This is a genomic window from Deltaproteobacteria bacterium (assembly GCA_029860075.1).
Lineage (GTDB): Bacteria > Desulfobacterota > JADFVX01 > JADFVX01 > JADFVX01 > JAOUBX01.
In genome coordinates this window covers 1-43320 of record JAOUBX010000034.1, presented here as the reverse complement: position 1 = coordinate 43320, position 43320 = coordinate 1, and the positions used below count along the sequence as shown (strand labels likewise).

Sequence of the window (43320 nt, the reverse complement as noted above, 5' to 3'; positions counted from 1 at the left end):
AGAGCCACCTTGTAATTACCCGTATCATACTGGCGTATCGATGCCGGAGTTGAACCATTTATTGTGATGGTATCTGACCAAACAAGCTTCTGCCCTACCCAGAACTGGGCCCCTGAATGGCCACCCTGCCCGATTTCTTCACCTGTCGCAACATCAACGAAGGTAACATTGATGTTGGCATGATAACTGAGGGCCGTCTGATTAACAAAGGGAATCTCCTCAAGCAGTACGGGTAGGGTCAGTGAGGTGCCATATGTCGGCTTGTCCCTGTCCCATGTGGCAAACTTATGCGTCCAGGTGCATGGACCGCCACCGCAATATTGCTCACCAACGCTAAGGTGATAAGCGATCTTAACACCTTCGGGAAGGGTCACATTGGCAGGCGGCGCCCATGTGATTGTCGGTTTGCCATAGTCAGCAGCACCGATGGTGGTTGTCGCTGCAAAAGTCGTCTGGGTAAAGGTAATCAACTCTGCATCATAGGCAACACAGGCCGCCACTTCATCTCTCCGCGGAGTCGTACCACCATGAAGTCCCTGACATTCTTTAGGCTCTTCAGGCCAGGAAGCCGGTGTCAGCAGTTTAGCTTTTGCGTCCTGCATACCGGTAAGGACTTTCCTTGTAAATACCTTGTTCGCTACGGGTGAGCCGGCGCTATTTTTAACAACAACTTCGTAAGTGCCCGTCTTAAAGTCACTGATGATAGGCATACCGGCATAGACTTGGATTGCTCCCAAAATGGGATCAGAATCGTTATCAATAGTAAATCCACCCGTCACCTCGGAAACGGAGAATTCATCACAACCAACATTCTGCTCACACTTGGCTGCCCAGGGGCTTACAGTGAAGCAGATTGAATCGGGACGAGCACCACCACCCCATTGCGGGAAGCTGGTAACATTAACCATAACGGCCGTTTTGTTTGCCGGAGATCCCGATGCAGTAGGATAGGTAAGATCCACTGTAGTACTCATGGGAGTGAAAGTGGTCGGCATTATCGTTGATGCAGCAACAAAGTTTGCCGCATAGACAGGATCGGCAAAACAGGTCGTTGCATCAAGAATATCATACTCCTGGCCCGAGTAATCCGAAGTGTGACCCGGTATGGTTCGTGCGTAAACATTACCGGGCCGTGTCTGGAATTCAAATATCTCGACGCCCGCGATCTTCGCCAGTTCCGTATCTGTAAAGAAACCGAAAAACTGCATAAGTCCCGGATCAACTCCAGTCGGATCATAAGTAAGAGGATCAAATTCCGTCGGTTCAAACCATCCTGTTTCTCCCGTGGAACCCTTTACTCGACCAGTATCTGCGGCCCTATCCACAGCATAAACATCAACCGTAAAAATGGTATATGCAATCGCCTGCGGGACATTCAGAGGGTACGAAGGCGTAAGGGTTGTCCCCTTCTGGAAGAGTGCCGGCAAAACGGGGGGAGTATCCGCCAATATCAACTTGGCCGCTTCAACGTTGGCAGGAACTAATGATGTCATATTGTCAAGTGCCGTATGGATATCATTTAAGCCGGAGTTGAGTGTTGTCATTACACTGTAAGCTGCCATACCCGGCGGAGGACTAATAGGATTACCGGTCAGGTTATAAAAGGTAATTCCCGGTGCAAGTGTACTGTATAACTCGAAAGGATTAGTGGTTATTCCGGCAATGTACTGGTTTGAGAAGAAATCAATATAAAAACGTGGAATATTACCATCATCGATAAGTTCCAAAAATACCTTTTCTACCAGGGCTTTCTTTCCGGCATCTGTCGTAACATCAATACCTGCAATACTGTTTAACTGTGTTGTCGTTGAAGCTGCATCGAGATCACGGGATACGGTTTCATCGGAAAGCAGTGTCCCTGAAGCGCTGTCGACACTTGAATTATCACCATATCTCGTCCCGCCATTTAGCTGGTTTATATCAGTAATGGGATCGCCATTGGCATCTGTCGGAGCCTCTACAATAACCGAGGGAATCACAATTGCCCCTGAAGCAACAAGGCTTTCTATGGCTGCTTTAATAGCGCTTATAATGTCGCTGACGACTGTCTGGTCTATATCCTTTCCTTCCGTAGCTTCGAGAACGGCATTAACTATGGTCTGAACGATAACCGTTGTCTGTGGAGAAAGGTCTCCACCCGTAACTGCGGCAGAGCCTGACGGCACGGTAATATTGGTCATCATATCGAGCGCCTGTCCATCAAGCAACTTAATGAACCTCACAATATAATCAATGCCATCCCGAAGATTTAAACATTCATAAGTTGGATTACCTGTTGCACTATCATAACCGGTAAAACTGCACGTCTTTCCCGTATCTTCAAGCTCACCATCAGCGCCGATAACGTAGACTTTGATAATGGCATTGAGGAGAGCCGATGAATAACCATCAAAGGAAGGTGACATCAATTTGGACATGCCCGGTTTATAACCCATAGCTTTGGAAACAGCATCCTGGTCTGAACCAACCAAAGATGACAGAGAGACTTTCCCTGAAACGGTTGAATCACCATCATAGGAGGTTCCACCGCCACCACCACCACCACCGCCGCCGCCTCCACCGCCGCCGCCTCCACAAGCGCCAAGGAAAAGCGTCAGTGACAACGCAAGTAACAGGGTAATAAATAAATCAACGCCCTTTTTAGTCTTCCCTTTCATAACCGTCCCTCCTGCAATACTTAATGGTTTGACATGAAAATCCCAAAACCCTGCCATATGACGTAAAAAATCCAGCAAACCAGCCATATGGCGAAACAAAAATTTAAAAGCAGCCACCTCTATTTTTAAAACAATGGTTTTAAAATGGAGGAAGTTAGCTTGTTTTTATTAATGATATCATGTGAAATATAAAGGTCAAGAAATCATGAAATTTATTTTAAAGCAAAAAGCAAGCCGGATGATAATATTGTTTAGTTCTCAACCTCTATTTAGCCAAACAATTTAAATATCAATAAAAACGATGGCTTCTCTTGCTTAGTATCAAAAAAATGCCGGAAAGCCGATTATTATAATCAGCCCTCCGGCACCTGATAATTACATATTTACTCTCAGACTATTTATAATGATTCACCCAGATGTCATAGTAACCGGTCGATGCATCATACTGCCGCCAGATAACGAGTCCATTATCAAAAGGATCCCTGGCAACTTGCGGCTCATAGGCATCGCCGCTTCTCCTTTCCAGCAGGGCAGTGCCGGTACAGCATTTCTGACCATAGATACTGTTATACTTACCATCATGCTGATACCATACAGTCATTGCGTTGCCGGAATTTGCAATTTGCGGGCTGGATGCGCTGCCTGAACCGGAATCAAGTTTCGAAGCGGTGCCATAAGATCCAGAACTCAAATAATAGTTGGTCCAGATATCATAAACTTTATAGGTAGTATCATATTGATGCCAGACAATCCTGGCAGCATCATAATTGTAGAAATCAACCTTGGGCGCATATGCAGAACCTGCATTGTTCTCCAGCAGTTTCACTGCTCCCCAGCCGCCATCTTTACTATAGTAACGGGCATAGATATCATAGAAGAGGGTCTTCGTATTATAGTGTTGCCAAACAACCATGGCGTTTCCATTGCTATCGAAGGCAACATCGGGATTATAGGCATTTCCAGGCATGTCTTCAATAAGTATTGGTTTATCGAAGGAGCTGCCGTTATAATAACTGGCCCAGATATCATAGTATCCGGTTGATACATTTTGTTGACGCCAAGCAACCATTCCATTTTTACTGCCATCCTTTGCTACGACAGGTTCACTTACACTTCCCTTGTTGCTCTCAATAACACTTTTCTGACTGCAGCAAGCGCCACCATAGAGACTGTCGTAGGAACCGTCATGCTGATACCAAACGATAAGAGAACTGGAATCATTGGCAATAGCAGGTGAGTAAGCATGCCCCCCCAGCGTATCATACGTTTCTGCCGTCGACCACGAACCGGAAGGCGTACAAAAGTTAGTCCAGATGTCATAGGTTTTATTCTCAGGATCATACTGATGCCAGACAACCCTCGCATAGCCATTGCTGTAAAAGGAAACTTTTGGCGAATAAGCATTGCCTGCATTAGTTTCAATAAGCATTGCCGTTCCCCACCCGGACCCTTTAGTGTAATAGCTGGCATAAACGTCGTAGTAGGCAGTCTTCGCATCATACTGTCGCCATACAGCTATGGCATTACCATTTGGACCAAAGGCAATATGAGGGTTATAAGCCGATCCGGGATTCGATTCAAGCCTTATGGCTGTCCCCCAGGTTGGACCTCTTGTTGTAAAGCTCCAGACAACAGGGGAAACCATGACGTTGTCCGCAAGGTCCGCTACGCCTGCACGAATTGTCGCAGAATAGGTAGTTGAAGCATCCAGTTCAAGAGCAGGCAAGAATGTAGCGGTATTGGTGCTTGTATCGTAACCTAGACCACCGGAGACATTACCGAATGTACTGCTTAGGTTGAAGAATAGGGTCGCATCATTAATTGCCTCTGAAAAATGGATGACTACATTCGTGTTGGTGGCAACATTTATTTCACCCTTTTTCGGTGTCATCGAGGAAACAGTGGGAGGCGTCAAGTCAACCGGTGCAGCTGTTTCAAAGCTCCAGATGAAATCACCGGCCATAGAGATCCCATAATTATCTGCAACAGATGAACTGATTGTCGCTGTATAAACGGTGGAATCATTCAGAAATGCAGAGGGTGTAAATGTTGCCGTTTTACCGGGCCCGTCATAAGTAACAGTACCGGAAACACCGGCAATGGTAAATGTAGAGTCATTGACACCGGTCACAGCTTCAGAGAAGACCGCCTTAATCGCCGCGCCAGTATCGACATTGGTAGCATCCCTGGCGGGAGATACTTTCACTACGTATGGACGGGCATCTGTCTTAAACCGCCATGCATGTCCGGCCGACATTTGATTGCCTGCCAGATCCTTCACATGGGAAGCAAGAACTGCATCGTAGATGGTGCCATAAGAAAGTGACGACGCCGGGGTAAAGGTAGCAATATAGTTTACTGCATCATAGATCGCATCGCCTGATACACTCCCATTCACACTGCTTAAGCTCATAAAAACAGTACTTTCGTCTATATCTTCAGAGAAGGTAATGGAAAGATCAGTATTTACGGGTACATCTACCGTTTTATCGGCCGGACTTTCAGATACAACCATGGGGGCCGTCAGATCAGGTTCTGCCATTGTTGTAAAAGCCCAGGCATAATCCGCTCCCAGCGTGTTTCCTGTGAGGTCTTCAATCTTTCCGGAAATGACAGCCTTATAGTCAGCGTTGTAGCTGAGTTTTTTTGAAGGAATAAAGGTTGCGCGCTTAGTTACATAATCATATTCCACAACACCTGACACCGGAAGACGTCCACCATAGAGGAAGAACAAAGAAGAATCGACCCCCTTAAGCGGCTCCGAGAATTCGACGGTAACGACAGAGTCGATAGCAACTCCTGTGGCGCCTGCCGCAGGGCTTGTTAAAGATATGGCAGGTGGACCTGAATCAGGAGGCGGAGCAGTTGTAAAAGACCATGAGTAGTTTTTCTCCATGAGGTTTCCGGCATCATCTGCAATTGAGGCACCGTCGATTGCAGCCGTATAGACCACTCCGGCAGAAAGTGGAGTGGAAGGAGTCAGTATAGCCGTATTGGTGAGTGGGACATAGCTCACTCCGGCAAGCACAGTCTCTCCCTTGGCTGTTGTTAAAGTAAAGGAGAGATCACTTACACCAGTGATATTTTCAGTAAAAACAGCCGTAACGCTTGTGCTTGTTGAAATTTTCAGTGCAGCGCTGACAGGCGTAGTAAACTTCACTGATGGCGGAGTTACATCCGTAGCCTGTGTTGAAAAGGACCATGAGTAATCAAGGCCCATCAGGGTCTGGTCTGTTCCCTGTCCAAAATCTCCCACTACTGCTTTGACGGTAGCCGTATATGTCTTAAAAACAGCCAGGTTGGCAGTCGGTTTAAAGACGGCCGTCCTTGTAATATAGTTGTAGTAAACACTTCCGCCCACATTAGAGGCGCCATTTTTTAAGGTAAAGGTCAACGAATTGATCGTTTCAGGGTCCATGATGCTGTCAAACCTGGCTTTGATAACGGTCCCCTCACTTACATCGACAGCGCCATCGACAGGCCATGTTTTTTCCACTGTCGGCGCTGAAGCAGTCGCCTCTGTCGTAATATCAATGGTAACATCAGTAAGAACATTACCTGCCATATCACGCGCACCACCCAGGGTAATTTTATAGCCCTGTGAAAGCAGCAATTTAGCGCTCGGCAGTATCTCATAAACAAACCCTTTGTTAGTTAATTCATGGCGACTCTGATCAAAACCTATAAATCGAATGGTAGGTTTGTCTCCAATACCGGGAACAGAAGAAACAGTCATCGTCTTGAAATCAACGAGTTCATCAACTTCTATCATGAGAGGTTTGCTTACAGGCGTATCAGTCGTAGGCCCGAAATAATTAGCATTAGGAGATTTCTCATCAAGCAGGTCTGCCGTAAATGATCCCGTCACTACAGCAGCCAGATGCTTTCCAAATACATCCTGCACCCCGGTACCAACGGTAACAATATAGAGCGTCCCCGGAGAAAAATCGCTTTCAGGCTTAAAAACAGCAGAAACAAGGTTGGGAGAAAGAGTCCATTTACCGGCCATAACATTTCCGGAGCCGTCAGCAACGGTTATATAACCATTGACTGTCTTTCTGGCTATTGCATTATTAAATGTAATCCCCAGATTACGATTCACCTGAATGGCAAGGTCAGCGCCTCCAAAAGTGCCATCACCATTCGGATTCTGCCCGAACATTGTATCTACTTCAGGATCAACATCACCATCATAAGCAGTCAGGTTATTGTCATTTACAACGCCGGAAAACTTTCTGACAAAAGCCTGTATGGCCACATACTGCTTTCCACCTGTAATGGAGATATCATTTTTTGCAATTACCGTGTAAAGACCCGCAGGAATAGGGTCTCCATCATTGTAAGGGAGGCTTCCGTCAGGATTTATATTCAAAGCGGCATTCGTCAAAACACTAAAAGAGTAGCTGCAATCCAGGCCACTCATAACTTTGGCAACAGGAAAATACCATTCCGGATGGCTTGCATTGTAAAGACTAATGTCTGCTCCCTGCAATTCCGAAGGGCACACACCAAGCGCCTTAACTGACTTAAAGGCCCGTTTTTCGGACACAGTTTCTGAAAGCGTTACCTTACCAGAGACGGTCGTTGAAGAATCACCACCGCCACCACCGCCTCCCCCTCCTCCTCCACCGCCGCTACAAGCGCTGACGGAAAGAATAAGGAGCAAAGTGCAGAGACTTTTCCAAGATCTTGCCAGAACACCATCCTTAAAAATCTTCATCTAAATCCCCCTCAATCAAAATTCAATTATTCTAAAATAAAAAAAACCGGGCCCAGTAATATCACTATAAATACTGGCAACCCGGCTATCTTACGGACAAAGCAGAAATATCGGAGAAAAGACCCGTGGCTTTCCGTCCCGCCTTCACAGGCAGTTTGGCACCTTACAAGTATAAACGACAAATGCGTGTTGAGTTTAGCATCAGGACATCTCAATTGTCAAGAACAATAGAAATCAAACCCCCGTATGACCAAATCCACCGCCCCCTCTTTCAGTCTCATCATGAATATCAACTTCAATCCAGCTAACCCGGGAGACTTCATGAACAACCATCTGGGCGATCCGCTCTCCTCTTCTGACAACGAAGGGAGCTTCTCCAAGATTTATCATAATGACCTTTACTTCACCACGATAGTCCGCATCTATCGTTCCCGGGGAGTTGACAAGAGCAATGCCATGCTTTACTGCCAGTCCGCTTCTCGGCCTGATCTGGGCTTCGAAACCGTCGGGAAGGGCAATGGAAATACCGGTCGGGACAAGCGCTCTTTTCATGGGCTCAATGACGATTTCACCTTCAATATCGGCATAAAGATCCATACCGGCAGAATGAGGCGTCATATAAGCAGGCAGGGGATTATCGTTTTCCGGCCTGATCCTTTTTATTTTTGCTTTGATCTTCTGCATAAGTGAGGGAAAGGGGAAAGCATTTAGATTATGACTTCACTTTGAGGGCTTCCGCCTGGAAGTGCGCCGTCAGGGCATCCAGTATTTCATCGAAATCCCCCTCCATAACCTGGTCGAGCTTATGAAGGGTAAGACCGATGCGGTGATCGGTCACCCTCGACTGGGGGAAGTTATAGGTCCTTATCTTTTCACTTCTGTCACCACTTCCTACCTGACTTTTCCTGTCCTTCGATATCTCGGCTTCATGTTCTTCCACCTTCAGGGCAAGAAGGCGTGACATTAAAACCTTCAGGGCCTTGGCCTTGTTTTTATGCTGAGATTTTTCATCCTGGCAACTGACAACAATTCCTGTAGGAATATGCGTAATCCTGATCGCCGAATCCGTCGTATTAACGCTCTGCCACCGGGGCCGGATGACCTGAAGACATCAATTTTCAGTTCACCGGGGTTAATGTCAACATCGACTTCATCAGCCTCAGGCAGTATTGCCACAGTAACGGCTGAAGTATGAATCCTGCCCTGGGCTTCCGTCTTGGGCACCCTTTGAACCCGATGGACCCCACTTTCATATTTCATGCGGCTATACACCTTGCTTCCTGAAATAGACACAATGACTTCCTTGAAACCACCGGCGTCGGCAAGGCTCTCGTCAATAAGCTCGATCTTCCACCTCTTGCTCTCGGCGTAGCGGGAATAGGCCCTGAAAAGATCTGCCGCAAAAAGAGCCGCTTCTTCCCCACCGGTGCCGGCCCTTACTTCCATAATAACGTTTTTTTCATCTCTCGGATCTTTCGGCACGAGGAGGAGTTGCAATTCCTTTTCGAGCCGCTCTTTTTCCAGAGTGAGTCTTTTTATCTCATCCTTTGCCAGCTCTCTCATTTCAGGGTCCGGATCGGACAGGAGCTCCCTGTTGTCTTCCAGTTCACCGTCAACATCCTTGTATTTCCTGTATGTATCGACAACAGAAGCTATCTCCGAATGCTCCCTTGCATACTTTTGAAAAACCTGCTGGTCGGAAATTATTTCAGGATCGCCAAGAAGCTGAGAAAGTTCTTCATAACGATTTTCAACTTCATTGAGCTTCTTAAACATCGGGACTTCTCTTAGCGTATTATTTAATTTGAGGTGAGGATTTTGATTTTTTCTGATTTTGCCGGTCAAAGGTGACAGACAATCTGCCTGTTATCCACTGAATCCGGCGCCGCATAGAGCAGACGGTTCAGGGGACTTTAGTGAAGCAAGGGGCCTAATAGAGAAATTCTCCGCAAAAAAACAATGGACCCGGAGAGGCATAAAAGCTCACCGGGTCCATAAATGCTGCAACTATTTTTGTGCTGTTTTACCGTATTTACGGTTAAATCTTTCGACACGGCCTTCCGTATCAACTATCTTCTGCTGTCCCGTATAAAAGGGATGACAGGCAGAACAGATCTCTACAGACATTTCCGGCCGACTTGCACGTGTTTCTATGACATTACCACAGGCACACTTGATCTTGGCATCATAATATTCGGGATGTATCTCTTTCTTCACTGCTTAACTCCTAAATTAATTTGAATTGGTCATAATAACAAGTAAAACTTATTTTTTCAACACTATTATGGATAAGACTAGAGCCAGTCGATAAAACCTTTCAGTCGCCTGCTCCTGCTGGGATGCCTTAGTTTTCTAAGCGCTTTTGCCTCAATCTGCCTGATCCTTTCTCTTGTAACATGGAAATGCTGCCCCACCTCTTCAAGGGTATGATCTGTTCTTTTCTGAATTCCAAACCTCATCTTAAGCACTTCCTCTTCCCTTGGAGTGAGCGATGCCAGCACATTTCTCGTCTGGTTCTGAAGATCATATTTAATGGTCGCCTCTACGGGAGAAACAACATTCTTGTCTTCAATAAAGTCACCTAAATGGCTATCCTCTTCCTCTCCAATAGGTGTTTCAAGAGAAATAGGCTCCTTGGCAATCTTGAGCACCTTTCTTACCTTATCGACGGGAAGCTCCATCTTTTCAGCAATCTCTTCAGGTGAAGGCTCTCTCCCCTTTTCCTGGACAAGATAGCGGGAAGTTCTAATCAGTTTATTGATCGTCTCAATCATATGGACAGGGATCCTGATCGTTCTGGCCTGATCAGCAATGGCCCTTGTGATGGCCTGCCTGATCCACCAGGTTGCATAGGTGCTGAATTTATAGCCTCTCTGATACTCAAACTTGTCAACAGCCTTCATAAGGCCGATATTTCCCTCCTGAATAAGATCAAGAAACTGCAAACCCCTGTTGGTATATTTCTTGGCAATACTGACGACAAGCCTCAAGTTTGCTTCTACAAGCTCCCTTTTTGCCCTTTTTGCAACCACCTCACCCCTGACAAGCGTTTTTTGAGTCTTTTCGAGTTCCTCAAGAGCAGCCCCGTTTTCAAGCTCAATCCGGTCAAGACCGCCTTTTACGCCCTTGACCTTTTCTTCAATGCCGGCCTTCTCTTCTGCCGATATTTTTTTATCGGAAAGCCTCGCTTCGCACTCTTTCAGCTGGCTTCTCAAGCCCTTACCGCTCCTTACAAGCTTTTTAAGGCCTGACACAAGATCTTCATAAACCTTGTCCTGCAGATTTAAACTCAGCAATGTCTTGGCAACAGCCTTCCTCTTCGTCTCAAGCTTATTTTCAGCCTTCTTGCTCTCTTCACCCTTCTTTGATTCAACTTCCCCGCGCAGCTTGAGGCACTCATTAAACAACTTTTCCAGCTTTTCAAGGGTTTCAAGGGTCTTGATCATAAGCGGGGATTCTTCCACAATTTCAGCCTCAACATCCGCCTCTTCCTCTTCTTCAATGCCCTTGGCAATATCCTTGACCTTCAACATCCCCTCTTTCAAAGCATGCGAAAAGCCGAGTATCTCCTTAATGGCATAGTCGGTTTTACAGATGGTATTGATAATCTCATTCTGGCCTTTTTCGATTCTTTTGGCGATTTCAATTTCACCCTCCCTGGTAAGCAGCGAGACAGACCCCATCTCTCTCAGGTAGAGCCTGACCGGGTCATTCGCCTTTCCTATGGTCCCCGGTTCATACTCCTGCTCTTCCTCTTCTTCTGAGCCGCTATCCCCTTCTTTGCGGGTCGGCGCCTTCTGCTCATCATCGACGACTTCGATATCCATCTCTCCAAACATGGTCATAACATCGTCGATCTGATTTTCATCGACCACATCGGGAGGAAGAAGATCATTAACCTGATCATAGGTAAGAAATCCTTTTTGCTTACCCATGCTAATTAAAGTTTCAACCTCTTTAGATTTTTGTTCTCTATTCATCCAATCTCTCCTTTAAGCCAGATCATTTTTCCGAGCCTGAATAATCCTTTGCTTCTCTTCCAGAAGGGAAGCCACTTCTTTTTCATCTCCCCGGTTTAAGGCGTCATTTAATCTATTAGTGATACTCAGTTCAGATTCCAACAGGGAATTTTGCTTTAATATCCTTTCACAATCCCTGAAGACATCTACCGGGGAGCATCCTTTAAGAACATCCCCCTTGATCAATATGGCCGACAACCTTTCCCGCTGACCATCATTCACCAGAAGATCCATCAGGGCAGAGGGTGTAATATCCTTACCCTTTTCCGACAAAAACTCTATCTTTTGACCAATAAGACCGAGATCGGGATCATTTAAATTTTTGAAAACACCCGATTTCAAAGCCTCTTCAAGAACATCACTGTGCCATAAGGTAAGGGCAAATATTGTTTCCAGGGCCACCTGGGCCTTTGACTTCTTTTTTGCAGAACCTTTTTCAGCTTCGCCTTTTACCTTTTGAGCCTTATAACCTCTCTTTGGAGCGCCGCCTCCCCCCATTGCCTCATCAAGAAGCGCTTCATCAACGGAAAGCCTTTCAGCCACCCTTTTCAAGGTAAGCTTTCTCTCAAGCGAGTCCTCGATAAGACGCACAAAAGGCATTATCTCGCGAATGAGAAAGGCCTTGTCCGAAGGCGACGCGGCCGGCTTCTCTTTCAGCTTCTCAGCTAAAACAAAATCAATGGCAGGTATCGGGCTTCCTATTTTCTCCCTTAGCGCCGCTTCCCCCTTTTCATTAACAAAGCTATCAGGGTCTTCACCGGCGGGAAGGGTAACGACGGAAGGACTCAAGCCGCAGCCGAGAAGAACCTCAACAGCCCTTAAAGCAGCCTTAATACCTGCACTGTCAGAATCAAAGAGCAAAACAACCTTACTGCAAAATCTCTTTAAAAGCAGGGCCTGAGCCCTGGTAAGCGCCGTCCCTAAAGAGGCAACGACGTTCTTTATTCCATAACGGTAAAGGGCCAGCAAATCCATATAGCCCTCGACAAGCACTGCCTCACCTCCGGATCGAATGTCATTTCTAGCAATATTCAGGCCATAAAGAACATCCCCCTTCGTATAAACAGGGGATTCCGGAGAATTTACATATTTAGGGCCATCCCCTTCGACAATCCTCCCGCCAAAGGCAACCACCTTCCCCCTCATATCACAAATAGGAAAGATGAGCCGTTCCCTGAACCTGTCGTAATAACTGCCTTTTTTACTTTTAATAACGAGACCCGCCTCGCGGGCCTCTTCTCTCACCTTTTCAGAAGTCAAAGTCCCGGAAAAAGCGGACCATCCTTTACCGCCATAACCAAGCAGCCACTTTTTCGCGATATCACTACCTATTCCCCGTGATTTGAAATAGTTCCTGGCCTGCGCGCCCTCAGGCGACTTCATAAGCAGCCGGGAATAAAGCGAAGATGCATTGTCATACAAGTTATAAAGCGCATCCTTGCGCTCATCCCGAGGATCTCCCCCCCTGCCCATCATTCCTGAAGACTTGCCATCAGGAAGTTCAACACCCTCTTTCTCTGCAAGGTCCCTTACAATTTCCGGAAAGGAGCGACCTTCTATTTTCATTAAAAAGGAGAAAACATTACCACCGGCTCCACAGCCGAAACAATGAAAAATCTCTTTCTCTTCACTGACGGTAAAAGAGGGTGTCTTCTCCGAATGAAAGGGGCAAAGACCTACAAAGTTTTTGCCCGTTTTTTTTAAAGTTACATATTGAGAAACAACATCTACAATGCTGCTTCGTTCCCTAAGCTCTTCAATCTTGTCATCTGGAATATTATATGACAATTTACGGGGCCATCCGGCCTATCATAAGTTATAAACACTAAAAAACCGCATATATAATATGCAGTTATTTAGACAGCAGAGTGTCTAAATGGTTTCAGAATGCCCATACTTCAGGCAAGGTTCTTTTTTACAATGGCGCTAACAAGGCTCCCATCAGCCTTACCTGCCACCCTGGCCATAACTCCTTTCATCACCTTACCCATATCAGCCATGGACGAGGCCCCCGTTTCACCAATAACGGCCTCCACCACCTTGCCAAGCGCTTCCTCGCTCATTTGCTCAGGAAGGTAAACTTTTAGTATATCAATTTCCTGCTCCTCTTTCCCGGCAAGATCATCACGCCCCCCCTGCCTGTATAACTGGGCGGCCTCCTTCCTCTGCTTGACAAGGGTCCCGATAAGAGTGGTTATCACGTCATCAGGCAATTCACCCTTCTTTTCAATCTCTTTATTTTTTACGGCAGAGATAACCATCCTCAGGGTATCGAGCTTAAACTGATCCCTGCCTTTAAGAGCCGCCTTCATATCTTCCGTCAACTGCGCTTTTAATGCCATTCAAACAACCCTTCCACAAAAAAAGGTGAACTTCTTAATGTATATCAGATATTTAAAAGATGTCAACCTTTTTTCACCAGTCCCTTATTTATTCATCACAGGAAGTTTTCCTCATGACTACCTGGTCCCGGGCGCCTCTTTTTTTTTGCCCATTTTCAATCCACTTCCTGAAACAGTCGATCTTTCCTATCATTCCCCTGAGAATCTTCACATCTCTCGAATCAAGGTGGGCCCGGGCAAATATATTACGGATAGACATCATGATATGACCGGGGTTCTTCTTATCAATATAACCGATTCTGCCGAAGACATCCTCCATGTGCTCATACATCTGCTCCAGTTCGGAAGAAGTTGCCAAAACCGCTTTCTCGGGAAGCACCGCCTGACCCGCTTCCGTGGAAACCTTGAATATATCGTAACAAACGAGAAGAACGGCCTGGGCAAGGTTAAGAGAAACGTTGAGTGTCGACGAAGGAATAGTAACAAGAAGATCACAGAGGGCAATTTCTTCATTGGTAAGACCTGTTCTCTCCGTGCCGAAAAGGAGAGCGACCCTGTTGTTACGGGAAATGGGCGCAAGCCGGCCGGCCATCTCTTCCGAGGTAACAACATTTTGCCTGTACTTACCCTTTCTGCAAGTCATCCCTACCACAAAACCGGCTTCGGAAACAGCCTCCTTCGTTGTTTTATACACTCCGGCGCCAAGCAGCGTATCGTTACAACCGGAAGCCATTTTTCTTGCTTCATTTGAAGTATATTCGCAGGGGTTAACAAGAGCAAGGTCTCTTAATCCCATATTATTCATTGCCCTGGCCACAGAGCCCACATTCATGGGACCTTTGGTTTCCGACAAAACAACATAAATATTATTGAGATTAATCGCTTCCGACATTAGAGGCCCAAAGACTCAAAAAAAGAAAAAATACACACAATGACAGACAGCCGCCCCCTTAAAAAAAGAGGCGGCTGCAAAAAACAGGCAAACCGGACAGGGCGATCCCGCAAAAAAGGATATCCCGTCAACCCGCCGGCCCGCAGGGGCTGACGAGTAAAATAATGACTATTCCTTAACTACCTTGAGAGTAACGTTAATCGTTACATCCCTGTGAAGCTTTACAGGAACAATAAAATCACCTAATTGCTTAAGGGGCTTTTCAAGGTGGATCTTCTTTCGATCAACGTCAAAACCTTCCGCCTTGAGAGCGTGTTCTACATCCATTGAGGTTACCGATCCAAAAAGCTTATCATCTTCCCCGGCCTTCTGAACGACAGTGAGGACCGTCTGCTTCAGCCTTTCACCCAGATCCTCTGCTGATTTTTTCATCTTTTCCAGGGCATGCTCTGCAAGCAGCTTTGCATGCTCAACAGCCTTGATATTCCTTGAATCGGCAAGCAATGCCTTCTTTTGAGGAATAAGATAATTCCTTGCGTATCCTCCTTTTACCTTAACAACATCTCCCGTGGAACCGAGATTTGGAACATCTTCCTTTAATATAACATTCATACTGCTCATAAGTTCCTCCTTACTGAAACTTCTTTTGATTATCCCGCACTATAGCGTTTTATTAAAAAATTCCCGGTAATCAGGGCTTATGCCTCTTCGGGACGATTGAGCTTTCTAAAATCAAACCAGAGATCAAAAAGGCCGAGAGCAACGACAAGAGCGCCCAGGTACCACATTAAAAAGATAAAGATATAAGCAAGTCCCTTAAGCCCTCCCGGCAAGTGCCTCTTATTAAAAAAATAGGAAACAATGGCCATGCCCTGAAAAAAATAAACAACGAGCAGGACCAGCAGCAAATTCACCGCCGAAAGCACTAACAATTCTACACCTGAAAAAAGAACAATACCGGCGGAAATAAGCGCCCACACCATATATTCAGGAGCCCGCCATCGGGACAAATCGCCAAAGGGCGGATCTGCGCCAAGGCGCTTCATAATCCGTGAGAGACCCAGCATATTCAACCAGAGTGTGGCCATGACGATGATCACAATCAGCCCGGGACGCAAACTCCGCAGCCGAAGGAGACAGCTTTTTAAGCGCTCTCAGCTGTTCCTGTGATCCCCCCGCCTCTTCATTAAAGGCAACCACTTGATCTATTCCGCTTTGAACGACGGCGCCAACAAGCTCTCCCGAAGAAAGTCCCCTGCCTGATGCGTAAAGGGACAAAAAAATCATGATCGCCGCTGCAGTCGCTCCAAGGGCTAAAAGAAAGCTTTTTTCAACGCTACAGCGTCTGACAATGGCTTCTGAAAAAATAACGCCCGGCATGGCAAACTGGAACAAATAGCCAAGCCCTGCGCCACCACCTGCAAAACCCGCAACAAGAACCATTACAAAAGGCATTGAAATGCCGGCCCATCTTCCCAGCCTGAGATAACAAAACATCTGGGGCAGGGGCGTAAGCAGACTAAAAATGACGGACTGAAAAAAGAGCAGCGAAAGAACCAGGCTAAAGAGGTACACAGAAACTATACTGTTCAGAGGGCTTACCCTGGAACCTCCACCTTCCATTCTGACTTTTTTATCCTAGAAGTGCTTTGCACAAAGAGGAATTAAAGCCAGATTCCTGGCCCGCTTGATTGCCTCTGCCAACTTTCTCTGATGAGGGGCACAGGTTCCCGAGATTCTCCTCGGCACAATCTTGCCTCTCTCGGTAATAAAATTCCTTAAAAGATCGGAATCCCTGTAGTCAATTTTTATATCTTTATTTGCACAGAACCTGCAAAATTTTCTTCTTGCATAAAACCTTCTTCTGCCACCCTGCTGAGGTCTTCCACCAGCGGGCCTTCCGCCTGCGGGTCTTCCACCAGCGGGCCTTCCAGCGGGCCTGCTATCCTGTGAACTGCTTTCCGTTCTTCTTGTCTCTTGTTCTGACATGCTATCCTCCTCTTACTGCTCAGCGCCGGCAGCAGCACCAGCCTCTTCAGTTGCTTCAGCCGTTTCAGCCGCTTGCTCAGGAGCCTTTTCAAAAACAGGCTCACTTTTTAATCTGATGGTCTGAAATCTCAAAACATCACCGGAAAGCCTCAGATTTCTCTCAACCTCACTCAATGTATCGGGAAGACACTTGAGGGTCAAAACATCATATCGACCTTTTTCACTCTTCTCGATAGGAACGGACAACCTTCTCACACCCCACTGATTGACGTTGAGAATCTCGCCTTTCTCTACCTTCTTCCTCTTTTTCTTCAGTATTCCGCCTATTTTAGACAGAAGCTCCTCGTGCCCTTCATTTGATAACTCCGGGCTGGTAATCAATACCATTTCATAAATTCTCATAATAAATCCTCCTCACGGTTTTAGTCAGCCCCAGATCCATACGCCTGGAGCAAGGAGCAAAACTAGACTTTATACACTATTTTCAGAACCAAGGCAAGCTTTTTCGTATAATGGGCCAGAGAAAAAGACAGACAAAAAACAGAGAAATGAGGGACTGTACTATAAATAAAGGAGAAAATACAAAAAAAGCCGGCCAGACTTTATACATTAGTGACTGGTCGAGTCTGACCGGTTTTATTAAATTACTCAGGCATTACCGGCGCTGCCCAAAACATTTTCATTCTTGTTTTTGATCATCTTAACCAATTCTTCACGGGCAGGCCCCAGGTACTTTCTCGGATCAAATTCGGAAGGCTTTTCGGCAAAAACCTTACGGATGACAGCCGTAACACCAAGCCTTCCATCACTGTCAATATTAATTTTGCAGACAGCCGATTTGGCCGCTCGTCTCAGTTGCTCAGTGGGAACGCCGACAGCACCTTCAATTTTTCCGCCAAACCGGTTGATCATATCCACATATTCAGGAACGACAGAAGAGGCGCCGTGCAGCACAATGGGGAAGCCGGGAAGGCGCTTTTCACAGGCTTCCAAAATATCAAACCTGAGAGGCGGCACCTCCTGGCCGGGTTTAAATTTATAAGCGCCATGCGAGGTTCCGATAGAGATTGCAAGACTGTCTGCACCGGTCTTTTCCACAAATTCCTCAACTTCTTCAGGGCGGGTATAATGGGTCACATCTGAAGAAACATCATCTTCAATACCTGCCAACACACCCAGTTCACCTTCAACGGTGACATCCCTTGGATGGGCATAGTCAACAACCTGTTTCGTAAGCGCCATATTTTCCTCAAAAGAGTGATGAGAACCGTCAATCATAACGGAAGAAAAACCCGAATCGATACATGACTTGCACAGTTCAAAGGTATCACCATGATCGAGATGAAGCGCTATCGGAATATTTCCGCCCATCTCCTTCATCATCTCGACAGCACCCATGGCCATATATTTAAGCAGCGTCTGATTGGCGTATTTCCTGGCGCCGCTCGAAACCTGGAGAATAACCGGTGACCTGGACTCTACACAACCGATGATAATGGCCTGAAGCTGCTCCATATTATTAAAATTATAGGCCGGAATGGCATAGCCTCCCTCCATGGCCTTTTTAAACATTTCCCTCGTATTAACCAGCCCAAGATCACTGTATTTTGTCTCAGAAGACATTGAACTCCTCCTTAAATAAATAATTAGATGTAAAATAAACAGGTAAAAAATAAATATACATTATTGGCAGTATTTGTCAACAAAGCTGTAATAATCTAAATCACTGAGCCGGCATGGGGATTAAATCCGGTGGTTCACATATCTTCGGGCACACATTTTACCCTCTTCCTCATTGATAAAGAAAATGCCTATAAGGCCCAGAAGAAAAAAAAGGCCTGTCAGCAAAATGGCAGATCTCATGGACCCGCTTATTGCCGTCATCATGCTGAAAGAGTAGATCCCTACCGTTGCTGCCAGTTTTCCTGAAAGTCCCCAGAGACCGAAAAATTCGGCGCTTTTTGATGGCGGTGTAAAGAGACCAACGAGGGCACGGCTCGAAGACTGGCTCGAACCGATAGCCAGGCCGGCCAGGTTGCCTACAACCCAGAAGACTGCCTTTCCGGGACTCCACCATGCCCCGGCAACGACAGCAAGCCATATAACGAGCGTAATAGCTATCGTTTTTTTCGCGCCCAGCCGGTCTTCGATAAAGCCGAAAGCAAAAGCGCCCAGCGAAGAAGAAACCTGGACGATGATAAAAAAGAGGAGGGTGTCACTTTTACTGAAACCGACAACCGACTCGGCATAAATAGCGGAAAAAGAAACAATCGTCGATATGCCGCAACTGAAAAGAAAAAAAACAAAGAGAAACTTGATGAGTTCTCCAAAGCCTTTAAGATCGGCAAAGGTATCCATCACCCTGCCGTAACCGATATGAAAATAGCTTTGACCCGCAGGTTTAGTCTGCGGCGGCGTTCTCTCTTTGAGCCAGAGAAAGGTGGGAATGGCGCTTAAAAGAAAAAAGATGGCTGTTGAAAGAAAAGCAAAACGAAGCTGCAACTCCGCCTGACCGAACACTTTAAAAATAAGAAAGCAGATAGAAAGGGAAAGAAGACCGCCGATATAGCCGAAGGCCCATCCATAACCTGAAATCTTTCCCATCACCTGAGGCGATGCAATTTCCGGAAGGAAGGAGGAACAAAAATTTTCGCCTGCCGAAAATCCGATATGAGCAACGGCAACGAAGACAATTGCCATTAAAACGTCCCCCTTGCCCACAAAAAAGAGAAGGGCCGTAAAAAGAACACAGACAATGTAGCTCAAAAAGAGAAAGCGCTTTTTGGAAGCTGTAAAATCGGCAACGGCCCCAACCACGGGACCTGCCAGCATAACAAGCAGATTAGCAGCGCTGAGCGACCAGCCCCAGTACTTTACGCCGAGCACATCATCTCCCACAACGTGAGAAACGAAGTAGGCCGAAAAAACGACCGTAATAATGACCGTTGTAAAGGAAGAGTTGGCAAAGTCAAACATGGCCCAGCCAAAGATCTCTCTTTTGGACGCCTTACCATACTTGTTCATAAGAAGGGCTCATTGCGGCTGCCCCTTTTAATCAGGCCTTCTGCCATTATGGGTTCCATTTTCAACAAGCTAAAATTCCAGGATTCTTACGCCCTGCTTCTCAAGATAAACCCTGGTTTTACTGCAAAGGGGCGCCCTTGTCCTGAGATTCACAGCGGCGCCGGGCCGGACAGATTTTATTTTGTCAACCTTATCCATAATCTTTCTTCCATCTGCCATAATAACAGGGCTTTTCCTGTTGATAACGATGGAGAAACAACCTTCATCATCCTTTTCGATAACTGTCCTGCCGTCAAGGCCGAACTGCTTTGGATCTATCATCATTGCCCTTCCTCAGGTTTACTTCCTTTTATAGGGAGAAGATAAACATATCACAGGAGCAAAGACAAGACAAAGACATATGAAACCGGTATTTACAATATTTCCTCTTATCCTTTCCATACGTTGACAACGGCAATATTGTCGACTAAGCTTAATATCAGGAACGCTATAATGCCAGGCAGGTGATAAAATGGATCACCGGAAACCTTTAAGATTCTTTATTATCCTATCAGCGGTCACCCTCCTTTGGGGGCTTTCTCATGAAGAAACCGTCTGGTCCGCAGACAGCGACGCTCTCCGGCAAGGCATCAATGACTATAACAATGAAAACTATGAAGAAGCCATAGAGAGCCTTTTAAAGGCAGTTCAAAAAATGCCCTCTTCAGCGGAAGCAGCTTACTACACAGGATTAACTTACAAGGAACTCCTCCACAACAATTCGGCAAAAGACTATCTCAAAAAAGCGCTTTCTCTAAAACCTTCCATGACGGAAATCTATGTGCCCCTTGCCGAGGTCCTTTACAGCCTTGGGAAAAGGGTTGAAGCTGAAAAATATCTCAAAAAAGCAAACTCAAAAGGAATCAAGTCCGCCCGGGCATCCTACCTGAAGGGACTTATTCTCCTGGACAGGGGAAAGAAAAAAGAAGCAGCCCGGGCATTCCAGAGGGCAATAAACATTGCCCCCCCATCGGAAGCAGCCCTTTTATCGGGAGAAGCGCTCAATACCATCGGTTACAAAGAGTCACATTTAGCCTTGTCTGCCGGCTACACCTTCCAATACGACGATAATGTCATTCTAAAGCCCTCCCGTGAAATAACGGGTATTGCAGTAAGTGATGAAGAAGACACGAGGCATGTATTAACAGCAGGTGGAGACTATTCAACCCGTTGGGATGACAGGGGATTAAGGGTGGGCTATTCTTTCTACCAGAGCCTGCACCGGGACCTCGACCCTATGGATGTTCAGGCCCACTCCCTTTTTCTAATCCCTTCTTTCGAGACTGACAGAGGGAAAATCCTTTTGCCCGTCGGCTATGATTACTACCTCATCGATAACGATAAATACCTGAAAATGATTACCCTAAAACCTTCCTGGGTATTTTCGACGGATGGAGGCAAGGGAGTAAACCTTTTTGCCGGCGCTCTTTTGAAGGATTTCCTTCAAAACCCGCTATCAAAAGAAGAGGAAAGAGACGGAACAAATATCAATGCCGGTTTGGCCATCCTCTTCCCCTTTAACGCCGACCGGAGTTATGTAAAAGTTAATTATACCTACGATAGTGAAGATACTGACGGTGATAACTGGGATTACAGCGGTCACAGGGGAGGAGTGCGGCTGTCTCATCCTCTTGCACAGGCAATAGAGTTCGTTCTCGCCGGGCGCTACTATCAACAGGACTATAAAAATAAACATATAACCTTCGGCAAGAAAAGAGCCGATGAAATTTCTTCAATAGAAACGGGCCTTACTTACAGCTACAGGGGAATTGATTTAAGCCTGCGCTATTCCTACACCGATTCCAACTCCAACATTGCCGTCTTTGATTACAGCAGGAACATTGCAGGCATGGGAGTAGAGTATACTTTTTAAAAGAACAGGGCAAAGACGATGATCAGGCAGAGCCAAAACATAGCAGCTACACTCCTAATTACGCTTTTTATAATCACCCTGACTCCCGCCATTTCTTTGGGGGAAGCCGTTGCGACACTGACCTTTGTCAGAGGTAAAGTGGATGTTTTAAAAAAGGGTGAAAAACGGGCCCGCCTTGTGAAAAAAGGAGCCAAACTGGTGGTTGGCGATATTGTGCGGACCAAGAGTCAATCAAGGGCGCAGATCTCTTTTATTGATGAAAGCAAGGTCAACATGGCCCAAAACTCCCGGGTGGAAATCAAGGAATTTTCCTACAAACCTGAAAAGAAGGAAAGAAAAAGCCTGTTAAGAACCTTCAGGGGCAAGATAAGAGCGTTAATCCCCAGGTTTTTACTCGGTGATGATTCAAAATTTGAAGTTGAAACACCGACGGCCGTAGCGGCTGTGAGGGGCACCGATTTTTTCAGTGTCGTTAAAAAGCTGCCCTTTGAATCGGAGGTTCTGGTTATAAAGGGGAAAGTAGCAGTAAAAAATATGGACCCCTCCATTGTGGGAGAAGTATTCCTTACTCCGGGCAAAGCATCAAAAATAGGTAAAGGCCGCCCGCCTCAAAAAGCGCGTCCCTTTACAAAAAAAGAAATAAGGCGGCTCATAAAGGAAACGGACCCCCTGGAGAAAGACGTCAAACCGCCAAAACCCGAAGATCCTTTAACTGAAGAACCCAAAAAGATTGAACCACCGGTGACACCGCCTATTACGGAAACGGCGCCATCGGTAAATATAATATTTGAATTCCCTTAAGGGGAAATGACGGCAAGGCTATAAGGAAATACCAGCAGAGGGAGGCCTGATCATGGCAAAAAAGAATCTCATTCGAGCCGCTTCATTTATCATCTTATCCACTTTAGTCCTCTTTATGACGGGTTGCGGGAGCAGTTCGGACAATAATAACAATTCAGTTCCCCTATCAATAATCTTTTCCATCCCTTCGGAAAAAGGGAAAGCGGTTATGGGAAAAGCAGCACCCCAATTTATCGCTTCCATAAGCATTTATATCAGCGCTGCAGACATACCGGTGCCCATTAGCGATACTTTCAATGTGGTTCCGGGCACAAGAGTAACAAAAAACTATTTCGTCCCTCCGGGATTGGCAAGGCTCTTTTCAGTATCCGCCTATGGCGACAAAGCAGGCACCGGTTTCCTTATTTATGAGGGATCTGCCAGGGCAGACCTTTCAGAGGGTGAAAATCCACCGCTAACGATCATTCTCAGTGAAGCGCCTTATACGGGAAAGTTTGTCGATGTCAACAGGGGCAGTGACCTGACAGGAGAGGGCTCCCCCGTCAATCCCTTCAAAACCATTACCTTCGCTCTTACCACATCGACAGGCAATGAATCCATCAATGTTGCGGCAGGTTTTTACAACAGCACAACGGAAACATTTCCTCTCCAGCTAAAAACAGGCACAGAGTTAATTTGTTATGGCACCGCTTATTCGACGGTAATAGATTTACAGCTTGGCGCAGGCACGGGGATTTCAGGCGCGCCAAATGCCTCTGTTAACGGATGCAAGATCACAAATTCCGGCGCTGCGGCAATAGAGGATGCAGGTGTGCAGACCACAATCAATAACAATATAATCACTAACAACTGTGATGGCATTATTACGACGGGCGACTCGATTATTACCAACAATACGATAGAACGTTCCTACTTAGGGGAATGCACAGGAGCCGCTATAAGCAGCTTTTCTTTTACAGCCCCTAACTCACCGATAATTTCAGGCAATAAAATTACAGATAATTATATCGGTATTTATTTGTTCGGCAGCCTCCCCAAAATCAACAGCAATATTATTAGCTGCAACACATATTCTGATCTCCAGAACAACTCTGCAAGCACGATAGATGCGACAAACAACCGATGGGACAATGTGCCTCCAAAGGTGACGCCTTCAACATGCAGTGGTTCAGGGCAGGACATTTGCGGAGCAGGAGGAAGTTTAGTTAATTATTCAGGCGCCGCCCTCGCCCCCTCACCCTGCCCGTAATTAAAGCAGGCTGAATATTAGAAATTTCTCTTTTGACTCATTCAGACCCTAAGGATTATGGCCGCAAAAAAAATCAAACCCTACCTGACCATTACCATCATCGTTACGGCCCTCTTTTCCTTCCTTTCACTGAAAACACCCCTTTTTATCGAATTCCTCGAAGCAAAGACCTTTGACATGCGGTTCATCGTAAGGGGAGACCGTGAACCGGCCGGTGATATCGTTATCGTCGCCATCGATGACGAGAGTCTTTCCAGGGTGGGACGATGGCCCTGGTCGAGGGAAAAGGTGGCCCACCTTATCGACGCCATTGCACGGACCGGCGCAAAAACGATAGGCGTCGATATTCTCTTCCCCGAGCCCCAGGTAACGGAAACAGCAAGAATCATTTCAGAACTGAGAACGCTTTATAGTGATATTGAGTTTAAAGACAGGCAATTCGAATCAACCCTGGCTCTGCGGGAAAAAGAGAGCGACGTTGATATAAAGCTGGCTCAAAGCATGGCAAAAGCCGGCAACGTGGTTCTTGCCTTTGCCCTTAAAGTCCCTACCATTTACGAGGAATCAAAAATAACGGCCCCGCCCGACAGGATCTATGACTATCCCTTCATGATCGTGAGGGAAGGTGACTATTATCTTCCCATTGTTGCCGAAGGGGCCATTATCTCTATTGAAAAACTCGTTAAAAGCGCAGCATCCATGGGGCATGTTTACACACAATACGACAGGGACGGCGCTATCCGCTGGGAACCTCTCTATGTGAAGCTTGAGGAATTTTACTATCCCGCACTCGGCATGGAGGTAGCCAGAAATTATCTCGATCTTGGTCGTGATGACATCGAACTTGACCTGGGAAGGGGCATTTCCATGGCAAGCCGATTCATTGCCACCGACGAATCAGGGAGAGCGCTCATTAACTACCTGGGCAGAACAGGGACTTTTCCTGTTTATTCTGCGGCAGATCTCATGGAAGGTAAAATCGGCAAGGAGGCCATTGAAGGAAAGATTGTGCTCATAGGCGCCACAGCCCTTGGCACGAGTGATACACACATCACCCCTTTTGCTCAATTGCCGGGCATAGAAAAACAGGCCGCAGTAGCGGAAAACATTATTCACGGCAACTTTCTCAGGAAAGAGGAAAGCACGGCCTTTCTCGAAATTGCATTCATCTTTGTTTTCGGCATTATCCTCTTTATAAGCCTGCCGAGGCTCGATGCTGTCGGCGGAGCCCTTTTATCTACCGCGCTTTTACTCGGCTATTTGATCCTGACGCAATATCTCTTTGCTGTGCATCACATGTGGATTGCCATGCTGACGCCTTCTTTCAGTGTGCTTCTTCTCTATACGTCGATCACATCCTACCGTTTTCTTACGGAAGAAAGGAGGGCAAAGGACATCAAAAAAATGTTCTCCAGCTACGTTACTGAAAGAGTCGTCAACGAACTGGTAGAGCATCCGGAAATGGCAAAGCTCGGAGGGCACCGCCGCGAGATTACCGTTCTTTTTTCAGACATCAGGGGATTTACCACTTATTCGGAAAAAAGAAACCCCGAAGAAGTCGTCTCTATTCTCAATGAATACCTGACGGAAATGACGGATATCGTATTCAAATGGAACGGCACACTCGACAAGTTTGTAGGTGATGAAATCATGGCTTTCTGGGGGGCCCCTCTCGCCCAGAAGAAGCATGCCGAACTTGCCGTGAGATGTTCTCTTCATATGATCGCCAGACTGACTGAACTGCAGAAGAAATGGATTGCCGAAGGAAAGGAACCACTCGACATCGGCATCGGCCTCAATACAGGAGATGTCCTTGTCGGAAATATCGGCGCAGAAGGGAAGAAAATGGACTACACACTCATTGGAGATAACGTCAACCTCGGCGCAAGAGTCGAAGCGCTGACGAGAGACTACAAAACCCGTCTCCTTATCACCGAATTTACCTATAAAAAAGTCAAGGACCTGCTGATTGAAAAAGAAGAGTCAGAAAATAGAGGCACAAATAAAGAAAAAATAGGCCATGTGCGCCTTCTCAAGGTAGAAGCTGTCAAGGTTAAAGGGAAGGAGCTCCCTGTCATGATTTACGAAATCACGGACAGGGACATAAAAAGCGTCATCACCCTCTAAATTATCATTTTCACCTGATTATTTACGACATCCCCTGATAATAAATGCGTTCTCTTTTTCGGGAAAACCGGCATTAACAGGGGAGTTCCGCAAAACCGCCTTCTCCTTACAGCGCCATGGGGCAGCACAAAATCATCAACCAAATATAAGTTTGATAAAGTATATTTGCCTATTGACTTTAACATGGGCTAATGCTAAGTTTTTGCTGGTTTTCTTTAATCAGACAAAAAATATGAATCTTTTTCAGCCTTTCATCATCGAAGTTCAACGTTGACTTTGTTGCGCTTAAAAAAAGGTACGTTGATGAAGCAGCCATCTTTGCTTCGTCAGTTATAAAAAATTGATAATGCCATTTCCAAGGAGGTTTAGATGAATTTTTTTCTCATATCCATTGTCATACTGGGTATATTGACCTACATAATGTACACTATCGTTAATTTTAAAAAAACCATTGCCCTTTACCAGGAAAGAATCGACTCACTTAGCAAGATGGTGGACAAACAGCAGGCAGAGACAAAGTCTCTTTTAACGGCTTACATGACGGAATCAAGAGTCATTGCTTTTTATGGCGACGTATCGCCTCTCATTAAGGACCAGGAAGTTGTGGAGCTTTTTAACAGGCTTGCCAAGGATGAAGAGAAACACATCTCCCTTCTTGAAGACTGTCTGTCGAGAAAAATATAAACTGTCAGGAGAGGTAATATGACTGATGTAGATATGGATATAGATTTCCTTAGAAGAGCGCTTGAAATAGAAGAACGCGCCTATAAAAATGCAAAGGCGGCCTATGAACACCATAAAGAGGATGCAGACAGCAAGCTTGCAAATGCCCTGAAAGAGATTATGGACGATGAGGAAGACCATGTAAATCTCATCAGGGAGATGATGGAAAAAAAGGGAAAGCGTATCCCTGCGGAAGAGTAATAATTCCGGCGAAAGACAACAAAGGGGGCCTCTCGCTAAAAGCGCTTGCCCGCTTGCTCCTTAGCCGTTATAAATTATGGAATAGAAAGATGAGCCTTTTTGTTCTATAATTATTTCATGGAAAATAACCAGAAAAAAATCCTCCTTGTCGATGACTCTACCTACCTGAGAAACCTTAAAGGAGCCTACCTTAAAAGAAAAACCTGTAATCTCATCGAGGCAAAAGACGGCGAAGAAGCGCTTCTCCTGCTTGTGGAAGAAAAACCCGATTTAATCATCATGGATCTGACCATGCCCCTTGTCAGAGGTGATGAATGCTGCCGCATTATTAAAAACCATCCCGATTACAGCCAAATACCGGTCATCATGATAGCCAATGCATGGGAAAAAGATGCAGAAACGCAGTGCAAAGATGCAGGGTGTGACGATTTCATCATGAAACCCGTAAAAAGAGAGCATCTCTACTGGAGTATTAAACAGTACCTTAACATTGCTGAAAGGGTCCACCGGAGAGCAACTTTTGAAGCAAAGGCAATCGCTGCCTCTTCAGGGATAGAATACAGGGGAATAAGCGCAAACATCGGTATTGGCGGTGTATTTATTCGTTCCAATGAGGGACACAGGGCAGGATCTGCCGTAAAAGTGGAACTGCCCTTACGTTCAAAGGAAAAACCTTATATCCTTGAGGGGCAGGTTGCATGGCTGGCAACCGAGGAAGATGTTACAAGCGGCCTTACTCCCGGCATGGGAATTAAATTTATCAACCTCCCTTCTGAAACGAAGTCTCTCATAGAAATGCTCGTTAAATAGATACTCCTTCCACTTATGGAAAGGGGCAGACCATTATTACCCCTCAATCTCTAAACCTTGGGAATGCGAGGCCCTCTCCTGTTGCCGGAAAATGACAAGCGGCAATGCGTTACCTGCAAAAAAAGGGTATAAAGGCTCCCATCACTTGACTTTATCAAGGGCCAGGGGTAATTATTTATATAGGCCGCTTTATTTCATTAACAATTTAGCAAACTTTATTAGGCACTCCAATGAGGACACAAAATGCCCGACCTTTCTTCAGGAGCAACGACAGCCTGGCGCACTGCCGTAATTGAGGCATGGGAAGACCAGTACCCTAACGTTGAAAAAGAACACATTTTTATCGGTCTTTTAAGCCTTGGAAAAGTTCTCGATGCAGCCACCGGTGATGCACGGTTTGATAAAAAGATACTCCAGGAAATCAGAGGTGAATTTGTTGCTCTTAGTGTCGCCATTATTTCCCTGGGCCTCGATATTACCTTGCTAAGGCGTGAAGTCCGGCACAGGACAGGCAAGGGTTCCCATGTTCATAAAGAAAAGAATATCCACCGCAGCGAAGCCTGCAAGCAAATGTTTTCCCGTGCAGAAATCCTTTCAAAGAATTCGAGGATAACAGCGCTTCATATCATGGCGGCCATACTGGAAAATCCGGGACCCATTATAAGTGAATCCTTTCAAAAAACAGGGGCAGATTCAAAAGCCCTGAGGGAAAAGATACTGGCATGTATAGGTGAAAAAAGTGACGCGCCATCACCGGAAATAGAGACCGAAAAAGAGAAAAAAAAGCTCTGGGAAAAAAAGAGTATTCTTGAGCGTTTGGGAAGGGACCTTGTTGAAGAAGCAAAGGCCGAAAAACTGGGCCCTTATGTGGGGAGAAGAAAAGAGATCCTGCAAACCATCCAGACCCTTGCAAGAAGCACTAAAAACAACCCCGTCCTCCTCGGAGAACCGGGTGTAGGAAAGACGGCCATTGTTGAAGCCATCGCTTTAAGCATTTTTGAAAAAAAAGCGCCTCCCATAATGGAGGGAAAAAGAATCATAGAAATCAATATGGCTGTTCTCATCGGCGGGACCAAACACAGAGGAGAATTTGAAAAACGTCTTAATGAAATACTGGATGAAGCCATCAAAGACAAGGGGATCATTCTCTTTATCGACGAAATACACAACCTCATTGGGAGCGGACGGACAGAAGGAAGCATGGATGCCGCCAACATACTGAAACCTGTCCTTGCAAGAGGGGAAATCAAGTGTATCGGTGCAACGACCATTGCCGAATACAGGCGTTATATTGAATCTGACACTGCGCTGGAAAGACGCTTTGAAAAAATAATCATTAATGAACCCTCAAGAGACGAAGCAATAGAAATTCTCAAAGGGATAAAGGATGAGCTTGAACTTCACCACCAGGTGATGATTTCAGATATAGCCATAGAGAAGGCCGTCGACCTTTCCATAAGATTTGATGGCGACCACCAGCTTCCCGACAAGGCCATAGACCTGCTCGACCAGGCAGGAGCAAGAAACCAGATCCCCATGATTGAGACAATGCATAAAACAAGGGAAAGCAACCTGGACGAATCAAAAATCCCCGAAATTACGGAGAAGGACATTATTGAGGAATTATCAATTAAAACGGGCCTGCCCAAAGAACTCATTTCAGGTCATTTTAATGGCGAATTTCAATCAAGGCTTCAATTGCTCGAAGAAGGGCTTAAAGAGAGAATCAAAGGTCAGGATGAAGCGCTCATGAAAATATGCCGGAGACTCTTTATCGCCTATGCGGGGCTGAGAGAAAGACGGGGGCCTCTGGCGGTCTATCTTCTGCTCGGACCATCAGGTGTCGGTAAAACAGAAACGGCAAAGGCCCTTGCCCTGCTCCTTTTCGGAAGTGAGTCAAGCATTATCAGACTGGATATGTCCGAATATATGGAGGAACACAGTGTATCTAAACTTCTTGGCTCTCCACCGGGGTATGTCGGTTATAAAGAGGAAGGGCAACTGGTAAGCAAATTAAGGTCAATACCCTATTCCATTGTGTTGCTCGATGAAATCGAAAAGGCGCATCCCAGGGTGGTCGATATATTTCTTCAGGTCTTCGATGAAGGAAGACTAACCGACGCAAAAGGAAGAACGATAGATGCCAAAAATGCCATTTTTATTATTACATCCAATATAGGCGGCAGCGATTCGGGCAATAAAATGGTCGGTTTCTTTCATGATGAAAGTAAGAACGGCAACAAAACGGATGAAGCGTTAAAAGCTTTTTTCAGAACGGAACTGCTTAACCGCATCGATGAAAAAATCACTTACAGAGCGCTCGACGAAAAAGATATTAAAGAAATATTGCAACCTATGTTAAAGGAAATAAATAATAATCTCCAAAAAAAATATCATGTCAATCTTACCGTATCACCTGAAGTAAAAAGCCACCTCGCGCTAAAGGGTTATAGCAGGGAATTTGGAGCAAGGGGTCTCAGAAGAACGGTGGAAGAACTTCTGGAAATCCCCGTTAGCGCCCTCATCATAGAAGGAAAGATCAAGAATCATCTAACATGGAAAGCTATTCTCGAAAAAGACAGCATTTCCCTTGAGCCTGAGGAAAGATAAAGGACTCAAAAAGCCCCGTTGAAGGTAAACATTGCAGCCTGCAGACAAGTCCGCAGGCTGCAATGTTTAAGGCAGAAAGTGTTTTTTTGAACCTGCCTATTGCAGGCCATCAATTATTAGCGCTTCTCTAAAACTATCTCTTCAGCCCTGCCTTTTTCAACATGAGCATCATAGGACACCAGTTGGTAAAAGACGACTGGAAAAGATTGAGCCCGACAAAAGCCGTAAACAAAAGCCAGTAGCGGGAATGCACCTCTGAAAGGAGAAGGCTTAACAGGATAAAGAATCCCGCAACAAGACGCAGGCCGCGTTCAACAGTCCACATTATGAGTTGCCTCCTTTACGCAGCATTTCTTCAATTTCGAGAGGGTGTTCCTCCTTCATCTCTTCCAGCGTCATCGTTCCCGTGAGCCACTGCCTGGCCATGGGAAACACTTTAGGCCTGAAGATGGTCATGTAAAGATGAAACTCTATGATAACGGCAACGGCAAGAATAGCCTCCCAGCCGTGAATTATCCTGGCCCAATCAATGACGGCATAGGGAATAAACTTCAAGGCAGGGAAAGCAAAGTACATGAGCAGTCCCGTTACGGTCATAACAAAAAGACCGACCCAGCTTGCCCAGTATTCAAACTTCTCGGACCATGAGAAACGGTCAAAGAGAGGTTCTTCCTCACTTTTCCCAAAAAGATAGGCCCAGTCTTTCTTAAAATCATGCCAGTCCTTCTTTCCCAGCTTCATTTTTTTCTCTCCGTAATAAAGAAGAGAATAATAAATGATGTGATAAAAGCCGGTAGCCGCCCATACAAAGGCCGCAATTCTGTGGGCCAGTTCCCTCCCTTCGGCACCGCCGAATGTACAGAGAACAAAAGCGGCAAACTCTCCGCCGGGATACTTGTGGGCCAGTCCTGTCAAAGCCAGAACAATAAAGGAAAGGCCCCAAAGAATATGCTGGATAATTTGTCCCGTAGTAAACCTTACAAAATACATTTTTTTCTTTTTATCTGTCATGACGAGCCTCCCTTAAATTATTCTCCCCTGGACATTCTTACTTTTTTCTCTCTTCTTTTGGTCAGCCCCTTGCCAAAATCAAGGATGATAAAGAGACCGAGACCACCCACCACAACAACAATCAGAATCCCGTAAAAGCTGTTAATAAGGGTGGTAACAATATTTGGCGCGCCGTGCATGCTGCCTATGCCTGCCATCTTTGCTTCCGTACCGTGGCAATCCTCATTTGCGCAGATCTTGTAGCGATTATCCTTATGAACAGCAGATTTGGAATCATCTTCCTTATAAATTCCATGCCCTCCATGACAGGTAACGCATGTTGCCGCCCTTCTTTCGCCAAGGGCAAGGGCCTTGCCGTGAAAAGACTCGTTATAGCCCGCCAGGGCATTAACCATGTTGTATTTTTTTGCTATTTCATTGCTGCCGTGGCACTTGTCTGATGCACATACTTCGATATCATTGAGGTGCGCTACAGAAGAATCAGGGTCTTTAACCCGCTTAATCCTGTGATTGCCATGACAATCGACACAACTGGCCGAATCCTCGTTATTCTCCTTGAGGATTTCCTTGCCATGCTCACTCCCGGCAAATTTAACCATGGCGTCACCGGACTTGTTTTGCCTCTCGTGGCAGCCGCCGCAAAGCTCAAGAATATCTCTTTTGCCAAACTTATTCGGCTTAAATACATAACGACCATACTTTTCGCTGTATTTGTACTGCCCATAGTTTGTTTCACCTGATCCGGCGGCGATCCGTTCTATCCTGTTATGACAATTTTCACAGGTTATGCCCTCTTCCTTATGAACATCGTCGTACTCACCATAGGGTGCGGATTTTCCTTCACCATGATGAATAAATTTCTCCCCGTTTTCAGGATCATACTTTTCCTTATGGCAAACGCCACACTGATAGAGACTGCCTTTTTCCCCCTGAAGTTTAACGATTTGAGCATTATCATTATCGATAACCGTCGGATAGATAGCATGTGTGCTTCCATGGCAGGCTTCGCAATAGATTTCTCCATGGCCCTTTGAAAACCTGTAAAGGCTCACACCTTTCATAAGAGCATCCTTCTCTTCGGGATGGTCGAGGTGGCAATCCCCGCATTTGGGCTCTGAAAGCCAGGGCTGGGAACCTGTCCCCGCAAAGGGTCCTTCCTCAATGTGACGCAATTCAGGATCTCCTACGGCAGCCATGGGATGGCCCGGATGTTTCTCATTGTCACCATGACAATCATCACACCAGGTTCTGTTTGTCTCAGGCTCCGGGTATTCACCTGCCTTTAGTTTCTTCTCTCTTACAAAGAGACTTTTTTCCTCACCGCCTGTCATGGTTCCCCTGAGACAGTCCGTATCCTTTCCGGGATGACAGAGATAACAATTCTGGGTAACCTCATCATGTTTGGTATGCATATCATGGGTATACTGTCCAATAGGGGCGCCCAGCATTTTACGAGTAAGATAGTCGTTTTTTTCGGAATAATCATTATTCACAAGATAGGCAAGCTCCGCCTCCAGTGCATCCCCTGTCGTCACAGGATAAGCATTGGAGCGGTGACAAACGGCGCAGAGGATGGGTACGCCTACCTTGGCCAGTGTATAAAGTCCGATGCCGCTTTCGCTCATGTGCTTGCCTTTAGCCTTAAAAACATTTTCTGTATCGACGGCTCCCTGGTAGAGGAGATAGTCGTAGACCGTGTGATCGTAACCCTTTACGCCATGAGAAACGACATCAGCACCACCGGCATCTTTAAAATGCTTAAGGTCATGGAGCTTAAGGACGTTGAGCCTGTACTGCTGGCTCTCGGGTACCTCTACCATCTTCGCGCGGCCCGTTGCAACTTCCCTGAAAGTTGCATCAGGGGCCGGTATTTTATCCCCTTCACTGGAAGTGTTCCTGTTGGCCGTTCCGTTGTTCCTGTGGCAGTTGGCGCAGTGCATTTCATCGGAAATACCCGCCACAGTCGTGCCCTTGGCAAGGACATTTCCATCTTTGTCCTTAACGGTGATTTCCGCCATCTGGTATTCATTCCAGGTACCGTCATCGTTCCACTTGGTCAGAGGAAATCCTTCTGCCACAAAAGCATCAAGGGGAGAACCCATGGTGACTCCCTTTTTCACAGTGATATGAAGGTTTTTATGGAAGGCATAGGGAATCATTTTCCCCGACAGGCCTGTACCCGTTACGCCTCGTCCCGGCGTCCCGCCATCATCGATCCGGACGGTACCGTCAGGCATTTTTTCAATCTTGTCATCAGCCAGATCGTTGGCTACGTGAAGCACCTTTTTGCCAAGAATTTTTCCCCTGATATTCTCCCCCTTCTCCCTGTCTTTTACGGCCTTTAATGGATCGATGAAGAGGCCGGCAGGATGCGCGCCAAAATACTTGGCTGCATAATCCCAGTAATTACTTTTAGGCTCTCCGGCCCTGGGTCCGGAAGTAAACCTTTGTGATGTGTTGTCGGGAAAAGCGTATTCGACGGTAATCCCGAAATAAGGAGAGTTTGGATTATTAACCATGTCTCCCTTTATGACAACAGAACCCTTGTCCGTCTTGTGTATGATCTGCGCCCAGAGGGTTTGAAAGGGAGGGAGCGTAGATGAGATGGAAAAGTCATCATCCATGCAGTGAATACCCAGATCATTCCAGGCAATAACCACATATTCATCGTCGGCGGCGGGAACCTGTTCGGCTGAATAAGAAATTTCCTTATCTTTTTCAAACCTGTGATCATATTTAGGTTGATGTGATTTTTCTTCATGTTCATTAGCATTGCCTATCCCGCCGGCAAGCAACGCCACAGACATGAATGTGAAGAACAGAACAGATTTTAACAGTACAGCCATAGCTACCCCCTTGAGTAATTTCGTTTAAAAATATTCCCTACAAAAAGTTTAACCTTATAAACAGCAATTGCAAGATTTTCGAATTTTTTTATTCCCTGTGAGGCAGTTAAAGAATTTGAAACCTTTTCATCAGTTCCGGGATCTTAATATTGACTCCAGGTACAAATTAGGCTATGCTCAGTATTAATTAATACATTCATATAATCGAAGGTCACATAAATGAGTAAAGATATATACGAACTGCAAGCAAACATCTGCCAGACGCTGGCTAATGCAAAGAGGCTGGAAATTATAGGCATTCTTTGCGACAAAGAGTTTACTGTTGGAGAGGTCGCCGAAAAAATGGGTATCAGGACGGCCAATCTGTCACAGCATCTATCCATCATGAAGGCAAAGGGCATATTAAACTCCAGAAGAGATGGTGTTCATATCTACTACAGTATTTCCAACCCGAAAGTCGTTCAGGCCTGCACCCTCATGAAAGAAGTGATGGCTGAACTTTTACAGGCTCAGGGCAATCTCTCTAAAAAAGTCCTGTAAATTTTTTTAATCTTATACTTTCATATATTCGAAATAAAGGCAAGTAAAAAATGAGGAGGCATTTTAAAATGTTAAATAGCGCTATAGAGCAAATACTTAAGCAGGCCAAGACAGTGGCTGTTGTCGGCCTGTCAGACAAGGAAGGCAGACCAAGCCTCAAAGTAGCAAGCTATCTGAAAAACCAGGGCTATCATATTATTCCTGTCAATCCGAAGATTGATAAAGTCCTGGGAGTAAAGAGCTACCCTGATCTGGCTTCAATTCCTCATAAAATCGATATTGTGGATATCTTCAGAAAATCGGAAGATGTGCTTCCTATTGTGGAAGAAGCTGTCAAAATCGGTGCCCGGCTTATCTGGATGCAGGAAGGTGTTATCAATAAGGAAGCCGCCGGCAAGGGGATAGAGGCAGGCCTTGAGGTTGTTATGGACAAATGCATGCTAAAAGAGCATGCAAAACTATCACAAGATATGAAAGATAAAGACCTTTAGCCATTTATTGCAAGCCCCAAAAAGTCTGATAGAATTAATTTTAAGTTCCCCAATCCGGGAAAAGTCATAAAAGGGAGATAAATCCATGTTAAGAAAAATTGTAAATTTAACCCTGGAAAAACCAAAAACCGTTATACTTGTGTATCTCATCATATCAGTCGCTTTTTTCACCCAATTTTTCAAAATCAAGGTCGATACGGACCCCGAGAATATGCTCTTCTATGATGACCCGGCCAGGGTGACACACCGGGAGTTCAAGGCCGAATTTGCGCTCCATGACGCTATAATGGTGGGTGTAGTCGATGAAACCCATGAAAAGGGCGTGTTTACACCGGAAGCACTTAAAAACATTGCCCTCATTTCAGAAGAGATCATGGAGATCGAAGGGGTTATCGCCAAGGACCTTATCAGCCCCATTACAACCGATGATATCCAGGGCGGCGGCGGAACGCTTGTCATCGAGCCCCTTATGGCAAAGGGAGAGCTTACGCAAAAGCAGGCTGAACTGATGAGAGATGCAGCGCTCGGTAATACCGTGCTGAGAGACATGCTCGTCAGCGCAGACGGGAAAGCCATTGCTATAGGCGTGCCCATTAAGGAAAAACATGAAAGTTACCGCATTGCCACGGAGATTGAGGAAATCATAGAAAAACATAAGGGAAGCGAGGAATACCACATTACGGGGCTTCCTGTGGCGGAAGACACCTTCGGAGTTGAAATGTTCAAACAGATGGCCATTTCAGCGCCCCTGGCGGGCCTCATCATATTCCTTCTCATGTATTACTTTTTCCGCAGCTTCATCATGATCATCTCCCCCATGATAGTGGCCATCATATCCATTATCTGGACAATGGGACTTCTCATCGGCTCGGGCCACACCGTCCATATTATGAGTTCCATGATTCCCATTTTCCTCATGCCCATTGCCGTTGTCGACAGCATTCATATATTAAGTGAGTTTTATGATGATTACCAGAAAACGAAAGACCGAAAAGCAACCTTCGGCAAGGTCATGGACAATCTCATGACGCCCATGCTTTTTACCTCCGTCACCTCATCCATCGGTTTTCTCTCGCTGGCTCTTACCCCCATTCCCCCGGTGAGAATCTTCGGTTTTCATGTGGCCTTCGGTATTATGAGCGCCTGGTTTTTGACGATCACTTTCATTCCCGCCTTTGTCATGATTCTGCCCGAATGGGTCATGAAGAACTTCGGCTCTAAAAAAGAAGAGCATGGCGGCAGGATGCTCCGGGTACAGGAAGCGACAGGACATTTCAGCACAAAAAGAAACAAGGGCGTTATCACCGTAACGCTCGCCATCTTTCTCCTCTCTTTATGGGGTATTACGCTGACAATCGTTAATGACAACCCCGTCTATTGGTTCAAGAAGGACCATAAAATACGAGTGGCTGACAGGGTGCTCAATTCCCATTTCGGCGGCAGCTATATGTCCTACCTTGTACTGGAAAGTAATGAGCAGGACATTATGAAATCACCTGAGAACCTTGCTTACATCGAGAAGCTCCAGAAACATATGGACAAACTGGAAGTGGTGGGCAAAACGACTTCCATTGTGGACGTTATTAAAAAAATCGGTTTTGAGTTGAGAGACAAGCAAAAAGGGTCCGACGCAATCCCCGCCACCGCTCAGGCAGTTGCCCAATACCTCTTCCTTTATGAAATGAGCGGCGATCCGGAAGATCTCTATCACCTCATTGATCCAAATTACAAAAAAGCCGCAATCTGGGTACACCTGAAAAAGGGGGACAATCTCTATATGAAAAAGGTTGAAGAAGAAGTGGCAAACTATATTGAGCAAAACCCGCTTCCCGATGAGATAGATACCAAATGGGCGGGCCTGACCTACATAAATGTCGTATGGCAGGAACGTATGGTTAACGGTATGTTAAAAGCGCTTATGGGAAGTTTTGTCATGGTTCTTTTTATAATGACCTTCCTCTTCAGGTCTTTAATCTGGGGCCTTATTTCCATGGTGCCTTTAACGGTAACCATTGCATTCATCTATGGGCTGGTGGGTTTTAGCGGCAAGGATTACGACATGCCCATTGCCGTTTTGTCTTCACTGACCCTTGGCCTTTCCGTTGACTTTGCCATCCACCTTGTGCAAAGAGGGAGACAGATATTCAAAGAAGAAGGGAATTGGGACAAAGCCATAGACAAGCTCTTTGACGAACCGGTTCGGGCAATCATCAGGAATGCCATCGTTATTGCCATTGGCTTCACCCCCTTGCTTCTGGCGCCGCTCGTGCCCTACCAGACGGTGGGTATGTTTATGGCCCTTATTATGGCAATCAGCGGAGGAGTAACACTCCTTGTCATACCGTCAATTATGACACTAATCAAGAGCAGATTAAAAGTTTAACAAATACCAATATACGGGAGGTATACCATGAAAAAGATAATTTTACTAACAATGGCGCTAATGCTGACACCCTCATATCTGCTTGCCATGACGGCCGATGAAATCATCGAAAAGTCCAACATTGCCTATTACTACGCAGCAGATGACGGCAAGGCGACGGCAAAGATGTCCATTAAAGATGCCAGAGGGAGGAAAAGATACCGGGAAATAACCATTTTAAGGAAAGATATTAAAGATGGCGGCAGGCAAAATTACTATGTCTACTTTCATGAACCTGCCGACGTAAGCAAAATGGTCTTCATGGTCTGGAAGCAGGTATCCGGTGACGATGACCGCTGGCTCTACATGCCGGCTATCGATCTGGTAAAAAGGATCGCAACGAGCGACAAGAGGTCGAGCTTTGCCGGGGGAGTCTTTACTTACGAAGATGTTTCCGGCAGGAGAACGATTGATGACACACATACCCTTTTAAAAGAAGAAAAAATCAATGGGAAAGATGCCTATGTCATTAAAAATGTTCCCAAAGACGCCGATGTCGTCGAGTTTTCCTACTACATCTCATGGATAGACAAGAAGACATTTCTGCCCATTAAAGGGGAATATTTTGACAAAAAAGAGAAGCTCTACAGGACCATAGATGTGGAGAAAACGGCCCTTATCGATGGCTACCCGACCTCCATACGCGGGACAGGGAAAAACCTGGAAACGGGCCTTGAGACAACCATTGAATTTGTCGATGTAAAATATAACCTGGGACTTAAGGATAAAATATTCAAGGAAAGATATTTAAGAAAACCACCAAAGGAAGTCAGAAAATAAAAATTTTAAAACAGAAGAGAGAACAAGTTATGCGATCCAGGACAATCATTATAACGCTCATGTTTTTTTTGCCTTTTTTTCCGGCAGGCAAAGCCAATGCGCTAACCCTTCACGGCTTCATGGAAGGCGCCTATGGAACACGCTTTGAGGATGACCTGACCAAGAAAGATCACTACACCCTGGGAGAAGGCCGCTTTCAGATTAAAGGCAGCTATGTTCCCTCCTTTTTGGACAATTGGGACGGCGAATTCTCCTTTAAAGGCGATATTTATTATGACGGCTATGAAGAAACGACCTATGGCGACGCAAGAGTGGCTGTTTTGTCTATCACACCCCATGACATGATAGACCTTAAGCTGGGCAGGCAGATCCTTACCTGGGGAACGGGGGACCTCGTTTTTATTAATGATTTATTCCCCAAGGACTATATTTCCTTTTTTACCGGCAGAGATGATGAATATTTAAAGCTCCCCTCCGATGCGATCAGGGGCTCTTTATTCCTGGATATGTTCAACGTGGATCTCGTCCTCATTCCCGATTTTGAACCTAACAATAATATTAAAGGTGACAGGCTCTCTTACTATCATGGTCTGGAAGGCCGCATTGTCGGCGACGACGTGGAAAACGATTACAAAGAACCCGAGAACAAAAGCAAAAACAGGGAAGCCACCCTCAGGCTTTACAAAAATATTAAGGGTATGGAAGCCGCCCTCTACCTCTTTGACGGTTTCTACAAAGATCCCCTGGGTGTTCTTAAACCCACCCCGACATATCAATTCTATTACCCTGAGTTAACCGTCTATGGCCTGAGCCTTCGTGATGCCGTCTTTGGCGGTATCGGTAATGTTGAAGCAGGATATTACTATTCGAGAGAAGACAAGGACGGCGACAATCCCATGGTGGAAAATTCCTGCTTCAAGGCGCTGGCCGGTTATTCGAAAGACATGGGAAGGGATTTCAGGATCGGGATTCAGTATCAACTGGAAAAGATGCTCCATTATGACGAATATGAAAAAAACCTCCCTGCCGGTTCCGTCAAAGCCGATGAAAATCGACATCTCTGGACGCTTAGGCTAACCAAACTCGCAATGAACCAGAATTTGACCTTAAGCCTCTTTTCCTTTTACTCGCCTTCTGATAAGGATTACCACTTAAGGCCCCAGGTAAGTTACAAGTTTACCGACAATCTGAGCACAACCCTTGGAGGAAACGTCTTTAAAGGGGAAGATGACCACACCTTCTTCGGTCAGCTCGATAGAAACGATAATGCTTATATTAGAGTGAGGTACGGTTTTTAGATTGATACTTTCTATGAGCAATGTCCGCTAAGGCGGAGCGCTTTAGAAGCAGCACATAAAAAAAGAGGGGCAGTTATCGCCGCCCCTCTTCTAACATATATCTGATTAATAGCCTATTCCATCAGGAAGGCAATATCTGCGCCTGCAACAACCCTGACATGAATATTGGCAGGGAGTTTTTTAGCAGGAAGAACATCCTGGTCTTTCGGAATAGCCCTGGCAACCATAACCCCCTCATTGATGAATTTTTTCTTATGGAGGATATAGGTTTTCCCCTTGTCATGAACTTCAAGATCTGAAACTTTGCTTACGTTGTATCCTTTTTCCTTAAGAAAATTTGCAACCGTTTCACCAAGACCGGCCATTCCCGATACATTAATCACCTCTACCCGGAGATAATTGTAGGGATTATCAGCAATGACAATCATGGGAGCCCCTGCTTCGGCTTCAACTAACTCAGTATCTGCCACGGGAACTTCCTCAATAGCTTCCGGCTGAGGCGCTTCCATAACACCAGGCTGCGCCATTGCCTCTTCTTCTGTAAGCTTTGCCTTGCTCTCTTTCAAGCTCTCTATCTCACGCCTTAATTCCTCAACTTCCTGAGACAGGCTGCTGATAGGCGCCGTCAAAGGATGTTCTTTTGCCTTCCTTGCTTTGGGGAGCGCTTTTGGGGGCGTGTTGTAACCATAGCTTAATCCGGCAAGGTATTTGGCATGCAAATAATCGGGATCGGCATCTTTGTCAGGCGTCTCAAGGGCGCCGGCCACACTGAGGGTCAGATTGCTGAATGAATACTTTATAGCCAGCATAACAAGGTGGCTCGTTTCACTAATATGAGCAACGCCACCCTTTTCATTGATTCTTTTGCCCTGCCATTCGAGAGCCACTGACAGATCATCGGAAGGAGCTATCTCGAAAGCGGCAGATACATAGGAATACTTTGCAGAAACAAAAGTACTCGATAAAGTGGTAAAAACTCTCACATCCTCCTGGCCCGTCCCACCGGAAAGATGCAGGTTGGTAATACGGCCGAAAAAGCTGACATTTAATTCACCGGCATAAATATCTTCACCGCTGCTGTATACAGGGTCTTTCTTTCTGCTGTTCATTGATCCATAGCCGGAAGCGGTAATGCCGTATCCCTTTTCCCTGCCGCCTGCAAGTCTTACTTTACCAAAGCCATTAACATAATTTGTCTTCCATGACTTAACATTATCAGAGTCCGGCTGCATGGTAGCGCCCGTAACGCCAATCTCCAGGTTTTCAAGAAAGAGAAACTGGAATGCGCCTATATTCGTTTTATCGACAACATCCCTTTCATTGCCGGGAATATCCACTTCATAGCTGTCCTGTACCGTAAATAAGCTTAAATGATGTTCGCCCTTGTCCAGAACATCTGCAGACCGTGTTAATATAAGGCCGGCGGGACCTGACAGGCTCGGCGTATCAGCCTTGGCTAATGTGGAGAAAGAAAAAAGGATTGCAACTATAACTAGTAAAATCTTTTTCATAGTACCTCTCACAGTATTATTATTTTTTCGTTTATACCACATAAAGGGAAAGATAAAAAGCATAAACTTCTAAATTGATTGCATTTTTTTGATCATAACAAAAAAAAATGAAGAGTCAAAGTCTAAATGTTTTTTTTATAAATAAGGCCATTCAAAAATAGTCTTTTGCAAAGCAGGCAAAAGCATGCTTAAATTACAGGAAAAAAAGGATAAAACCGATCTGGCAGGCCCCTTAATTTGAGGCGGAATTTTGAGGCTTTAAAAAAAATTTGCACCCAAATGCATGCCTGGCAATCTAATGAATAAGTTTAAAAAAACCAGATTAAATTTTTAGGAGGAGATAGTTACTATGGAAAGAAAAAATGCAATAACAGTTAAAGGTAATGGGGTAACGCTTATTGGGCCGGAACTAAAAGCGGGAGACAGGGCGCCTGACTTTACGGTACTTGACAAAGGACTCCAGCCTGTAACACTGGCTGACCTTAAAGGCAGCGTAAAAATACTCAGCATTACACCCTCTCTCGACACACCTGTTTGTGATGCGCAGGCAAGAAAGTTTAATGAAGAAGCGGCAAAACTGGGAGATAATGTTACTATTGCCAATATCAGTATGGACCTTCCTTTTGCAATCGCCAGATTCTGCACAACAGCAGGGATTGAAAAAGTCACTGCACTGTCTGACCACAGAGACGGTTCTTTCGGTGAGGCCTACGGCGTGCTTATCAAGGAACTGAGACTTCATGCAAGGGCCATTTTTGTAATTGATGCAGAGAATACTATCCGCTACGTTGAAGTTGTCCCTGAAATGGTTGACAACCCTGACTTTGACAAAGCCCTTGAAGCGGCTGGAAACCTGCTTCCACAGGCAGCGTCCGCATCATAAAAGAAAACAGAGAAATTCTTGCAAGGGGCATCAGGTGATGCCCCTTTTTATTTGAAATGCCTTACCTTTTCCTGCAAACACATTATCTATCCAATTCCGCTTCACAGTCTGCTATAATTGCCACCATGGAATTTTCAACAAATAAAAAAGCAGACCCCGGTCTGACAAAAATAAAAAGAACCTTCCTTGATCTCAGCATAACAAAAAAAATGCTGCTCGGCTATCTTCCCCTATCGGCGCTGACTATCTTCACAGCAGCCTATACCCTTTCAGTCCTCTACAAGCTGAACTATATTAACGACAGCGTTATAAGGGCGGATATCAGCCTGATCAATACCAGTGAAAAAATGCTGGATCACCTTTTAGCCCGGGAACAATACGGGAAAAGATATATCATTTTAAAAACACCGGAGTTGAAACCGCTCTTTTTTGAAAGGAGCGAAGAGTTTAAAAAAGAGCTCTCCAGCTTTAATGAACTGTCGGCAAAACTGGGGTTTAAGCAAAGTCCCCTCTCTGAACTGGATGAAGAGTATAATAAACTTTTTCAGAAGTGGTTTACCTTTAGTGAAGAAAACTCCCCCCGGAAAACAGAACAAGTTGAAGAGGAGATAAGAAAAAAACAGGAAGAAATCATCAGGATCATCAATGACATAAACAATAGGGCCCGTAATGATCTTGATGAAAAAACATCAACCACTTCCAGAATGGGAATCGAGGCTTTTAGTGTCGTCTTTTTCCTATGCCTCTTAAGTGTTCTCCTCGGCATTGGCGGCGCCATGTTCATCACCCACTACATCTCCTCCTCCTTTACACGCTTAAAGGCCGCCATTAGCCAGATTTCAGGGGGAAGCTTTGAAACAACACTCCTTGTTAAAAGCAAAGATGAAATCGGGGAGTTGACGGACGCCTTCGGAAATATGTCCTATGAGCTGAAAAGATTAAAAAAACTGCATCTCGATGCAAGTCCGCTTACCTACCTTCCCGGGAACACGGCAATAGAAAATCTGCTGGAAAAAAAGATAGCAAGGAAGGAGTTTTTTTCATTCTGCTATCTCGATCTCGATCATTTCAAGGCATTCAATGACCGCTATGGCTACGCAAGAGGAAGTGAGGTGATAAAGGCAACAGCCAATGTGGTGGAACAGAGTGTCATTTCCATGGGACATACAGAAGATTTTGTCGGGCATATAGGAGGAGATGATTTCGTCGTTATTACCACGCCTGAACGCCATTGTGAACTATGTGAAACAGTCATCAGCAATTTTGATGAAATGATCATTGATTTTTATGATGCCGAAGATATTGCACAGGGTCACATAGAGGGGAAAACACGCCGGGGGGAAAAAACAAACTTCCCCATAATGACTATTTCCATAGCCGTTGTTACAAACCAGCACAGAACACTGGTAAATCACATCCAGGTGGGGGAACTTGCCGCAGACCTCAAAGATTACGCCAAATC

General features: G+C 45.6%; 33 protein-coding genes, 2 pseudogenes and 1 riboswitch. Of the genes and pseudogenes, 15 read left to right on the top strand and 20 right to left on the bottom strand.

Annotated elements, in window-relative coordinates; translation table 11 throughout:
- From OEV42_11540 to OEV42_11465, 16 genes and pseudogenes are all read right to left on the bottom strand, one after another.
- Positions 1-2657, bottom strand: a 2657-nt coding sequence (locus tag OEV42_11540; GenBank protein ID MDH3974901.1) for a hypothetical protein, incomplete at its 3' end; no start/stop codon positions are given.
- A 394-nt stretch (positions 2658-3051) separates the two neighbouring features.
- Complete coding sequence (locus OEV42_11535) at positions 3052-7377, bottom strand: Ig-like domain-containing protein (GenBank protein ID MDH3974900.1); 4326 nt, start codon at positions 7375-7377, stop codon at positions 3052-3054.
- Between the two features lie 72 nt (positions 7378-7449).
- Positions 7450-7547: riboswitch (cyclic di-GMP riboswitch) on the bottom strand.
- Between the two features lie 64 nt (positions 7548-7611).
- The gene (dut, locus tag OEV42_11530; protein ID MDH3974899.1) at positions 7612-8061 is read right to left on the bottom strand and encodes a dUTP diphosphatase; all 450 of its coding nucleotides are present in this window, start codon (positions 8059-8061) and stop codon (positions 7612-7614) included.
- Between the two features lie 28 nt (positions 8062-8089).
- Positions 8090-9153, bottom strand: a pseudogene (prfA, locus tag OEV42_11525) (peptide chain release factor 1).
- A 231-nt stretch (positions 9154-9384) separates the two neighbouring features.
- Complete coding sequence (rpmE, locus tag OEV42_11520) at positions 9385-9594, bottom strand: 50S ribosomal protein L31 (protein ID MDH3974898.1); 210 nt, start codon at positions 9592-9594, stop codon at positions 9385-9387.
- A gap of 77 nt (positions 9595-9671) precedes the next feature.
- Positions 9672-11357 (bottom strand): RNA polymerase sigma factor RpoD, encoded by a 1686-nt coding sequence (gene rpoD / locus OEV42_11515; GenBank protein ID MDH3974897.1) that lies wholly within the window; start codon positions 11355-11357, stop codon positions 9672-9674.
- A gap of 12 nt (positions 11358-11369) precedes the next feature.
- A complete protein-coding gene (gene dnaG, locus OEV42_11510) occupies positions 11370-13184 on the bottom strand; it encodes a DNA primase (GenBank protein MDH3974896.1) in 1815 nt (604 codons plus the stop codon).
- A 110-nt stretch (positions 13185-13294) separates the two neighbouring features.
- Positions 13295-13738, bottom strand: a complete 444-nt coding sequence (locus OEV42_11505; protein MDH3974895.1) for a GatB/YqeY domain-containing protein — start codon at positions 13736-13738, stop codon at positions 13295-13297.
- An 88-nt stretch (positions 13739-13826) separates the two neighbouring features.
- Positions 13827-14630 carry an RNA methyltransferase gene (locus OEV42_11500; protein ID MDH3974894.1) on the bottom strand — a complete coding sequence of 268 codons (804 nt, stop codon included), beginning with the start codon at positions 14628-14630 and terminating at the stop codon, positions 13827-13829.
- A 168-nt stretch (positions 14631-14798) separates the two neighbouring features.
- Positions 14799-15251 carry a 50S ribosomal protein L9 gene (gene rplI, locus OEV42_11495; protein MDH3974893.1) on the bottom strand — a complete coding sequence of 151 codons (453 nt, stop codon included), beginning with the start codon at positions 15249-15251 and terminating at the stop codon, positions 14799-14801.
- Positions 15252-15328: 77 nt separating this feature from the next.
- A pseudogene (locus OEV42_11490) lies at positions 15329-16253 on the bottom strand (YybS family protein).
- A gap of 15 nt (positions 16254-16268) precedes the next feature.
- Positions 16269-16619, bottom strand: a complete 351-nt coding sequence (gene rpsR / locus OEV42_11485) for a 30S ribosomal protein S18 (GenBank protein ID MDH3974892.1) — start codon at positions 16617-16619, stop codon at positions 16269-16271.
- 12 nt (positions 16620-16631) lie between these two features.
- Positions 16632-17021, bottom strand: coding sequence for a 30S ribosomal protein S6 (rpsF, locus tag OEV42_11480; protein ID MDH3974891.1), 390 nt, complete (start codon positions 17019-17021; stop codon positions 16632-16634).
- Between the two features lie 246 nt (positions 17022-17267).
- Positions 17268-18242, bottom strand: a complete 975-nt coding sequence (locus tag OEV42_11475; GenBank protein MDH3974890.1) for a class II fructose-1,6-bisphosphate aldolase — start codon at positions 18240-18242, stop codon at positions 17268-17270.
- A 120-nt stretch (positions 18243-18362) separates the two neighbouring features.
- Positions 18363-19643: an MFS transporter gene (locus OEV42_11470; GenBank protein ID MDH3974889.1), complete on the bottom strand. Its 1281-nt coding sequence runs from the start codon at positions 19641-19643 to the stop codon at positions 18363-18365.
- 69 nt (positions 19644-19712) lie between these two features.
- The gene (locus OEV42_11465) at positions 19713-19967 is read right to left on the bottom strand and encodes a hypothetical protein (protein ID MDH3974888.1); all 255 of its coding nucleotides are present in this window, start codon (positions 19965-19967) and stop codon (positions 19713-19715) included.
- A gap of 187 nt (positions 19968-20154) precedes the next feature.
- Between OEV42_11465 and OEV42_11460 the strand changes: the two genes are divergently transcribed.
- The 8 genes from OEV42_11460 (at position 20155) to OEV42_11425 (ending at position 30076) form a co-directional block, all read left to right on the top strand.
- Positions 20155-21555 carry a DUF2860 family protein gene (locus OEV42_11460; protein ID MDH3974887.1) on the top strand — a complete coding sequence of 467 codons (1401 nt, stop codon included), beginning with the start codon at positions 20155-20157 and terminating at the stop codon, positions 21553-21555.
- Between the two features lie 18 nt (positions 21556-21573).
- The gene (locus tag OEV42_11455) at positions 21574-22356 is read left to right on the top strand and encodes a FecR family protein (GenBank protein MDH3974886.1); all 783 of its coding nucleotides are present in this window, start codon (positions 21574-21576) and stop codon (positions 22354-22356) included.
- 52 nt (positions 22357-22408) lie between these two features.
- Positions 22409-23605, top strand: coding sequence for a DUF1565 domain-containing protein (locus OEV42_11450; GenBank protein ID MDH3974885.1), 1197 nt, complete (start codon positions 22409-22411; stop codon positions 23603-23605).
- Positions 23606-23662: 57 nt separating this feature from the next.
- The gene (locus OEV42_11445) at positions 23663-25732 is read left to right on the top strand and encodes an adenylate/guanylate cyclase domain-containing protein (protein MDH3974884.1); all 2070 of its coding nucleotides are present in this window, start codon (positions 23663-23665) and stop codon (positions 25730-25732) included.
- Between the two features lie 369 nt (positions 25733-26101).
- The gene (locus OEV42_11440) at positions 26102-26416 is read left to right on the top strand and encodes a hypothetical protein (GenBank protein ID MDH3974883.1); all 315 of its coding nucleotides are present in this window, start codon (positions 26102-26104) and stop codon (positions 26414-26416) included.
- A gap of 18 nt (positions 26417-26434) precedes the next feature.
- Positions 26435-26656 carry a hypothetical protein gene (locus tag OEV42_11435; GenBank protein MDH3974882.1) on the top strand — a complete coding sequence of 74 codons (222 nt, stop codon included), beginning with the start codon at positions 26435-26437 and terminating at the stop codon, positions 26654-26656.
- A 117-nt stretch (positions 26657-26773) separates the two neighbouring features.
- Complete coding sequence (locus OEV42_11430) at positions 26774-27466, top strand: response regulator (GenBank protein MDH3974881.1); 693 nt, start codon at positions 26774-26776, stop codon at positions 27464-27466.
- Between the two features lie 243 nt (positions 27467-27709).
- Entirely contained in the window at positions 27710-30076 is a 2367-nt protein-coding gene (locus OEV42_11425) for an ATP-dependent Clp protease ATP-binding subunit (protein MDH3974880.1), read from the top strand.
- A gap of 133 nt (positions 30077-30209) precedes the next feature.
- Here the strand turns inward: OEV42_11425 and OEV42_11420 are convergent, their stop codons facing one another.
- Genes OEV42_11420 through OEV42_11410 form a run of 3 tightly spaced genes read right to left on the bottom strand, consistent with a single transcriptional unit; the run spans position 30210 to position 33933 of the window.
- Complete coding sequence (locus OEV42_11420) at positions 30210-30401, bottom strand: DUF2892 domain-containing protein (protein ID MDH3974879.1); 192 nt, start codon at positions 30399-30401, stop codon at positions 30210-30212.
- On the bottom strand, positions 30401-31087 hold the full coding sequence (locus OEV42_11415) for a cytochrome b/b6 domain-containing protein (GenBank protein ID MDH3974878.1): 687 nt from the start codon (positions 31085-31087) through the stop codon (positions 30401-30403). Before OEV42_11415 ends, OEV42_11420 begins: the two co-directional genes overlap by 1 nt.
- Before the next feature lie 17 nt (positions 31088-31104).
- Positions 31105-33933 carry a cytochrome c3 family protein gene (locus OEV42_11410; GenBank protein MDH3974877.1) on the bottom strand — a complete coding sequence of 943 codons (2829 nt, stop codon included), beginning with the start codon at positions 33931-33933 and terminating at the stop codon, positions 31105-31107.
- A 219-nt stretch (positions 33934-34152) separates the two neighbouring features.
- Between OEV42_11410 and OEV42_11405 the strand changes: the two genes are divergently transcribed.
- From OEV42_11405 to OEV42_11385, 5 genes are all read left to right on the top strand, one after another.
- Positions 34153-34473 (top strand): metalloregulator ArsR/SmtB family transcription factor, encoded by a 321-nt coding sequence (locus OEV42_11405; protein ID MDH3974876.1) that lies wholly within the window; start codon positions 34153-34155, stop codon positions 34471-34473.
- Between the two features lie 68 nt (positions 34474-34541).
- Positions 34542-34964 carry a CoA-binding protein gene (locus OEV42_11400; protein MDH3974875.1) on the top strand — a complete coding sequence of 141 codons (423 nt, stop codon included), beginning with the start codon at positions 34542-34544 and terminating at the stop codon, positions 34962-34964.
- Between the two features lie 85 nt (positions 34965-35049).
- The gene (locus OEV42_11395; GenBank protein ID MDH3974874.1) at positions 35050-37347 is read left to right on the top strand and encodes an efflux RND transporter permease subunit; all 2298 of its coding nucleotides are present in this window, start codon (positions 35050-35052) and stop codon (positions 37345-37347) included.
- Between the two features lie 27 nt (positions 37348-37374).
- Positions 37375-38166 (top strand): outer membrane lipoprotein-sorting protein, encoded by a 792-nt coding sequence (locus OEV42_11390; GenBank protein ID MDH3974873.1) that lies wholly within the window; start codon positions 37375-37377, stop codon positions 38164-38166.
- Between the two features lie 29 nt (positions 38167-38195).
- Entirely contained in the window at positions 38196-39464 is a 1269-nt protein-coding gene (locus OEV42_11385; GenBank protein ID MDH3974872.1) for a hypothetical protein, read from the top strand.
- 113 nt (positions 39465-39577) lie between these two features.
- On the opposite strand, the gene OEV42_11380 is transcribed toward OEV42_11385, so the two are convergent.
- Positions 39578-40975 carry a LytR C-terminal domain-containing protein gene (locus tag OEV42_11380; protein MDH3974871.1) on the bottom strand — a complete coding sequence of 466 codons (1398 nt, stop codon included), beginning with the start codon at positions 40973-40975 and terminating at the stop codon, positions 39578-39580.
- 349 nt (positions 40976-41324) lie between these two features.
- Here OEV42_11380 and tpx point away from each other — a divergent pair, with 349 nt between their 5' ends.
- Positions 41325-41858, top strand: a complete 534-nt coding sequence (gene tpx, locus OEV42_11375) for a thiol peroxidase (protein ID MDH3974870.1) — start codon at positions 41325-41327, stop codon at positions 41856-41858.
- A 56-nt stretch (positions 41859-41914) separates the two neighbouring features.
- On the top strand, positions 41915-43320 hold a 1406-nt coding region (locus OEV42_11370), incomplete at its 3' end, for a sensor domain-containing diguanylate cyclase (protein MDH3974869.1).

Coding starts and splice junctions, on each gene's coding strand:
- OEV42_11405 (MDH3974876.1), top strand. CDS start 34,153: ATGAGTAAAGATATATACGAACTGCAAGCAAACATCTGCCAGACGCTG.
- OEV42_11465 (MDH3974888.1), bottom strand. CDS start 19,967: ATGATGATAGATCCAAAGCAGTTCGGCCTTGACGGCAGGACAGTTATC.
- OEV42_11505 (MDH3974895.1), bottom strand. CDS start 13,738: ATGGCATTAAAAGCGCAGTTGACGGAAGATATGAAGGCGGCTCTTAAA.
- OEV42_11390 (MDH3974873.1), top strand. CDS start 37,375: ATGAAAAAGATAATTTTACTAACAATGGCGCTAATGCTGACACCCTCA.
- tpx (MDH3974870.1), top strand. CDS start 41,325: ATGGAAAGAAAAAATGCAATAACAGTTAAAGGTAATGGGGTAACGCTT.
- OEV42_11445 (MDH3974884.1), top strand. CDS start 23,663: ATGGCCGCAAAAAAAATCAAACCCTACCTGACCATTACCATCATCGTT.
- OEV42_11430 (MDH3974881.1), top strand. CDS start 26,774: ATGGAAAATAACCAGAAAAAAATCCTCCTTGTCGATGACTCTACCTAC.
- OEV42_11455 (MDH3974886.1), top strand. CDS start 21,574: ATGATCAGGCAGAGCCAAAACATAGCAGCTACACTCCTAATTACGCTT.
- OEV42_11470 (MDH3974889.1), bottom strand. CDS start 19,643: ATGAACAAGTATGGTAAGGCGTCCAAAAGAGAGATCTTTGGCTGGGCC.
- OEV42_11500 (MDH3974894.1), bottom strand. CDS start 14,630: ATGTCGGAAGCGATTAATCTCAATAATATTTATGTTGTTTTGTCGGAA.
- OEV42_11440 (MDH3974883.1), top strand. CDS start 26,102: ATGAATTTTTTTCTCATATCCATTGTCATACTGGGTATATTGACCTAC.
- rpoD (MDH3974897.1), bottom strand. CDS start 11,357: ATGAATAGAGAACAAAAATCTAAAGAGGTTGAAACTTTAATTAGCATG.
- rpsR (MDH3974892.1), bottom strand. CDS start 16,619: ATGTCAGAACAAGAGACAAGAAGAACGGAAAGCAGTTCACAGGATAGC.
- rpsF (MDH3974891.1), bottom strand. CDS start 17,021: ATGAGAATTTATGAAATGGTATTGATTACCAGCCCGGAGTTATCAAAT.
- OEV42_11535 (MDH3974900.1), bottom strand. CDS start 7,377: ATGAAGATTTTTAAGGATGGTGTTCTGGCAAGATCTTGGAAAAGTCTC.
- OEV42_11395 (MDH3974874.1), top strand. CDS start 35,050: ATGTTAAGAAAAATTGTAAATTTAACCCTGGAAAAACCAAAAACCGTT.
- OEV42_11420 (MDH3974879.1), bottom strand. CDS start 30,401: ATGTGGACTGTTGAACGCGGCCTGCGTCTTGTTGCGGGATTCTTTATC.
- OEV42_11400 (MDH3974875.1), top strand. CDS start 34,542: ATGTTAAATAGCGCTATAGAGCAAATACTTAAGCAGGCCAAGACAGTG.
- OEV42_11475 (MDH3974890.1), bottom strand. CDS start 18,242: ATGTCTTCTGAGACAAAATACAGTGATCTTGGGCTGGTTAATACGAGG.
- OEV42_11385 (MDH3974872.1), top strand. CDS start 38,196: ATGCGATCCAGGACAATCATTATAACGCTCATGTTTTTTTTGCCTTTT.
- rplI (MDH3974893.1), bottom strand. CDS start 15,251: ATGAGCAGTATGAATGTTATATTAAAGGAAGATGTTCCAAATCTCGGT.
- OEV42_11435 (MDH3974882.1), top strand. CDS start 26,435: ATGACTGATGTAGATATGGATATAGATTTCCTTAGAAGAGCGCTTGAA.
- OEV42_11380 (MDH3974871.1), bottom strand. CDS start 40,975: ATGAAAAAGATTTTACTAGTTATAGTTGCAATCCTTTTTTCTTTCTCC.
- dut (MDH3974899.1), bottom strand. CDS start 8,061: ATGCAGAAGATCAAAGCAAAAATAAAAAGGATCAGGCCGGAAAACGAT.
- OEV42_11415 (MDH3974878.1), bottom strand. CDS start 31,087: ATGACAGATAAAAAGAAAAAAATGTATTTTGTAAGGTTTACTACGGGA.
- OEV42_11460 (MDH3974887.1), top strand. CDS start 20,155: ATGGATCACCGGAAACCTTTAAGATTCTTTATTATCCTATCAGCGGTC.
- OEV42_11450 (MDH3974885.1), top strand. CDS start 22,409: ATGGCAAAAAAGAATCTCATTCGAGCCGCTTCATTTATCATCTTATCC.
- OEV42_11425 (MDH3974880.1), top strand. CDS start 27,710: ATGCCCGACCTTTCTTCAGGAGCAACGACAGCCTGGCGCACTGCCGTA.
- OEV42_11410 (MDH3974877.1), bottom strand. CDS start 33,933: ATGGCTGTACTGTTAAAATCTGTTCTGTTCTTCACATTCATGTCTGTG.